This is a genomic window from Streptosporangium canum (assembly GCF_900113865.1).
GTDB classification, from domain to species: Bacteria; Actinomycetota; Actinomycetes; order Streptosporangiales; family Streptosporangiaceae; genus Streptosporangium; species Streptosporangium canum.
Genome location: NZ_FOQY01000006.1, coordinates 307,947 through 365,617, shown reverse-complemented (window position 1 = coordinate 365,617; position 57,671 = coordinate 307,947). Strand labels below are relative to the sequence as shown.

Annotated in this window: 46 protein-coding genes (1 of these 46 only partly in view); 33 read left to right on the top strand and 13 right to left on the bottom strand. The window is 71.6% G+C overall.

Going from position 1 to position 57,671, the window contains the following annotated elements; translation table 11 throughout:
- A protein-coding gene (locus BM085_RS12320; RefSeq protein WP_093887117.1) for a glycoside hydrolase family 9 protein crosses the window boundary here: on the bottom strand, positions 1–480 show its 5' end (the start). It extends 1,392 nt beyond the left edge of the window; the window shows 480 of its 1,872 coding nt (coding positions 1–480); its start codon is at positions 478–480; its stop codon lies off the left edge, out of view.
- Between the two features lie 106 nt (positions 481–586).
- On the opposite strand from BM085_RS12320, the gene BM085_RS12315 reads away from it, so the two are divergent.
- From BM085_RS12315 to BM085_RS12290, 6 genes are all read left to right on the top strand, one after another.
- Positions 587–1,654 carry a M24 family metallopeptidase gene (locus tag BM085_RS12315; RefSeq protein WP_031160116.1) on the top strand — a complete coding sequence of 356 codons (1,068 nt, stop codon included), beginning with the start codon at positions 587–589 and terminating at the stop codon, positions 1,652–1,654.
- A gap of 25 nt (positions 1,655–1,679) precedes the next feature.
- Positions 1,680–2,240, top strand: coding sequence for an elongation factor P (gene efp / locus BM085_RS12310; RefSeq protein WP_093887116.1), 561 nt, complete (start codon positions 1,680–1,682; stop codon positions 2,238–2,240).
- The gene (gene nusB / locus BM085_RS12305; RefSeq protein ID WP_031160114.1) at positions 2,240–2,650 is read left to right on the top strand and encodes a transcription antitermination factor NusB; all 411 of its coding nucleotides are present in this window, start codon (positions 2,240–2,242) and stop codon (positions 2,648–2,650) included. Before efp ends, nusB begins: the two co-directional genes overlap by 1 nt.
- 195 nt (positions 2,651–2,845) lie before the next feature.
- Entirely contained in the window at positions 2,846–3,604 is a 759-nt protein-coding gene (locus BM085_RS12300) for a methyltransferase domain-containing protein (RefSeq protein ID WP_086572298.1), read from the top strand.
- 55 nt (positions 3,605–3,659) lie between these two features.
- The gene (locus tag BM085_RS12295) at positions 3,660–4,880 is read left to right on the top strand and encodes a DNA polymerase IV (protein WP_093887115.1); all 1,221 of its coding nucleotides are present in this window, start codon (positions 3,660–3,662) and stop codon (positions 4,878–4,880) included.
- Between the two features lie 147 nt (positions 4,881–5,027).
- Positions 5,028–5,426, top strand: a complete 399-nt coding sequence (locus BM085_RS12290; protein ID WP_093887155.1) for a DUF3040 domain-containing protein — start codon at positions 5,028–5,030, stop codon at positions 5,424–5,426.
- 197 nt (positions 5,427–5,623) lie between these two features.
- Here BM085_RS12290 and BM085_RS12285 read toward each other — a convergent pair whose 3' ends face one another.
- The 3 genes from BM085_RS12285 to BM085_RS12275 are packed head-to-tail and all read right to left on the bottom strand — an operon-like array spanning position 5,624 to position 10,292.
- Entirely contained in the window at positions 5,624–8,065 is a 2,442-nt protein-coding gene (locus BM085_RS12285; RefSeq protein WP_093887114.1) for a transglutaminase TgpA family protein, read from the bottom strand.
- The gene (locus BM085_RS12280; RefSeq protein WP_093887113.1) at positions 8,065–9,318 is read right to left on the bottom strand and encodes a DUF58 domain-containing protein; all 1,254 of its coding nucleotides are present in this window, start codon (positions 9,316–9,318) and stop codon (positions 8,065–8,067) included. Before BM085_RS12280 ends, BM085_RS12285 begins: the two co-directional genes overlap by 1 nt.
- The gene (locus BM085_RS12275) at positions 9,315–10,292 is read right to left on the bottom strand and encodes an AAA family ATPase (RefSeq protein WP_086572289.1); all 978 of its coding nucleotides are present in this window, start codon (positions 10,290–10,292) and stop codon (positions 9,315–9,317) included. The genes BM085_RS12280 and BM085_RS12275 overlap by 4 nt, the downstream gene beginning before the upstream one ends.
- 492 nt (positions 10,293–10,784) lie before the next feature.
- Here BM085_RS12275 and mraZ point away from each other — a divergent pair, with 492 nt between their 5' ends.
- The 18 genes from mraZ (at position 10,785) to BM085_RS12185 (ending at position 31,766) form a co-directional block, all read left to right on the top strand.
- On the top strand, positions 10,785–11,216 hold the full coding sequence (gene mraZ / locus BM085_RS12270; RefSeq protein ID WP_012889563.1) for a division/cell wall cluster transcriptional repressor MraZ: 432 nt from the start codon (positions 10,785–10,787) through the stop codon (positions 11,214–11,216).
- 222 nt (positions 11,217–11,438) lie between these two features.
- Complete coding sequence (rsmH, locus tag BM085_RS12265; RefSeq protein WP_093887112.1) at positions 11,439–12,431, top strand: 16S rRNA (cytosine(1402)-N(4))-methyltransferase RsmH; 993 nt, start codon at positions 11,439–11,441, stop codon at positions 12,429–12,431.
- A complete protein-coding gene (ftsL, locus tag BM085_RS12260) occupies positions 12,409–12,918 on the top strand; it encodes a cell division protein FtsL (protein ID WP_143120896.1) in 510 nt (169 codons plus the stop codon). The genes rsmH and ftsL overlap by 23 nt, the downstream gene beginning before the upstream one ends.
- Positions 12,919–13,880: 962 nt before the next feature.
- Positions 13,881–15,566, top strand: coding sequence for a peptidoglycan D,D-transpeptidase FtsI family protein (locus BM085_RS12255; protein WP_449343726.1), 1,686 nt, complete (start codon positions 13,881–13,883; stop codon positions 15,564–15,566).
- Between the two features lie 40 nt (positions 15,567–15,606).
- Positions 15,607–17,151: a UDP-N-acetylmuramoyl-L-alanyl-D-glutamate--2,6-diaminopimelate ligase gene (locus tag BM085_RS12250; RefSeq protein ID WP_093887109.1), complete on the top strand. Its 1,545-nt coding sequence runs from the start codon at positions 15,607–15,609 to the stop codon at positions 17,149–17,151.
- Positions 17,152–17,163: 12 nt separating this feature from the next.
- Complete coding sequence (locus tag BM085_RS12245) at positions 17,164–18,561, top strand: UDP-N-acetylmuramoyl-tripeptide--D-alanyl-D-alanine ligase (RefSeq protein WP_093887108.1); 1,398 nt, start codon at positions 17,164–17,166, stop codon at positions 18,559–18,561.
- Entirely contained in the window at positions 18,558–19,616 is a 1,059-nt protein-coding gene (mraY, locus tag BM085_RS12240) for a phospho-N-acetylmuramoyl-pentapeptide-transferase (RefSeq protein WP_093887107.1), read from the top strand. The genes BM085_RS12245 and mraY overlap by 4 nt, the downstream gene beginning before the upstream one ends.
- Positions 19,617–19,656: 40 nt before the next feature.
- Positions 19,657–21,054, top strand: a complete 1,398-nt coding sequence (murD, locus tag BM085_RS12235; protein WP_093887106.1) for a UDP-N-acetylmuramoyl-L-alanine--D-glutamate ligase — start codon at positions 19,657–19,659, stop codon at positions 21,052–21,054.
- 55 nt (positions 21,055–21,109) lie between these two features.
- Complete coding sequence (ftsW, locus tag BM085_RS12230) at positions 21,110–22,384, top strand: putative lipid II flippase FtsW (RefSeq protein ID WP_093887105.1); 1,275 nt, start codon at positions 21,110–21,112, stop codon at positions 22,382–22,384.
- A gap of 66 nt (positions 22,385–22,450) precedes the next feature.
- The gene (murG, locus tag BM085_RS12225; protein ID WP_093887104.1) at positions 22,451–23,542 is read left to right on the top strand and encodes an undecaprenyldiphospho-muramoylpentapeptide beta-N-acetylglucosaminyltransferase; all 1,092 of its coding nucleotides are present in this window, start codon (positions 22,451–22,453) and stop codon (positions 23,540–23,542) included.
- Between the two features lie 135 nt (positions 23,543–23,677).
- A complete protein-coding gene (gene murC, locus BM085_RS12220; protein ID WP_093887103.1) occupies positions 23,678–25,084 on the top strand; it encodes a UDP-N-acetylmuramate--L-alanine ligase in 1,407 nt (468 codons plus the stop codon).
- A gap of 55 nt (positions 25,085–25,139) precedes the next feature.
- Positions 25,140–25,808 carry a cell division protein FtsQ/DivIB gene (locus BM085_RS12215; protein ID WP_093887102.1) on the top strand — a complete coding sequence of 223 codons (669 nt, stop codon included), beginning with the start codon at positions 25,140–25,142 and terminating at the stop codon, positions 25,806–25,808.
- Positions 25,809–26,033: 225 nt separating this feature from the next.
- Entirely contained in the window at positions 26,034–27,431 is a 1,398-nt protein-coding gene (ftsZ, locus tag BM085_RS12210) for a cell division protein FtsZ (RefSeq protein WP_093887101.1), read from the top strand.
- Between the two features lie 91 nt (positions 27,432–27,522).
- Positions 27,523–28,227, top strand: a complete 705-nt coding sequence (locus BM085_RS12205; protein WP_093887100.1) for a YggS family pyridoxal phosphate-dependent enzyme — start codon at positions 27,523–27,525, stop codon at positions 28,225–28,227.
- 120 nt (positions 28,228–28,347) lie between these two features.
- A complete protein-coding gene (locus tag BM085_RS12200; protein WP_093887099.1) occupies positions 28,348–28,851 on the top strand; it encodes a cell division protein SepF in 504 nt (167 codons plus the stop codon).
- A gap of 82 nt (positions 28,852–28,933) precedes the next feature.
- Positions 28,934–29,221, top strand: coding sequence for a YggT family protein (locus BM085_RS12195; RefSeq protein ID WP_031160088.1), 288 nt, complete (start codon positions 28,934–28,936; stop codon positions 29,219–29,221).
- A gap of 49 nt (positions 29,222–29,270) precedes the next feature.
- Complete coding sequence (locus tag BM085_RS12190; protein ID WP_093887098.1) at positions 29,271–30,128, top strand: DivIVA domain-containing protein; 858 nt, start codon at positions 29,271–29,273, stop codon at positions 30,126–30,128.
- A 42-nt stretch (positions 30,129–30,170) separates the two neighbouring features.
- On the top strand, positions 30,171–31,766 hold the full coding sequence (locus BM085_RS12185; protein ID WP_093887097.1) for a hypothetical protein: 1,596 nt from the start codon (positions 30,171–30,173) through the stop codon (positions 31,764–31,766).
- 139 nt (positions 31,767–31,905) lie between these two features.
- Here the strand turns inward: BM085_RS12185 and ileS are convergent, their stop codons facing one another.
- Entirely contained in the window at positions 31,906–35,070 is a 3,165-nt protein-coding gene (gene ileS, locus BM085_RS12180; RefSeq protein WP_093887096.1) for an isoleucine--tRNA ligase, read from the bottom strand.
- Between the two features lie 453 nt (positions 35,071–35,523).
- Here ileS and BM085_RS12175 point away from each other — a divergent pair, with 453 nt between their 5' ends.
- The 3 genes from BM085_RS12175 to BM085_RS12165 are packed head-to-tail and all read left to right on the top strand — an operon-like array spanning position 35,524 to position 37,434.
- Positions 35,524–35,943: a TraR/DksA family transcriptional regulator gene (locus BM085_RS12175; protein ID WP_093887095.1), complete on the top strand. Its 420-nt coding sequence runs from the start codon at positions 35,524–35,526 to the stop codon at positions 35,941–35,943.
- Positions 35,907–36,512, top strand: coding sequence for a signal peptidase II (locus BM085_RS12170; protein ID WP_342742876.1), 606 nt, complete (start codon positions 35,907–35,909; stop codon positions 36,510–36,512). The genes BM085_RS12175 and BM085_RS12170 overlap by 37 nt, the downstream gene beginning before the upstream one ends.
- Positions 36,505–37,434 (top strand): RluA family pseudouridine synthase, encoded by a 930-nt coding sequence (locus tag BM085_RS12165; protein WP_093887094.1) that lies wholly within the window; start codon positions 36,505–36,507, stop codon positions 37,432–37,434. The genes BM085_RS12170 and BM085_RS12165 overlap by 8 nt, the downstream gene beginning before the upstream one ends.
- Positions 37,435–37,457: 23 nt before the next feature.
- On the opposite strand, the gene BM085_RS12160 is transcribed toward BM085_RS12165, so the two are convergent.
- From BM085_RS12160 to BM085_RS12135, 6 genes are all read right to left on the bottom strand, one after another.
- A complete protein-coding gene (locus tag BM085_RS12160; RefSeq protein ID WP_093887093.1) occupies positions 37,458–39,050 on the bottom strand; it encodes a serine/threonine protein kinase in 1,593 nt (530 codons plus the stop codon).
- A 112-nt stretch (positions 39,051–39,162) separates the two neighbouring features.
- Positions 39,163–39,474, bottom strand: coding sequence for an AzlD domain-containing protein (locus BM085_RS12155; protein WP_093887092.1), 312 nt, complete (start codon positions 39,472–39,474; stop codon positions 39,163–39,165).
- Positions 39,471–40,151, bottom strand: coding sequence for an AzlC family ABC transporter permease (locus tag BM085_RS12150; RefSeq protein WP_093887091.1), 681 nt, complete (start codon positions 40,149–40,151; stop codon positions 39,471–39,473). The genes BM085_RS12155 and BM085_RS12150 overlap by 4 nt, the downstream gene beginning before the upstream one ends.
- 22 nt (positions 40,152–40,173) lie before the next feature.
- Positions 40,174–41,007, bottom strand: coding sequence for an AraC family transcriptional regulator (locus BM085_RS12145; RefSeq protein WP_177245074.1), 834 nt, complete (start codon positions 41,005–41,007; stop codon positions 40,174–40,176).
- Positions 41,004–43,019: a serine/threonine-protein kinase gene (locus BM085_RS12140; RefSeq protein ID WP_093887090.1), complete on the bottom strand. Its 2,016-nt coding sequence runs from the start codon at positions 43,017–43,019 to the stop codon at positions 41,004–41,006. Before BM085_RS12140 ends, BM085_RS12145 begins: the two co-directional genes overlap by 4 nt.
- 48 nt (positions 43,020–43,067) lie before the next feature.
- A complete protein-coding gene (locus BM085_RS12135; protein ID WP_143120895.1) occupies positions 43,068–45,104 on the bottom strand; it encodes a serine/threonine-protein kinase in 2,037 nt (678 codons plus the stop codon).
- A gap of 315 nt (positions 45,105–45,419) precedes the next feature.
- Here BM085_RS12135 and BM085_RS47170 point away from each other — a divergent pair, with 315 nt between their 5' ends.
- The gene (locus tag BM085_RS47170) at positions 45,420–46,349 is read left to right on the top strand and encodes a chorismate mutase (protein WP_342742875.1); all 930 of its coding nucleotides are present in this window, start codon (positions 45,420–45,422) and stop codon (positions 46,347–46,349) included.
- A 94-nt stretch (positions 46,350–46,443) separates the two neighbouring features.
- On the opposite strand, the gene BM085_RS12125 is transcribed toward BM085_RS47170, so the two are convergent.
- A complete protein-coding gene (locus BM085_RS12125) occupies positions 46,444–47,823 on the bottom strand; it encodes an amino acid permease (RefSeq protein WP_245789273.1) in 1,380 nt (459 codons plus the stop codon).
- A 182-nt stretch (positions 47,824–48,005) separates the two neighbouring features.
- On the opposite strand from BM085_RS12125, the gene dnaE reads away from it, so the two are divergent.
- The 5 genes from dnaE (at position 48,006) to BM085_RS12100 (ending at position 56,927) form a co-directional block, all read left to right on the top strand.
- Positions 48,006–51,527: a DNA polymerase III subunit alpha gene (gene dnaE / locus BM085_RS12120; RefSeq protein ID WP_093887087.1), complete on the top strand. Its 3,522-nt coding sequence runs from the start codon at positions 48,006–48,008 to the stop codon at positions 51,525–51,527.
- 242 nt (positions 51,528–51,769) lie between these two features.
- A complete protein-coding gene (locus BM085_RS12115; protein WP_093887151.1) occupies positions 51,770–53,128 on the top strand; it encodes a galactose-binding domain-containing protein in 1,359 nt (452 codons plus the stop codon).
- Positions 53,129–54,349 (top strand): MFS transporter, encoded by a 1,221-nt coding sequence (locus BM085_RS12110; protein WP_093887086.1) that lies wholly within the window; start codon positions 53,129–53,131, stop codon positions 54,347–54,349.
- Between the two features lie 103 nt (positions 54,350–54,452).
- Positions 54,453–55,430, top strand: coding sequence for a TolB family protein (locus tag BM085_RS12105; RefSeq protein WP_093887085.1), 978 nt, complete (start codon positions 54,453–54,455; stop codon positions 55,428–55,430).
- Between the two features lie 159 nt (positions 55,431–55,589).
- Positions 55,590–56,927 (top strand): serine hydrolase domain-containing protein, encoded by a 1,338-nt coding sequence (locus BM085_RS12100; protein WP_093887084.1) that lies wholly within the window; start codon positions 55,590–55,592, stop codon positions 56,925–56,927.
- A gap of 119 nt (positions 56,928–57,046) precedes the next feature.
- On the opposite strand, the gene BM085_RS12095 is transcribed toward BM085_RS12100, so the two are convergent.
- The gene (locus tag BM085_RS12095; protein ID WP_093887083.1) at positions 57,047–57,622 is read right to left on the bottom strand and encodes an RDD family protein; all 576 of its coding nucleotides are present in this window, start codon (positions 57,620–57,622) and stop codon (positions 57,047–57,049) included.
- Positions 57,623–57,671 lie beyond the last annotated feature (49 nt).

Below are 57,671 nucleotides of genomic sequence, written 5' to 3'. Positions count from 1 at the left end.
GTAGACGGCGGCCCGGCGGTCGTTGAGGTGGGAGGGCTTGCGCCCGAGCTCGCCGGGGATCACGTCGGCGCCGTCGCGCTGGGCGCCGAAGAACGTGACGACCTTGGCGGCGGGCCCGGCGAACTGCGCGGCCGGGGCGACCCGGAACTCCGCCGAGGTGGACGCGGCGGTCCTGATCCGATACCTGCCCGGGGCGCGGAGCCCGCTGACGTCGACGGCGTAGACATGCCCGTACTTGGCGTTCCAGCGGCCGAGGTCCGCGCCGGCCCTGCCGCGCAGCACCTCCCGGCCCCGGTGGTCGACGACGGTGAAGGGCGTCGCGGCGGCCGGGCCCGTCGTCATCAGGTAGGCCCGTTTGGCCTCGGAGGGGGCGAATCCGACCTGGTCGACCCGGATGAACCCGGCGGTGCTCTCCGCCAGGGCGGGGCTGCCGGCCGTCACGAGTGCGGAGAGGGCTACGGCGGCGAGAATGCGTCGCATCGGCGCTCCTGGTGCGGGGGAAGTTAGGAAACCTTCCTAACCTTTGGGGGGAAGGTAGCGACACCTGCGAAGGGGGTCAAGAGCGGTGGTCAATAGCATGCGGAACATGACCGTCACCCATGCTCGGCGCCGCGAACGCCTCGCGGCACTGCTCCCCGCTCACGAGGCGGACGCGATCCTGGTCACCCGGGGCGTCAACGTGCGCTACCTGACCGGCCTGGCCAGCTCCAACGCGGCGGTGCTCGTCCGGGCCGACGCCCGTGCCACGCTGGCCACCGACTCCCGCTACGCCGAGACCGCGCGGCGGGCCTGCTCCGACATCGAGGTGGTCGAGGAGCGCGACGTCGCCGGATGCCTGGTGGTGATGGCCGACCGGGTCGCCGTCGAGGCCCACGACATGCCCGTCGCCGACTACTTCCGGCTGGGCGAGGACCTGCTGCGCCTGACAGGGGCGGTGGAGTCGGTGCGCCGGGTCAAGGACGAGGCCGAGATCGACCTCCTCCGCGACGCGTGCGCGATCACCGACCAGGCGTTCTCCGACGTGCTGCCCATGCTGCGGCCCGGGGTGACCGAGAGGGACATCGCCAGGGCGCTGGAGTCCCGGATGATCGAACTGGGCGCCGAGAAGCCCGCCTTCGACTCGATCGTGGCGAGCGGCCCCAACGGCTCGATCCCGCACCACTCGCCCTCGGACCGGCCATTGGAGCGGGGTGATCTGGTCACGATGGACTTCGGGGCGCTGCACGGGGGCTACCATGCCGACATGACCCGGACGGTGGCGATCGGCGAGCCCGCCCCGTGGCAGCGCGAGCTGTACGACCTGGTCCGCGCCGCCCAGCGCGCCGGCCGCCATGCCGTACGGCCCGGCGCCGCCGCCCACGAGGTGGACGCCGCCGCCCGCGAGGTGATCGCGCGGGCGGGGTACGGAGACTACTTCGGCCACGGCCTCGGACACGGTGTCGGGCTGGAGATTCACGAGGCGCCGTTCCTGTCTCCGCTGAAGCCAGAGCCCGACCATGAGCACGCTAGACTAGAGGATCGAGTTCCGGTCACCGTTGAGCCTGGAGTTTACCTACCGGGCAGGGGCGGCGTCCGCATCGAGGACACGCTCGTGACGCGTGATGACGGACCGGAACTTCTCACACGGACGACCAAAGAGCTGCTTGTCCTTTAAGAGCGGCCGTACGCAGGAGAAACTAGTGGCGACGACGAACGACCTCAAGAACGGCCTGGTGCTCAAGCTCGACGGCGGTGAGCTCTGGACGGTTGTGGAGTTCCAGCACGTCAAGCCCGGCAAGGGTGGTGCGTTCGTCCGCACCAAGCTGAAGAACGTCATGTCGGGCAAGGTCGTCGACAAGACCTTCAACGCCGGCGTCAAGGTCGAGGTGGCCAACGTCGACAAGCGCGAGATGCAGTTCTCCTACATGGACGGCGACGACTTCGTCTTCATGGACACCGAGAACTACGACATGCTCAACGTCTCCCGGACCGCGGTCGGCGGCGCCGCCGACTACCTGCTGGAGAACATGCTGGCCACGGTGGCGATCAACGAGGGCAACGTGCTCTACATCGACCTGCCCGCGGCCGTCGAGCTGATCATCGCCGAGACCGAGCCCGGCCTCCAGGGCGACCGCTCCACCGGCGGCACCAAGCCCGCCAAGCTGGAGACCGGCGCCGAGATCAAGGTGCCGCTGTTCATCACGACCGGCGAGAAGGTCAAGGTCGACACCCGCACCGGCGATTACCTCGGCCGGGCCTGATGTCGGCACGGGGTAAGGCGCGCAGGCGCGCGCTGGACATCCTGTTCGAGGCGGAGGCGCGCAGCCAGGACCCGCTCAGCGTTCTCGCCGAGCGCCTGGAGCGGGCGGAGCCGCCCGTCAACGAGTACACCGCGACGATCGTCGAGGGCGTGTGCCGGCACCGGGCGCGCATCGACGAACTGATCACCACCTACGCCGAGGGCTGGACGCTCGACCGCATGCCCGCGGTCGACCGCAACCTGCTGCGCGGCGGCACCTACGAGCTGCTGTGGATGCCCGACGTCCCCGAGGGCGTCGTCATCAGCGAGTGGGTCGGCCTGGCCTCCGAACTGTCGACCGACGAGTCGCCGCAGTTCGTCAACGGCCTGATGGCCCGCTTCAAGCAGCTCAAGCCGTCCCTGACGCTGTAGCGTCCCTCGTGGGGGACCGGGTCTCCGGTCTCCCGCGGCCGGCGCCCGCGGCGGCCCGCCCGGCGTCGCCTCCCCCTTCCGTCTCTCTCCCCCCGCCCGCGCCCGGCCGCGTCCGAGTACGGATCACCCCCGGACCGGCCCGGGGGCCGTCCGGCGTAGGCTGGGCTCGTCACCGAAGTAGGAGGCGATCCGAAGTTGCATGCCGTAGGCATCTCGAGGCAGTCAGGCACCCCGGCGGTCCGCACCGCCGTCGTCTGGGACGTCCTGCGGGCCGTGCTGGCCGACAGGGTCTCCGCGACCGGCCGGGCCCGCCTCGACATCGTCGACGCCGGGGGCGGCACGGGCGGCTTCGCCGTACCGCTGGCCGAGCTCGGGCATGCCGTCACGGTCGTCGACCCCAGCCCCGACTCGCTGGCCGCGCTCGAGCGCCGTGCCGCGGAGGCGGGGGTGGGCGTGCGCGCGCTGCAGGGCGACGCCGCCGACCTGGGCGAGCTGCTCCCCACCGACGGCGCCGACCTGGTGCTCTGCCACAGCGTGCTGGAGTACGTGGAGGATCCGGTCAGCGCGCTGACGGCCATGGCCGGTCTGCTGCGCGAGGGCGGGGCGATCAGCGTGCTGGCCGCCAACCCGCTCGCCGCCGCGCTGCACCGCTCGGTCGCCGGCCGCTTCGACGAGGCCCGCCAGGTCCTGGAGGACCCCGAGGGCCGCTGGGGCGAGCGCGACCCCACGCCGCGGCGCTTCACCCGGGAGGCCCTGTCGCAGCTCCTCGCCGCGACCGGCTTCGTCCCCGGAGAGGTCCACGGCGTGCGCGTCTTCGCCGACCTGGTGCCCAGCCGGCTGCTCGACGGCGAGCCGGGCGCCGCGCGTGCCCTGGTCGCCCTGGAGCAGGCGGCGGCCGCCCACCCGGTGCTCCGGGACATCGCCACCCAGTTGCACGTCCTCGGCCGCCGGTGAGGCTTGCGTCGAACATGCGTTCCCCTAAGATGGCCCCGTGTCGAGGAAACAGCAGATGCCGCGCCCGGGGTCGGATCTGGGTGCCGACGACACCGGCTGCACGATCCTGCACGTCGACATGGACGCCTTCTACGCCAGCGTCGAGCTGCGCGAGCGTCCTGAGCTCAAGGGCACGCCCGTCGTCATCGGCGCGCCCGGCGCGCGTGGCGTGGTGCTCAGCGCCACCTACGAGGCCAGGAGATTCGGGGTGCACTCGGCCATGCCCATGACGCGGGCCCGCCGGCTCTGCCCCCAGGCCGTGATCATCCCGCCGAGCCGCGAAAAGTACGCCGAGGTCTCCCGGGGGGTCATGGAGATCTTCCACACCTTCACCCCCGAGGTGGAGCCGATCGCCTCCGACGAGGCGTTCCTCGACGTCGGCGGGGCGCGCAAGCGCCTCGGCCCGCCGGCCGCGATCGCCGCGATGATCCGCGAGCAGGTCGTGCGCGAGCACGGGATCACCTGCTCCGTCGGGGTGGCAAACAGTAAATTCGTGGCCAAACTCGCCTCGCAGCACTGCAAGCCAGACGGCCTTCTGGTGGTCCCGGCTGACAGGGTGGTGGATTTCCTCCACCCGCTCCCGGTAGGGGCTCTGTGGGGCGTAGGGGAGCGTACGGAGCAGTCCCTGGTGCGATTGGGCATCAGGACCGTCGGCGATCTCGCCGGGGTCCCGGTCGCCACCCTGCAGCGCCAGCTCGGCCAGGCCGCCGGAGCCCATCTGGCCGCGCTCGCCTGGGGGCGCGACGAGCGTCCGGTCACCCCGCACGCGCCCGACAAGAGCATCGGGGCCGAGGAGACGTTCGCCACAGACGTCGGCGATCCGGTGAAGATCCGCAGAGAGCTGCTCCGCCTCTCCGAGCGGGTCGCCGCCAGGCTCAGGGAGGGCGGCCACGTCGGCCGCACCGTCAGTGTCAAGCTCCGCCGCGCCGACTTCAGCACGATCTCCCGCTCCCGGACCCTCCGGGAGCCCACCGACGTCGCCCAGACGCTCTACGCGACCGCCTGCGACCTCTACACCGCCGCCGGCCTGGGCAGAGACCGGCTCCGCCTGGTCGGGGTACGGGTGGAGAACCTCAGCCCGGCCGGTGAGGCCACCAGGCAGCTCGGCCTCGGAGAGCGGGAGACGGGCTGGCGGGAGGCCGAACAGGCGATGGACAGGGCGGCCCGGCGATTCGGCCGGGATGTGGTGCTCCCGGCGTCGCTTGTCCGTCCGCCGTTTGATGGAATGGCTCCATGACGTCACCTCCGGTTTGGACTACGTTGGACGTTTTCTTTCGTCTACGTCTACAGCCTCGTATTCTGGGGATAACCGACCGCGAGGTTCGGACACCCCGTGTCGTCCGTCACCGTCTTCCCCGTCCTGGGGCTGTCCTTGGGAGGCGCCGTGCCGCTCTCTGATCACGAGCAGCGCTTGCTCGACCAGATCGAGCAGGCCCTCTACGCTGAGGACCCGAAGTGGGCCAATACCGTAAGGATCAGTGATCCACGCAGCCACTACAAGCGTCGCCTGGTGAAGGCCTCCATCGGCTTCGTCCTGGGCATCGTCCTGTTGATGGTCGGCGTCGTGATCAACAACATCCCGCTCGGCGTCGGCGGTTTCGTGGTCATGCTCGCCGCGTGTTTGTGGGGTCTGTCAAGCTGGAAGCGGATGAACGGGTTCGGTGAGGCCGGCCCGGCCGCGCGGCCCGGGCAGCCGGGCAAGGCCGTGCGCCGTGGCGGCTCCCGGCAGAGCTTCATGGAACGGATGGAAGAGCGCTGGCGCCGTCGTCACGACGAGCACTAGGGCTCTGCCCGCGGACCCCGCCGCGATGAGGCGCCCTCCGGGCGACCGCGGCGGGTGGACGGTCCGAACGGACGGGCACCTGCGGACCGGGCTCCGCGGCCACGGCCGCCGCCGGGCCGCTCTCTCCGACGGCTGTGGGCCGCCCCCTGAGGGAGGCGGCCCACCTGGACCGTCAGGTCCGTCTTGCGGCGGGTCCTTCAGACGTCCCTCCGGGCCGGTCGGCGGAGCCGGAGGTTCTCCAGCCGGTCGAAGCCGTCCAGCATCCGTGTCCCCAGGCGTCGCGCCCGCAGGAGCGTCGAAGGCGGCAGCAGCGCCGCGCGGATCCGCCTGCCCCGTGTCACGGCGGCCGCCAGAGCCCGCCGTACCCGGCGGAGATCCCCGGGCAGCGAGCCGAGGTCGCCGGGGGTCCGGGCGAAGAGCATCCGCTCCACCGCCGTGGCGATCCTGGCCATCGCGGCCGAGGCCTCCTCATCGAACGCGTACTGCTCGGCGAGCCGCCGGGCCAGAGCCCGGGGGCTCTCGCTCGGCTGCCGGGACATGCCGTAGTCGCACAACGCGTCGTCGAGCTCCGCCCAGGCCGCGGCCACCGCGGACTCCCGCCGGTCGGTCCTGGCCGCCACGATCCCGGTGGGCTCCGGGGTGACCGCCTCCTCGTGCGGGAGCGGGGCAGGGTCCTCCGCCGCGCGGGCGTAGGACCGCCGCCGGCGGGCGCGCAGCTCCCAGCGGAGCAGCCCGGGGATCAGCGCGATCAGCAGCACGACCACGACCCCGACGCCGATCCGCAGCGCGACCGGTACGCCCTCGTCCACCGCGACCGGCACCCCGCCGAAGTCGCGGTCGGGCATCAGGTCACGGCGGTTGCCGGCCGACTGGTTGGGGAGGTCCGCGCCGGTGGAGTTCGAGGTCGGGGTCGCAGCCGGCTCGTCGCCGCCGGTCGTCACGACCTCCGGCCGGGTGTAGATGGGCACCGTCGCGCTGCCCTGTCCCGCGCCGCCGGTCGGGGTCGGCTCGAAGCGGAGCCATCCCGTGCCCTCGAAGTAGAGCTCGGGCCAGGCGTGCGAGTCGTGCGTGCGCACCTTCCACTCGCCGGAGGCGTTGCTGCCGCCGGTGTAGCCGATGGCGACGCGGGCGGGGATGCCCAGGATCCGCGCCAGTACCGCCATCGAGGCGGCGAACTGCTCGCAGTACCCGGTCCGGCTGCGGATCAGGAACTCCGTCAGTGCGGGCCCGTTGTGCCCCTGGGTGGCCAGGCTGTAGGTGAACCCGCCCTCCTTGGTGAAGAACTCCTGGAGCTGGATCGCCTGCTCGTAGCGGCTGGAGCCCCGCTGCGTCACCTGCCTGGCCAGATCCCTGATCTCCGAGGGCAGGTTCTCCGGCAGCTGCAGGTACCGCTCGTTGATCTCCGGGGGCGCCGGCGGCGCCGCCTTGAGCGTCTCCGCCGTGGGCTGGGGCTCCCTCGTGGTGACCTCGTAGGCCAGCCCTACGGCGCTGTCCTGGGTGGAGAACACCATGAGGGTGTCCCGGTCGGGCCGCCAGTCTCCCTCGATGCGGATCCGGCTGGCGGGGTAGGGCAGCGGCAGGAACTCCAGCGGCCCCCTGATCTGCTCGCTCACCTGGATCTTGGTGGTCGCCTCGGTGACGGGCAGGCTCATGTTCTGGCCCGGCGCGGCCGGCATCGGCCCCTCGGAGACCCGGTCCTCGGAGCGGCCCCGTGCCGTCATCGTCCACTGCTCGCCGTCGAAGATGTCCAGCGAGTACAGCCGCAGGTAGCGCGGGAAGCTGTCACTGCCGGTGTAGGTCAGGACGGTGGAGTTGGTCGGCAGCGAGAGCTGGCCCCGCAGGTTGACTATCGGGTTAGGGATGCTGATCGAGCTGCCGCCCTTGCCCTTGCCGTTGCCCACGCCGAAACCGAACAGCGGGTTCGGCTCCAGGGTGGGCAGCAACGCGGGCAGCAGGATGGCCAGCACGATCGCGGCGAATCCGATGCGCTTGCCCGACAGCCGCAGGGCCCCGGCGTCGGAGGCGGGCCTCGGGGCCACGAAGGACGGGGCCCGGCGCACCAGCACCGCCCTGCCCCAGTGGGTGATCCGCTCCCGCCCGTCGGCGGCCAGCACCCCCAGGTAGCCCAGGGCGGCGATGACGAACATCGGCCCGGCGATCGGCTCGGAGGCCACCGCTGCCGGCACGGTGAACAGCGCCAGCAGCGGCAGCCCGGTGAGCGCGGCCCGGCGCAGCCGGGAGGCCAGCAGGTCGACGAGGACCGCGATCAGGCCGACGCCGCCACAGGTCAGCAGGGTGATGCCGGTGTCGGACGGGACGGGGGCGGCGAATCGCTGGATGTCGGCGAAGCCGGTGCCCAGCAGCTTCGCCAGCCCGAGGACCGACTCCTTGGTGGGCACGAGGCCTATCCACGCCTTGTCGCCGGTGAACACCGCCGTCAGGTAGATCCACACCGCGACGAGCTGGGCCGGCGGCACCAGCCAGTCCGGCAGGGTGTAGCGGCTGCCCAGCACGCCGATCCCGGTGACGACCAGGATGACCCCCAGGCACGTCCAGAACCAGGCGCCGCCCTCGAACAGGGGATAGAGCGCGATCGCGACCGCTCCGGTGGCCGCTCCCGACGCCAGGGGAAGTCTCATCAGCCGTCCCTACTGAGTGTGAATCGCCCGCGCTGCGCGGCGTCCGGCCATACGCTCGCGATCGAGGCGCCCGCGGGCAGCCGCACGACGCGCCAGCCCGTCCCGGTGAGAATCGCCTGCGCGGCCTGGTAGTCCTCGTTCTGGCCGAGCTCGGGCCGCTCCCAGCCCGCCACGTCCAGCATCACGGCCACGCCGGTCACGTTGCCGTGCCTCAGCCGGGCCAGCGCCCGAGCCTGCTCCACGTCGATCCCGCCGAGCACCGCCACGATCAGGCCGTCGCCGCCGCCCTGGCGCAGCGCGCTTATGCCGTACTCCAGCGAGCGCGAGGAGCTCGTCCGGGTCAGGGCGAGGGTGTCCAGCAGCGACCAGCTCAGCCCGGTGTCGGTGAGGTGCTCGGCGCCCTGGTCGGTGACCAGGCGCAGGCCGAGTCCCTCGCGGGCCAGGTGCACGCCGATGGAGGCCGCGGCCGAGACCGCCACCTCGAACGACGATCGAGGCCCCTCGCCCCGGTGCGCGTACCGGCGGGTGTCCAGCAGTAGGGCGCCCCGGCTCTGCCACTGCTGCTCTTCGCGCCGCACCATCAGCTCGCCGTACCTGGCGGTCGAGCGCCAGTGCACCCGCCGCAGGTCGTCGCCCTGCCTGTACTCGCGCGGGGCGATGTCGTCGTCGCCGGCGGCCGCGACGCTCCTGGTACGGCTGTCGCCCCCGCCCGTCCACTCACCGGAGAGGCGGACGTGCGGCAGCGCCACGACCTGCGGCGTCACCACGAGCGTGTCGCTGATGCTGAACGACCTGGTCAGCTCGACCAGGCCGAACGGGTCGCTGATCCGGACGGTGAGCGGGCCGATGCCGAAGCGGCCGCGCAGGTCGGACCGGACCCGGTAGTCGATCTCCCGGACGCCGTGTGACTCCACCCGGTCCAGGATGAACCTGGGCCGGGCCCCCAGCGCGTAGGGGACGGTGTCCTCGATCATCAGCAGGCCGGTCGGCAGCCGGGTGACGTTCTCCAGCCGCAGCGTCACGGTGGCCTCGCTGCCTACCTCGGCCCTGGGCGGGTCCAGGCGGCGCGCGCAGCTCAGCCGGTAGCGGGTGCGGGCCACCACCATCGCCGCCAGCAGCGGCAGGGAGACGATCAGCACCCCGATCCTGAGCAGATCGTGCTCCCCGAGGATGAAGGCGCACAGCAGCGCCGCGGCGCCGGATGCGAGGAACGACCGGCCGCGGGCGGTGAGCGCCTTGAGGCCTGACGTCACTTGGCCTGTGCCTCGGGCACGGGAACCCGGCGGACCAGGTCGGCCATCACCTGCTCGGGCATGCGGCGCTGGCCCTGGGCCTCGACGCTGGGCAGCAGCCGATGGGCCAGGACGGGCAGGCACAGATCCTGCAGGTCGTCGGGGATGACGTAGTCGCGTCCGGCGAGCGCCGCGTGCGCCCGGGCCGCCCGGACCAGCTGCAGGGTTGAGCGCGGGGAGGCGCCGAGCCGCAGTTCGGGGGTCTGGCGGGTGGCGGTCACCAGGTCGATGGCGTACTTCTTGATCGATTGTGAGACGTAGACCGCGCGCACCGCCTCGATCAGCGCCTGGACCTCGGCGGTGGTCGCCACCGGTTCGAGCTTGTCCAGCGGGGAGGCGGCGCCGTGCACGTCGAGCATCTCCAACTCGGCCGAGGGCTCGGGGTAGCCCATGGCGATCCGGGCGGTGAAACGGTCACGCTGGGCCTCGGGGAGGGGATAGGTGCCCTCCATCTCGATGGGGTTCTGGGTGGCGATCACCATGAACGGGGAGTCCAGCCGGTAGGTCGTGCCGTCGACGGTCACCTGGTGCTCTTCCATGCACTCCAGCAGCGCCGACTGGGTCTTGGGCGAGGCCCGGTTGATCTCGTCGCCCACCACGATGTTGGCGAACACCGGTCCGGGTTTGAACTCGAACTCCCTGGTCTGCTGGTTGTAGGCGCTCACCCCGGTGATGTCGCTGGGCAGCAGGTCGGGGGTGAACTGGATCCGGCGGACCGGGCAGTCGATGGATCGTGCCAGCGCCTTGGCGAGCATGGTCTTGCCGACTCCGGGCACATCCTCGATCAGGAGATGGCCCTCGGCGAGCAGGACGGTCAAGGTCAGGCGGATGACGTCGCCCTTGCCTTCGATCACCGACTCGATCGCCTGGCGGATCCGGTGCGCCGTGACGACCAGATCATCGAGCCGAGGTGAGACGTCATGGGTTACTGCCACCAGGCCTCCATGAAGGTGCGGCGGTTTCGCGCCGGGGGGTCGTATTTTCGGGACCTTTACGGCCCCTTTTCCATTGTGAGTACCGACACTACGACGCCGTGGGTTCTTGGGCGACTCTATGTGGGCATTAAGGCTGATTCCGGGTGAACAGCCATAGTGTGGGCGCTGATCATGGCGTTCAGGTGCGGTAGGTGTGCCGATCTCGTGACAAGTCCGCGGAGCGCCCCACTTTCCCCCCTCCGTCGCCGCCGATCCGTCGATTTCGTAATCGCCCGGCCAACTGCCCCGTTGTCGACACGCCCGCGCCCGGTGCGGGACGCTCGCCCCCCTCCACTCCGCCCCACCCGCATTGACCTGGGAAAACGTCGCCGAAACGGGCGGTGGAGAGGTGCGGAATCAGTTGACGGTGGAGAGAAGTGGAGTATGGTGGTGCGCAGTGGAGAGCAGGGGCTACAGCGCCACGCGCTCCGCTAGGCACGGGAGGTGGGGCCGATGTTCCTCGGCACTCATCACCCACGTCTTGACGACAAGGGACGGCTGTTCCTGCCGGCGAAGTACCGTGAGGAGCTGGCGGAGGGTCTGGTGATCACCAAAGGCCAGGAGCGCTGCCTCTACGTTTTTCCCGTAGAGGAGTTCCAGCGCATTACCGAGGCTCTGCGCACCGCGCCGGTGACCGCCAAGGCGGTCCGCGACTACAGCCGTGTCTTCTTCGCCAGCGCATCTGACGAGGTCGCCGACAAACAAGGCCGGGTCACCATCCCGCAGGCTCTGCGCGAATACGCCAGCCTGCGCCGTGACTGCACGGTCATCGGGGCCAACACACGGCTGGAGATCTGGGACGCTCACGCCTGGGACACCTATCTGGCCGACCAAGAGCAGGCTTTTGCCGATCTGTCGGAGGAGGTGCTGCCAGGGATTCTGTGACTCCACGGTCGACTCATCGGTGAAAACGTCGTTCGGCGAGGTCTCCACCCGCAACCACGGCGCACGTCAGCTGATGCACCTTCCCCGGTGTCAGGTGACAGGCGGACATACGGGTGCGGATGGGGACCTGGCCGGACGGCCCGGGGGTGGGGGCCAGTAAAGACACCGATGAACGTCCGCCGCGCATCCGTGAGCGAGGCGGCGAGAGGGGGGTTGCGCTTCATGCGCGCCGAAAACGATATGCGTGATCTGCATGCTCCGGGCGGCCATGTGCCCGTGATGCTCGAACGTGTGCTCGAGCTCCTGGCCCCCGCGCTCGCGGGCCCCACCCCCGTCGTCGTCGACGCCAATCTCGGCCTCGGCGGCCACGCCGAGGCGCTGCTGGCCGCCCACCCCTCGCTGCACCTGATCGGGATCGACCGCGATCCCACCGCGATCGAGCGCTCCACGGCCCGGCTGGCGCCGTACGCGGAGCGGACCACGCTGGTCCGCGCGGTCTCCGACGAGCTGACCGAGGTGCTGGCGGAGGCCGGCCGTCCCCGTGTCGACGCCGTCCTGTTCGATCTGGGGGTCTCCTCGCCCCAGCTGGACGAGGCCGAGCGCGGTTTCGCCTATTCCTACGACGCGCCCCTGGACATGCGGATGGACCGTGACCAGGAGCTCACTGCCGAGGTCGTCGTCAACACCTACTCGGCCGCCGAACTCATCCGGATTCTCCGGGATTACGGCGAAGAGCGATTCGCCCCGCGTGTCGCGCGCCTAATCATCAAGGAACGGGGCAACGAGGCCATAACGTCTACCAAGCGGCTGGCGGAGATTGTCCGCACGGCAATCCCGGCTGCTACCCGACGGACCGGGGGAAACCCCGCAAAAAGGACTTTTCAGGCGCTGCGGATCGAGGTGAACGCGGAGTTGACAGCACTGGAACGCGCGCTCCCCGCCGCGCTGGACGCACTGACGCTCGGCGGGCGCGTGGTCGTGCTCGCCTACCACTCCCTTGAGGACCGGCTGACCAAGCAGGTCCTCGCGGCGCGAACCAGGGAGACCGGCCCGCCAGGGCTGCCCGTCCCGCTGCCGGCTCACCAGCCGCGGTTCGCCCTCCTGACCAGGGGAGCCGAGCTTCCGAGCGAAGAGGAGGTGGCCCGCAACCCGCGGGCGGCCTCAGCCCGGTGTCGGGCTGCAGAGAGGATCCGTGAGGCAGTTGACAAGGAGTGAGTCGGTCGTCCGCACCGCGCCGAGCCGCGGCGGACGTCCTGTCCGCGCGCCCCGCGCGACGCCGCAGGTGCGCAGGACCAAGCCGGTCAGGACCGCGCCCGTCGCCGATCCCGCCGCCGCGTCCGCGGCGTCCGCGGCCCGGCCGGGACGCGCGCCGCGCGCTCCGTTCATGCTGCTCGTGATCGGCCTGCTCTGCGGCGGCCTGGTCAGCCTGCTGCTGCTGAACACCGTCCTCGCCCAGGACTCCTACAAGGTCAACGAGCTCCGTAGCGCCAACGACCAGCTCCGCCAGAAGAAGGAGGAGCTGAAGAACGCCAACATGCGCCTGGAGATGCCCGGCGCGCTCTCCGACAGCTCCGCCAAGCAGGGGCAGGGACCCGACTGGGACGAGGCCAACGTGATCACCGACCGCTCCGCCGGCAGCCGGGCCGCGAGTGACGGCCAGACGCCCGCCGGGCAGGAGCGAGTGCCGGGCACGGGCCGGTGAAGGAGACGGGCGGCCGGGGCCCCGGCCCCGGCCGTGGCGGTTCCGGCGGCGGCCCCGCCGGAGGCTCCGGCCGCCGGGCTCCGGGAGGGCCCGGCCGTACCGGCAGGCAGGGCGGCCCGGATGTGACCGGCCGGCCGGGCTCCTCCGGCAGGCCCGCCCGGCCGGAGGGCTCAGGCGGCCCGGAAAGGGCCGACGGCCCCGGTAAGCCCGCCTCTCCCGGCAGGCAGGGCGGTTCCGAAGGGCAGGGCAGAGCCGGCGCTCCGGGCGCGGGCAGGGCACGCCCGGACGGCGCCGGCGGTCCGCAGGGTGGCGGCAAGGCACGCTCGGACGGGCCGGGCAGGCAGGGCGGCGGCAAGGCGCGCTCGGACGGCGCCGGCGGTCCGCAGGGCGCCGGCAAGGCACGTTCCGACGGGCCGGGCAGGCCGGGGGCGGGCAGGCCCGCCACCCCGGGTGCGGGCAAGGCGCGTCCCGACGGCGCCGGCGGTCCGCAGGGCGCGGGCAGGGCACGCCCGGACGGCGCCGGCGGTCCGCAGGGCGGCGGCAAGGCACGCTCGGACGGGTCCGGCAGACCGGGTGGTCCGCAGGGCGCCGGCAAGGCGCGTCCCGCGGGGCCGGGCGGTCCGGCGGGCACGGGTAAGGCGCGCCCGGACGGGCCCGGCAGGCCCGGCGGCCCCCCAGGAGCGGGCAGGCCGGGCAGGTCCGCGCGCCCCGAGGGGGCAGGCAGGTCGGGCAGGCCGCCGGGACCGGAGACGTCGCGCAGGCCGCGCAGCTCCCCGCGTCCGGAGGCGCCGCACACCGCGCCGGGACGGATCCGGCCCGGCGCGGGGCGCGGGGAGGGGCAGACGGCCGATCCCGGCCGTACGACGGGCCGGGGCGGCAGGCCGCCCCGGCCGCCGGTGCGCCCGCCCGCCGTACTTCGCCTGGGCAACCCCGGCAGGCGGATCAACGTCGGCCTCATCGCGATGACCTTCGTGCTGTCCATCTTCGCCGGGCGGCTGGTGCAGCTCCAGGGCCTGGACTCCAAGGTGTACGCGGCGGAGGCGGCCGAGCAGCGGGTGCGGGGCGAGAAGCTGACCGCGCGGCGCGGCTCGATCACCGACGTCAACGGGCACGAGCTCGCGCTGACCCTGGAGGCGCGCGAGATCTTCGTCGACCCGTCGGAGGTCGCGCCGGCCGACCGCGACCGGGTGGCCACGGCCCTGGCCGCGGAGCTGAACCTGCCCAAGGAGCAGATCGCGGCCAAGCTCGGCAACGCCACCAGCCGCTACCAGCAGGTGGCCGCCGCCGTCGAGCCGTCCGTCGCCCAGCGGATCATGGAGCACAAGCCCAGGCTCAAGGGCGTCGGCAGCAAGCACCGCTACCGGCGCGACTACCCCGGCGGCGACCTGGCGGGCACCCTGCTGGGGTTCGTCGGCGACGACGGCACGGGCCTGAGCGGGCTGGAGAACACCTACAACGGGCTGCTCGCCGGTCGCGACGGCGAGCAGTTCATCGAGACGGGCCGCGAGGGGCAGCGCATCCCGATGACCCGCAGCACGCTGAAGACGCCCGTGGAGGGCAGGGACGTGCGGCTGACCGTCGAACGCGACATCCAGTGGGCGGCGCAGAAGGCGATCACCGACCAGGTCAAGGCCACCGGCGCCCGCACCGGCAGCGCCATCGTGATCGACGTGCCGACCGGGCAGGTGGTCGCCATGGCCAACGCGCCCGAGCTCGATCTGAAGAACTGGGAGAAGACCGCCCCCGAGGACTGGGTCAACCGGTCGGTGACGGACGTCTTCGAGCCGGGCAGCACCAACAAGGTCATCACCGCGGCGGCCGCCCTGGAGTCGGGCGCCGTGCGGCCGGAGACCGTGTTCAAGGTCCCCGACAACATCACGTGCGCCGACCGGGTGCTGCGCGACTCCCATCCGCACCCCGTGGAGCGCCTGACCTTCTCCGGCGTGGTCGCGACCTCCAGCAACGTCGGCACGATCCTCGCCTCGCAGCGGGTCGGCGACGAGAAGCTGCACGCGATGCTGGAGCGCTTCGGGTTCGGCGCCAAGCCCGGCACCGGCCTGCTCGGCGAGGAGGCCGGGCTCCTTCCGGACTGGAGGAAGTGGTCGGGCAGCCAGCGCTGCACGATCGCCTACGGGCAGGGCGTGTCGGTGACCGCCCTGCAGACGGCGAGCGTCTACCAGACCATCGCCAACGGCGGGGTGCGCGTCACCCCGCAGATCGTGGCCGGCACCACCGCCGAGAACGGGGCCTTCGTGCCGTCCCCGGCGGGCAAGCAGACCCGGGTGGTCAGCGAGCGCACGGCCAGGGAGGTCTCCGGGATGCTGGAGGCGGCCGTGAGTGACGAGGGCACCGGCAACCTCGCCGCCATCGACGGCTACCGGGTGGCCGGCAAGACCGGCACCGCGATGCGCTATGACCCCAAGTGTCAAGGATACTGCGGTTATACCTCGACATTTGTTGGTTTCGCCCCGGCGGACAAGCCCCGCCTGGTCGTCCTGGCGGTCATCCAGGACCCGCACAAGGGCTACTACGGCGGGGAGATCGCAGCCCCGGTCTTCAAGAAAGTGATGACGTTCGCGTTGAAGAGCAAGAAGATCCCACCCACCGGCACGACGCCCGCCTCGGTGCGGATACGCGCCGGGGAGTGACAAGGGAAGGTACGCTCTCGCCGTGCGTCCCCCGTCGTCCATGCGACCGTCAACCAGTCCACCCCGTCCGCTCTCGGGGCTGGCGAGCCTGCTCGGCGCGCCCTCAGGCACGTCACGAGCGCCGCTGGCCGCGGTGTCCGGGATCACCATCGATTCGCGCCAGGTCCAGCGCGGAGATCTCTACGTCGCGCTGCCGGGGGCCACGTCCCACGGCGCCGACTTCTCCGCGCAGGCCCTCGCCGCCGGAGCCAGCGCCATCCTGACCGACGAGGAGGGCAGGGCGGCCGCGGTCGCGACCGGCCTGCCGGTCCTCGTCGTGCCGGACCCGCGCCGCGTGCTCGGCCAGGTCTCCGCCTGGGTGTACGGCAGGCCCGCGGCGGACGTGATGGTCATCGGCGTCACCGGCACCAGCGGCAAGTCCACCACCAGTTTCCTGCTGGAGGCCGGGCTGCGGGCCGCCGGGCACAAGGCCGGGCTGATCGGCGGCGTGGAGATCCACGCCGGCGAGCTGCGCTTCACCCCCAAACTGACCACGCCGGAGGCCAGCGACCTGCAGGGCCTGTTCGCCCTCATGCGCGAGCACGGCGTCACGGCCGCCGCGATGGAGGTCTCCAGCCACGCGCTGGCGCTGGGCCGCGTCGACGCGGTGTTCTACGACGTCGCGCTGTTCACCAACCTCTCCCAGGACCACCTGGACTTCCACAAGGACCTCGACGACTACTTCGCGACGAAGGCCCGGCTGTTCACCCCCGAGATGAGCCGCGCCGGCGTGGTCAACATCGACGACGCCCACGGCCGCGAGCTCCTGGGGCTGAGCAAGATCCCGATGACCACCTTCTCCGCCGAGGGCGCCCCCGAAGCCGACTGGCGGGCCGCGGACGTGCGTCTGGGCGCCGACGGCAGCTCCTTCCGCGTGGTCGGCCCCGGCGGCGTCGAGGAGGACGCGACGGTGGCCCTGCCCGGCCCGTTCAACGTCGCCAACGCGCTGGGCGCGATCGTCTCCCTCGTGGAGGCGGGCGTGCCGCTGCGCGCCGCGGTGGCGGGCGTCGGCACGCTGGCCGGGGTGCCCGGCCGGATGGAGCGGGTGCCCGGCGGCGAGGACTTCCAGGCCATCGTCGACTACTCGCACAAGCCCGGCGCGGTGGAGTCGGTGCTGCGCTCGCTGCGCGAGGTCACGGCCGGGAGGCTGACCGTGGTGCTGGGCTGCGGCGGCGACCGCGACCGGGGCAAACGCCCGATGATGGGGGAGGCCGCCGCCCGGCTGGCGGATGTGGCCATTCTCACCAGTGACAACCCTCGCTCGGAGGATCCGCTGCGGATTCTCGCCGAGATGATGAATGGAGTCCTCGGCGTGTCTCAGGATGAGCGCGCACATGTGATCATTGAGCCGGACCGTGCCGCGGCCGTCGACCTGGCGATCAGCCGGGCGGGCTTCGGCGACGTCGTCGTCGTGGCCGGCAAGGGCCACGAGCAGGGCCAGTATGTCGGGGACGAGGTCCTCCCGTTCGACGACAGGCAAGCGGTGGCCGACGCGATCGTCAGAAGGCGGAACCGGACCGGGCGCCGAAGCACGTATGGAGAGTAGGTAAGACGCATCATGATCCCGTTGCCGCTGGCCAGGATCGCCGAGATCACCTCGGGTGCCCTCGCGGGCATGGCCGATCCCCGCGCGGTCGTGCGCGGTCCGGTCGTCATCGACTCCCGTGCCGTCGAGCCGGGGTCGCTTTTCGTCGCAATCAGGGGCGACCGGGCCGACGGGCACGACTTCGCCGCCCAGGCCGTCGAGGCCGGAGCCGTCGCCGTGCTGGCCTCCAGGCCCGTGGACGCTCCCGCGATCGTCGTCGGCGACGCCGTGACCGCCCTGGCCGACCTGGCCACCGCGGTCTGCGCCGGCCTGCCGTCGACCACGGTCATCGGCCTGACCGGATCGGCGGGCAAGACCAGCACCAAGGACCTGCTGGCCCGCCTCACCGCCAGGATCGGCCCGACGGTCGCCCCGGTTGAGTCGTTCAACAACGAGATCGGCCACCCGCTCACGGTGCTGAAGGCCGACGAGGACACCCGCTACCTGGTGCTGGAGCTCAGCGCCAGGGACGCCGGCCACATCAGCCACCTGGCCCGCATCGCCCCGCCCAGGATCGGCGTGGTCCTCAACGTCGGCACCGCCCACCTGGGCGTCTTCGGCGGCAAGGACGCGATAGCCAAGGCCAAGGGCGAGCTGGTCGAGGCGCTGCCCGCCGACGGCGTGGCCGTGCTGAACGCCGACGACCCGCTGGTGGCCGCGATGGCCCGGCGCACCGACGCCCGGGTCACCTGGTACGGCCGCGCCGAGAGCGCCGCGGTGCGGGCGGAGGGGGTGACCCTCGACGACCGGGGCCGCGCCGCCTTCACGCTGCGCACCCCGTCCGGGGCCGCCCCGGTCGGGCTCCGCCTGTACGGCGAGCACGCCGTGGAGAACGCGCTCGCCGCCGCGGCGGCCGCCTACGAGCTCGGCCTGCCGGTCGCCACCATCGCCGAGGAGCTGTCGGAGGCCGAGCCCCGCAGCCGCTGGCGGATGGAGGTCACCGACAGGGCGGACGGCGTCACCGTGATCAACGACGCCTACAACGCCAACCCCGATTCCATGCGCGCCGCCTTCGGCGCCCTCGACGCACTCGCGGGCGGCCGCCGCCGCTTCGCGGTCATCGCCGCCCTGCGCGAGCTGGGCGAGGAGAGCGCGGCCCTGAACGAGGACATGGGCCGCCTGGCGGCGGGGGCGGGCCTGGAGGGCCTGTTCGTCGTCGGACCCGACGCCGGCCCGGTCCTGGCCGGTGCCGGAGCCGCCGTGGACGGGGCCCGGTCCGCCACCCGGGTCACGCACGTCGCCGACGCGCAGGAGGCGGCCGCCGCGCTGTCGGCGCTCCTGGTCCCCGGCGACGTGGTGCTGGTCAAGGGGCCGCGCGCGGCCGGCCTGGAGCGCGTGGCCGCGACGCTGGTGGGAGGTGATCGCCGATGATGGAGATCCTCATCGCGGCGGCGGTCGGCCTGCTGCTGTCGTCGTTCGGCACCCCCCTGGCGATCCGCCTGTTCTCGCAGCGCGGCTACGGCCAGAGCATCCGGGAGGAGGGCCCCTCCGGCCACCACGACAAGCGCGGCACCCCCACCATGGGCGGCACCGTGATCGTGATCGCGGCGCTGCTCGGGTTCGCCTGCGCCCACCTGTACAGCCAGACCCTGCCCACCGTCTCCGCGGTCCTGGTGCTGTTCCTGATGACGGGCCTCGGCGCGGTCGGCTTCCTCGACGACTTCATCAAGATCTACAAGCAGCGCAGCCTCGGCCTGCGCAGCGGGGCCAAGGCCCTGGGCCAGCTCGTCGTCGGCGCGGTCTTCGCGGTCCTGGTCACCCGTTTCCCCAACGCCTACCTGATCACCCCGGCCGAGACCCGGCTGTCGTTCCTGCGGGACTTCGGCCCGTCGGTCGGCATCATCGGATTCACGATCTGGGTGCTCATCATGATCGTGGGGTTCTCCAACGCGGTGAACCTCACCGACGGACTCGACGGTCTGGCCAGCGGCGCCACCGGCGTGGTGCTGGGCTCCTACGTCCTGATCGGCAACTGGCAGCTCCGCAACAACTGCACCACCCAGCTCGGCCCCAACTGCTACTGGGTCCGCGACCCGCTGGACCTGGCCGTGGTCGCCGCCGCCGTGCTCGGCGCACTGGTCGGCTTCCTGTGGTGGAACGCCCCTCCCGCCAAGATCTTCATGGGTGACACCGGCTCGCTGGCCCTGGGCGGCGTGCTCGCCGGTCTGGCCATCACCACCCGTACCCAGCTCCTGCTGATCATCCTGGCGGGGATGTGCGTGCTCATCACCATGTCGGTGATCATCCAGGTCGGCTTCTTCAAGATGACCGGTAAACGCGTCTTCAGAATGGCCCCGCTCCAACACCACTTCGAGCTGTCCGGCTGGGCGGAGACGACGATCGTGGTCCGCTTCTGGCTCATCGCCGGCCTCTGCGCCGCCGCCGGCCTCGGACTGTTCTACGTCGAATGGATGCCCAAGTCGTGAGCGCGGCGACTTCGGCCGTACGGCAGGCGGAGGTGGCCGGATGATCTGCGTCGCGGGTCTGGGAGTCTCCGGCACGGCCGTCGCCCGCGCCATGGCCGCCCGGGGCGAGAAGGTGGTCGTCCTGGAGGGCCGGGACGGGGAGCGGGCCAGGGCGACCGCCGCGGAGCTGGCCGGGATCGGCGTCGAGGTCCGCTTCGGCGAACCGGCCGAGTTGCCCGCCGGCACCTCCCTCGTCGTCGCCACCGGCTGGCCGCCGCACCATCCGCTGCTCGTCGCGGCGGCCGAGGCCGGGGTGGAGGTGATCGGCGAGGTCGAGCTGGCCTGGCGGCTCCGCCCGGCGGGCGCCGCGCCGTGGCTGGCGCTGACCGGCACCAACGGCAAGACCACCGCGGTCCGGATGCTCACCTCGATGCTCACCGCGGCCGGGCACAGGGCGCTCGCGGTCGGCAACGTCGGCACCCCCGTCGTGGAGGCCGTCACCGGCCCCGCCGACGTGCTGGCCGTGGAGCTGTCCAGCTTCCAGCTCCATCGTTCGCCCGGCATCGCCCCGCACACCGCGGCGGTGCTCAACGTCGCCCCCGACCATCTCGACTGGCACGGCTCCCTGGAGGAGTACGCCCGGGTCAAGGGGGAGATCTTCACCCGGGCCGGGACGGTCGTCCACAACGCCGACGACGAGTGGTCGGCCCGCCTGGCCGCGCCGTACGACGGGGGCACGGGCGCGCGCAGCGTCGGCTTCACCCTCGGTGTGCCGGCGCCCGGCCAGGTCGGCGTGGTCGAAGACCTGCTGGTGGACCGGGCGTTCGTGGCCGACCCGGCGCGCAACGCCGAGGAGCTCGCCTCCTTCGACGACATCCGGCCGTTCGCGCCGCACAACGTGGCCAACGCGCTCGCCGCCGCCGCCATGGCCCGCTCCTACGGGGTGCCCGCGGAGGCCGTACGGCGGGGTCTGCTGGACTTCGTCCCCGACCCGCACCGGATGGCGCTGGTCACGCGGGTCGGTGAGGTCGACTACGTCGACGACTCCAAGGCCACCAACCCGCACGCCGCCGCCGCGTCGCTCGCCGCCTACCCCTCGATCGTCTGGATCGCCGGCGGGCAGCTCAAGGGAGCCGACGTGGACGAGCTGGTACGGCGGGCCGCGCCCCGGCTGCGCGGCGCGGTGCTCCTGGGCGTCGATCGCGAGCGGATCCGGCAGGCTCTGGCGCGACACGCCGCGAATGTCCCGGTGGTGGAGGTGTCCGGGCAAGACACTGGGGTCATGGACCGTGTCGTCATCGAAGCCGCGAGGCTCGCCGCCCCCGGAGACACCGTGCTGCTGGCCCCGGCCGGGGCCTCGCTGGACATGTTCCCCGGCTACGGGGCCCGGGGCGAGGCCTTCGCCCAGGCCGTGCTGGAGCGTCTGGACCGATCGCAGGGCGGTGCCGGAGGCGTATGAGCGCACGCTTGCGGGATCCGGGGGCCCCTGCCCGGCCGGCGGGGCGGAGTGACAGATGACCGCCGTGAGCGACCGGCCGCCGGACGCCGCCTCCTTCAAGGGCCGGCTGGTGCGCGTGCGCGAGCTGCTGGCACGACCGCTCTTCTCCTACCACCTGCTGCTGGGCGTCAGCGCGCTGCTGATGGCCCTGGGGCTGATGATGGTCCTGTCCGCGTCGAGCATCCACGCGCTCCAGACGCGGCAGTCGGCGTTCGCGCTCTTCGGCCGGCAGTTCATCTCGATGGCCCTGGGACTGCTCCTGATGTGGATCTGCTCCCGGCTGCCCCTCAGGTTCTTCCGGCTGGCGGGTTACCCGCTGATGGTCTTCGCCGCGCTGGGCCTGGTCCTGGTCATGTTCATCGGCACGTCCGAGCAGGGCGCGCAGCGCTGGATCTACATCGGCGAGCTCACCATCCAGCCGTCGGAGCCGGCCAAGCTCGCGCTGGTGCTGTGGGGGGCCGACCTGCTGGCGAAGGGGGCCCGCGCCGGGCAGATCGAGTGGCGCAGGCTGCTGATCCCCCTCATGCCGGGTCTGGCGATCATGGCCGTCCTGGTGATGCTGGGCAGCGACCTCGGGACCACCCTGGTCCTGATGATGATCTTCCTGGCCCTGCTGTGGGTCGTGGGCGCGCCGCTGAAACTGTTCGGCGGCATCCTGTCGGTCATGGTGCTGGCCACCGTCACGATGATCACCATCGAGGGCTACCGCTCGGCGCGGATCAAGGGGTGGCTCGACCCGTGGGGCAACGCGCAGGACGCGGGCTACCAGCTCGTGCAGGGCCAGATCGGGATGGGCAGCGGCGGCTGGTTCGGGCTCGGGCTGGGGGCCAGCCGGCAGAAGTGGAACTGGACCCCGCACGCCGAGAGCGACTTCATCTTCTCCATCCTGGGGGAGGAGCTCGGCCTGATGGGCACGCTGGTCGTGGTGGCCCTGTTCGGCCTGCTCGGCTACGCGGGCCTGCGGGTGGCCACCCGGGTCAGGGACCCGTTCGTCCGGCTCGCCTCGGTCGCCGCGATCGCCTGGATCGTCGGTCAGGCGATCGTCAACATCGGCGCGGTCATCGGTGTGCTGCCCATCACCGGCATCCCGTTGCCCCTGATCTCCTACGGCGGATCCGCGCTGCTGCCGACCCTGGCCGCGCTGGGGATGCTGCTCGCCTTCGCCAAACACGAGCCCGGAGCGCGCGAGGCTCTGGCGGCGCGTGGCCCCGGACCGGTGGCGCGGGGCCTAAGCTGGCTTGGCCTGGGTGGTCCGGCAAGGCGACGCCGGCCGGTCCGCGCAAGACGATGAGCGACTGGGCGGCCCGGCGCGGAAACGACGGCCGGTCCGCGGAAGACGATGAGTGAAAGGACCGACATGAGGGTGGTCCTCGCCGGCGGCGGGACGGCCGGTCATATCGAACCGGCGTTGGCCCTGGCCGACGCGCTCCGGCGGCTTGACCCGAACATCGGGATCACCTGCCTCGGCACGGAGCGCGGCCTGGAGACGCGACTGGTGCCGGCCCGGGGCTACGAGCTGCAGCTCGTGCCGGCGGTGCCGCTGCCCCGGGCGATCACGCCCCAGCTCCTGAGCGTGCCCGGCCGGCTGGCGGGCGCCATCAACACGGCCGCGGGCATCATGGACCGCGTCCAGGCCGACGTGCTGGTCGGATTCGGCGGCTACGTGGCGACCCCCGCCTACCTGGCGGCGCGGCGGCGCGGCGTGCCGATCGTGGTGCACGAGGCCAACCCGAGGCCCGGACTGGCCAACCGGCTGGGCGCGCGGCTGACCGACCACGTGTTCACCGGCCACCAGAACACGCCGCTGCCCCGCGCCGAATACGTGGGCATCCCGCTCCGGCGCGAGATCGTCGGGCTGGACCGCCTCTCCATGGGCGACAAGGCGCGCTCCTGGTTCGGCCTGGAGGCCGACCTGCCCACGCTGCTGGTCACCGGCGGCTCCCAGGGCGCGCGGTCGCTCAACCAGGCGGCCCTGGCCGCCGCCCCGGCGCTGCGCCGGGCCGGAGTGCAGGTGCTGCACGTCATCGGCCCGAAGAACACGCTGGAGGAGGAGCCGCCGCCCGGCGACCCGCAGTACGTCGTGCTGCAGTACGTCGACCGGATGGACCTGGCCTACGCCGCGGCCGACTTCGCCCTGTGCCGCAGCGGCGCCATGACCTGTGCCGAGCTGACCGCGGTGGGCCTGCCCGCCGCCTACATCCCGCTCCCGCACGGCAACGGCGAGCAGCGGCTCAACGCCGAGCCGGTCGTGCGGGCCGGTGGCGGACTCATGATCGACGACGCCGACCTGACGCCGGAGTGGATCATCCAGAACGTGCTTCCCATCCTGTCCGACCCCGAGCGCGTGGTCACCATGTCGGAGGCCGCCTCCAGGATGGGGCGCAAGGACGCCGACGTGACGCTCGCCCGCAGGGTGTTGCAGATCGCGGTGGAGGGCAGGGGCCGATGAGCCGCAAGCCGGATGTGTGGCCGACGAGGAGTGATGAGCGATCGATGAGCGCGGAACGGGACCGGCGCGGTGCGCGCGCCGGCCGGCCGGGGAACGAGACCGTCCGCGTGGTGAGCGAGGAGTGGTGAGCGACCGATGAGCCTGGTCAAGTTGGTGGATCCGGTCGCGGCCGAGGAGCTCGGGCGCGTCCACTTCATCGGGATAGGCGGTGCCGGGATGTCCGGCATCGCCCGCATCCTGCTCAAGCGTGGCGTGCCGGTCTCCGGCAGCGACGCGCGCGGCTCGGACATGGTGACCGAGCTGCGGGAGCTGGGCGGCAGGGTCCACATCGGCCACGCCGCCTCGAACATCAAGAACGTCGACACCGTCGTGGTCTCCACCGCGATCCGCGACTCCAACCCCGAGCTGGGCGAGGCGCTCCGCCAGGGGCTGCGCGTGATCCCCAGGGCCGCCGCGCTGGCCTCGGTCATGGCGGGCCGGACCGGGGTCGCCCTGGCCGGCACCCACGGCAAGACCACCACGACCTCGATGCTCACGGTGGCGCTGCAGAAGTGCGGCGCCGACCCGTCCTACTGCGTCGGCGGCCAGCTCGTGACCACCGGCCTGGGGGCCGACGAGGGCGCGGGCGAGGTGTTCGTGGCCGAGGCCGACGAGAGCGACGGCTCCTTCCTCATGCTGGCCCCGGAGATCGCCGTGGTGACCAACGTGGAGCCGGACCATCTGGACAACTACGGCGATCCGCGCGCGGTCTACGACAGTTTCGCGCGGTTCGTCGAACGGGTCGGGAAGTCGATGGTGATCTGCGCCGACGACCCGGGCTCGGCCGCCCTGGTCCCGATCGCCCGCGCGCGCGGCCTGAAGGTGGTCACCTACGGCGAGGCCGAGGGCGCCGACTTCCGGGTGAGCGGGATCCTCCCCGACGGCCTGGGCCTCTCCTTCGCGGTCGAGGGCCGCGGAGAGGTCAGGCTGGCCGTCCCCGGCCGCCACAACGCGCTCAACGCCACCGCGGTCATCGCCGTGGCGGTGGAGCTGGGCGTGTCCTTCGACGAGATACGCGACGGCCTGGCCGCCTTCACCGGCGCCAAGCGCCGCTTCGAGGCCAAGGGCGAGGCCGGGGGGGTGGCGGTCTTCGACAGCTACGCCCACCATCCGACCGAACTCGCCGCCGACCTGCGCGCGGCACGGGACGTGGTGGCGTCCTTCTCCGGCTCCGGCAGGGTCCTCGCGGTCTTCCAGCCGCACCTCTACTCGCGCACCAGGTTCTTCGCCGACGAGTTCGGCGTCGCTCTGGGCCTGGCCGACGAGGCCATCGTGCTGGACGTCTACGGCGCCCGTGAGGACCCGGAGCCGGGCGTCTCCGGGGCCCTGGTGGCGGGCAAGGTGCCGCTCCCGTCCGAGCGGGTGACCTACGCGCCGCAGCGGGAGGCGGTCCCCGCCCTGGTGGCCGACCGGGCCAGGCCCGGTGACATCGTGCTCACCATGGGGGCGGGCGACGTGACCGAACTGGGCCCCCGCATCGTGGCGGAGCTGGCCGCCCGGTGACCCGCGGGAGGGGACGCGGGGCGCCGGCGCCCGAGCCGCCGGGCGGGGGGAGACGATGAACGGGGTGTGGAGGTCGGCCTTCCTGGCCCTGCTCACCGTGGGGGTGGTGGGCACCGCCGCCTGGCTGGTGTTCTTCTCGTCGGTGCTCGGAGTCCGGGACATCCGGGTGGTGGGCAACCTCGGCATCCCCGCCCAGCAGATCCAGCAGGCGACGGGGGTGCCCAAGGGCAGACCCCTGGCCGTCGTGGACGTGGAGGCGGTCGAGCAGCGGATCGGCGGGATCCGGCAGATCGAGTCGGTGCGGGTCAGCCGCGGCTGGCCGGGCACGCTGATGGTGGAGATCGTGGAGCGCGAGCCGGTGGCGGTGGTGGCGGTCGGCCCCAAGTTCGCGCTCATGGACCGGCACGGCGTGATGACCGAGGTCAAGGACGTCGCGCCTCCGTCGCTCCCGCTGCTGCGCGTCGACCGCCCCCAGCCCGGCGACCCGGCGACCGCCGCGGCGCTGACCGTCATACAGGCGCTGCCCGAAGATCTGGCCCGGCGGCTCTCGGAGGTGCTCGCACCCTCGCCCGAGACCGTCTCGATGCGTCTCAAGGACGGCCGCGAGGTCGTGTGGGGCGGCCGGGACCGTCCGGCCGCCAAGGCCGGCATCCTCCTCACGCTGCTGAAACGTCCCGCCGACACCTATGACGTGAGCTCGCCAGACGTCGTGACGGTGAAGTGACCCCGGCTGGTCGCGCGCGGTCCCGGAAAAGGACGGCCCGCGACACGCCGGACGCGCTTGCGGCGCGGTTAGTTGACCCACCTGGAGCGTAACTCCTACTGTCCGTATCACTCCTCAGGTTGACATAAATCTAAATCTCAACTTGAGGGTGAGGGTTTTGGAAACGACGGCACGGGCCCCGTGCCGCATGAAATTGCAAGTCAACGAGCGGAAAGGCCCCTCGTCGTGGCAGCACCGCAGAACTACCTCGCGGTCATCAAGGTTGTAGGAATCGGCGGAGGCGGAGTCAACGCCGTCAACCGGATGATCGAGGAGGGACTCAAGGGCGTCGAGTTCATCGCCATCAATACCGACGCTCAGGCGCTGCTGATGAGTGACGCCGACGTCAAGCTTGATGTCGGGCGCGAACTCACCCGCGGCCTCGGCGCGGGGGCCAACCCCGAAGTCGGGCGCAAGGCGGCCGAGGACCACCGCGAGGAGATCGAAGAGGTCATCAAGGGCGCCGACATGGTGTTCGTCACCGCCGGAGAGGGCGGTGGCACGGGCACCGGCGGTGCTCCGGTGGTGGCCAACATCGCGCGTTCGCTGGGCGCGCTGACCATCGGCGTGGTCACCCGGCCCTTCAGCTTCGAGGGCCGGCGCAGGGCGATGCAGGCCGAGGCCGGCATAGAGACCCTGCGCGAGGAGGTCGACACCCTCATCGTGATCCCGAACGACCGGCTGCTGTCGATCTCCGACCGGCAGGTGAGCGTGCTGGACGCCTTCAAGGCGGCCGACCAGGTGCTGCTCTCCGGTGTCCAGGGCATCACCGACCTCATCACCACGCCCGGTCTGATCAACCTCGACTTCGCCGATGTGAAGTCGGTCATGTCCGGGGCCGGTTCGGCGCTCATGGGCATCGGCCACGCGCGCGGCGACGACAGGTCGGTCGCCGCCGCCGAGATGGCCGTCTCCAGCCCACTGCTGGAGGCCAGCATCGACGGCGCCCACGGCGTCCTGCTCTCGATCGCCGGCGGGTCCGACCTCGGCCTGTTCGAGATCAACGAAGCGGCCCAACTGGTCTCCAACGCCGCGGCGCCGGATGCCAACATCATCTTCGGTACGGTCATCGACGACGCCCTCGGCGACGAGGTGCGCGTCACCGTGATCGCGGCCGGGTTCGACGAGCCCGCCGCCGAGACCAAGACCGTCGTGCCGCAGCCGGCCGCCCGCCAGCAGCCGGCCGCGCGCCCGGCCCCCGCCCCCGCGGTGACCGCGCCGGTCCGTCCGGCGCCGCCCACGGTGAAGGCCGAGCCCAGGGTCGAGCAGGCGCAGGTCCGGCCGGTCGCCGGTCCGCCGCCGGCGGCTGCCCCGGTGGCGGAGACGCCGCTCCCGCCGGCCCCGCAGCCGGTCCAGCAGATCCACCCGGTCCAGCCCGCTCCGCCGGTGCACATCCCGGTGGAGCAGGCCGAGCCGCCCCGCGTGGAGGAGGCTCCGGCGCCGCCGGTGTCGATCCCGCGCCCGGCGCCGGAGCCTTCACAGCCCACCCCCATCTCCGCGAGGGTCTCCGACCCCGCCCGGAGGCGGCCGGTGATCTTCGAGGAGCAGGAAGAGGAGCTCGACGTCCCCGACTTCCTGAAGTGACATTGCTCACGGCTGGGTGGTCGACGGATCGCTCAGCTGTGACAGGGGAGAATGGCTTCCGCCGGTTTGTCGGTATTTGAACGGCGGAGAAGTGACGGAAACAACACGACGTGATGAGATCGCGGCCGGTCTGGCCGAGGTTGAGGCGAGCATCGCCGAAGCCTGCCGGGCCGCCGGCCGTGCCCGCGAGGAACTGACGCTCATCGCGGTGAGCAAGACCTACCCGGCCTCCGACGTGCGGCTCCTGGCCGCACTGGGGGTGACGGACGTGGGGGAGAACCGTGACCAGGAGGCTTCGGCCAAGGTGCGCGAATGTGCCGGTCTGGACCTCACCTGGCACTTCATCGGCCAGTTGCAGACCAACAAGGCCCGCTCCGTGGTCGGTTACGCCGACGTCGTCCACTCGGTGGACCGCCCACGTCTGGTGACCGCGCTCAGCCAGGAGGCGGTCAGGGCGGGCAGGGAGATCACCTGCCTGGTGCAGGTCGCCCTGGACGGCGATCCCGGGCGGGGCGGGGCGCGGCCGGCGGACGTGGCCGCGCTGGCGGAGGCCCTGGCCGCCGCCCCCGGGGTCCGGCTGGGCGGGGTGATGGCGGTGGCGCCGCTGGGGGAGGAACCCGGCAGGGCCTTCGCCAGACTCCGGGAGATCGCGCAGGTCATGCGGGATGCCCACCCCGGAGCCGACGTCATCTCCGCGGGTATGAGCGGTGATATGTCCGAGGCCATTGCGAATGGCGCGACACACCTGCGGGTCGGTACGGCGTTGCTCGGTCGCAGGAAGCCCTTAGTCAGGTAATGTCCCTTCAAGTGGACCTTGGCGTCCGCGTATCCAGATAGAGGTCGATCGGTGGTGAGCTCCAAGGGGGTGCGGCTACCGCCCCAGGGAAATCGCAGTAAGGCGGAGGAAGAAGTAGCGATGGCCGGCGCGATGCGCAAGATGGCGGTCTACCTCGGTCTTGTGGAGGACGACCGCTACGAGAGATACGACAGCTATTCCGACGACGAGTACGACGAGTTCGACGACTCGCGGAGGGGCGGCGAGGAGCGGCCTGGCACGGTCCAGGAGCGCGAGGACGACACTGACCCGGGCGTGCCCGCTCCGAGGCCCGCGACGGCTGTCATAGAGCGCCGCACGACCGATCTGGCGCGTATCACGACGCTTCATCCCCGCACCTACAACGAGGCGCGGACAATCGGTGAGCACTTTCGTGACGGCACCCCGGTCATCATGAACCTGACCGAAATGGTTGACAGTGACGCCAAGCGACTTGTCGATTTCGCGGCAGGTCTTGTCTTTGGCCTACACGGCAGCATTGAACGTGTTACCAACAAGGTGTTCCTGTTGTCCCCTGCCAATGTCGAGGTGACCGCCGAGGACAAGGCCCGAATCGCGGAACGCGGGTTCTTCAACCAGAGCTAGAGTTCCACCATGAACAGTGACCAGCCGGACAGGTCCCGACACGACCGGGGACGGCGGAACAGCGTGGAGGCGGGGGCGGACCGTGGGGATCGTTAGCGAGATCTTGGTCGTCGTCCTGTCCCTCTACCTGGTTCTGCTGATCGGCAGAATGATCTTTGAGACGGTGCAGGCGTTCGCACGTCAGTGGCGCCCCACGGGGGTCGTCCTGGTTCTGGCGGAAGCCGTATACACGGTGACCGACCCACCTCTCAAGTTCCTCCGCCGTTTCATTCCACCACTCCGGTTGGGTACGGTGGCCTTTGACCTAAGCTTCACAGTGCTGTTCATTGTGGTCTTGGTCTTGATCCAACTCGTGTCCGCGCTTCGTTGATCGGGTACCGTCCCTCCGGACAGACTCCAAGCGCGCCAAGGAGACCGAAATGCCGCTGACGCCCGCTGATGTGCGGAACAAGCAATTCAGTACGACCCGGCTCAGGCCGGGCTATGACGAGGAAGAGGTAGACGCCTTCCTTGATGAGGTCGAGTCCGAACTGGACCGTCTCATCCAAGAGAACGAGGAGCTCCGCGCCAAGCTGGCGGAGTGCCTGCGGGGCAAGGTGCCCGGCGGAATGGGAATGGCCATGGCGCCCGCCCCGGTCGCCGAGCCCAAGCCCGAGATGATGATGCCGCAGCCGGAGCCGATGCGTGCCCCCGAGCCGGTGCAGCACCAGCAGTCCGTTCCCGTCGGCATGGGGATGCCCCCGGCCGAGGACAACATGGACACCGCTGCCCGCGTGCTCGCGCTGGCCCAGCAGACGGCCGACCAGGCGATCGCCGACGCCCGCCGGGAGGCGGACGAGACGGTGACCCGGGCCCGCCGCGAGGCCGACGACATCCTCGGCAAGGCGCGTCGCCAGGCCGAGCAGGTCATCGGTGACGCCCGCGCCCGCGCCGAGACGCTGGAGCGCGACGCGCAGGAGCGGCACCGCCAGGCCATGGGCTCGCTGGTGCAGACCCGCGACGAGCTCGAGCGCAAGGTCGAGGAGCTGCGCAGCTTCGAACGGGAGTACCGTAGCCGTCTGAAGCTGTACCTTGAGAACCAGCTCGCCGAACTGACTGTGGCTGCCGAGGGCAGTGGCGGATTCCCGATCGTGGGCGGCCCCCCGGCCATGTCCCACGCCGTGGCTCCGGGTGGACAGCCGACCATCCAGGGTGCCCCCAACCCGTTCGGTGGTGAGCCGTCGCAGCATTCGGGCGCCTTCCAGGGCGTTGACGGTCCGCACAACGACCGCCGCTAGGGTGTCGGGTCATCCCTCTGACCCGTATCCGGGAGTTCCTCTGTGATCCTTATCAGCGCCGGCTTGGTGGTCACCGCCATCGTCCTGCTCATCGCGGGGTTCGTGCTGGCCAAGCCATTTCTGGTCATGTGGTCGATCGCGGTCAGCGTTCTGTCCGCGGTCTTCCTGGTGATCGGGGCGTTGTTGCGCCGCCATGAGCTGTTCCCCGGCGGGCGCGCCGGGGAGGCTCCGCTCCCTCCCAAGGGACCGGTTCCGGCCGGGCCGATGCCTGCGCCGCACATGAGGCCGGATCAGCGTGTCCCCTCGGCTCCGCACCCGAGGGCGCCGCACGGCATGCCGCCGGCGGCGACCGCCGCGCCTCAGCCCCGGCCGCGTCCGATGGCCGGGCCGGCCCCCGCCGCGAGGCAGGGCCTCCTGGACGCCGAGGCGATCGTCCTGGTGATCCCGGGGCGCAAGCGGTATCACGTCGCCGGCTGCCGGCAGCTGGTCGGCAGGGATCATGAAGAGCTCACTCACGAGGAGGCGCGCGAGGAGGGCTTCACGCCCTGCACCACGTGCCTGCCCGAGTTCACCGGCGGGATCCAGCCGCAGGACGCTCCCACCGGAGCCCAGGAGCCGGCCGCGCACCCGGCCCCCTCCCCGGAGCCCGGTCCCTCCGGCGACACCCGCGGGCCGGACGTTCACGAGCCCACCGCCCGCTTCAGCCCGCCGTACCGGCCCGTCACCACGGCCACCCCGCAGGAGGCCGCGACGCCGGTGACCCGGCCATACATCCAGGGCGCGCCGGCTCCCCAGGAGCAGGCACGGCCGCAGGAACCGGCGAGCCCGCCGCTCCGCGCCGCGGAGACCGCCGCCCGGTCCTTCCCGATCCAGTCCCCGGAGCCCGAGCCGGAGACGTCCGCCGACTCCGAGGCCACCAGCTGGTTCAGCCGGGACATGGTCGCGTCGGTCACCTCCAAGCCGGAGGCCCAGGCAGGATCCGAGCCCTCCGAGCCCGAGGACGGCACCCCGGCCGAGCCGGAACCCGCCGCCAAGCCGGAAGTCCGGGCAGGCTCCGAGTCCGAGGACGGTAGCCGGGTTGAGCCGGAGCCCGTCACTCCTGTCTCCACCGGGGCCGAGGCCCCCGCCGAGGCCGGCGGCCCGGCGGAGTCCGATCCCGCTGCGTCCGGCCCCGCCGCGCAGGAGGCTTCCGAGGAGCCCCCCACGGCGGAGGGGAAGGCCGCCGACGGGTCCGCCTCCACGGAGCCGGACAGCCCCTCCGAGCCGGTGGAGCCGGCCGGCACCGCACCCGGGCGCGCCGGGCAGCCGGTGCCGGCCGACTCCACCTCGGCGGAGCCGCAGGTTCCGGCGGCCGGGGAGAAGGCCCCTGAGCCGGAGCGGAAGGCGGCGCCGGAGGAAACGCCCGGCGAGGACGACGGAGACACCGCCCCCCACGGCATCCCCGCGGTCAAGGACGGGCCGGAACCCGGTCCCGGCGACTCCGGAACGGTCAAGGTCATCGTCGGCACCCGCCGCTTCCACAGCTCCGCCTGCCCGCTCATCAAGGGCACGGACGGCAGCGGCATCGAGACCATGACCCGGGCCGAGGCGGAGGAGGCCGGCCTGAGCAGCTGCTCGGTCTGCCGCGACCAGGGCTAGCCTCTCGTCGGCTCACAGGGCACAGGCCCTGCCGGCCGCATCGGAAAGGGCTCCGGGGAAGATCCCCGGAGCCCTTTCCGACGTCCCGCCTCCCGATGGCCGGTGCCGCTCCCCGCGGAGCGGCACCGGCCGGGGAAGATCAGACGGTACGGCGGAGCTGGAAGGTCAGGCCGAGATCGGCGTCGTGGTGGACCGGGAGGTCGCCTCCGGATCCCTCGACGAGGGAGACGGCGAGGACCTCGCCGGCCACCGTGCCGCCCTGGGTGCGCAGGGTCTCGGCCAGGTCGGCGTCGGTGGTGGACCACCACACGTCGATCCGGTCGGAGATGGACAGGCCGGTCGACTTGCGGGCGTCCTGGAGCAGGCGGATGACGTCGCGGACCAGGCCGGAGCGGCGCAGCCCGTCGGTGATGGTCAGGTCGAGGGCGACCGTCTCGCCGGTGCCGGTGTCGACGGCCCCGGTCTCCACCGCCCAGCCGGACTTCGGCTGCTCGGTGACGATCACCTCCTCGCCGTTCAGCTCCACCGTGCCCAGCTCGCCGGCGTCCACCGAGACCGCCGAACCCGAGCGGAGGGCGCGTGCGAGCTCCCCGGCGTCGGCGGCGGCGACGGCCGCGGCGACCAGCTTGGTCTGCGAGCCGAACCTCTTGCCCAGCGCCCGGAAGTTGGGCTTGACGGTGAAGGAGACCAGGTCGGCCTCGATGCCCGACAGGTCCTCCAGGCCCTGGACGTTGAGCTCGTCGGCGATCAGCTCGCGCAGCTCGGGGGAGAGCGCGGCCCAGCCGCGGGCGCCGACCAGCGCCCGGCCGAGCGGCTGGCGGGTCTTGACCCCGCTGGAGGCGCGGGCCGAGCGGCCCAGCTCCACCAGGCGGCGGACCAGCGCCATCTGCTCCGACAGCGCGGGGTCCAGCAGCTCCTCGGTCACCGAGGGCCAGGCGGCCAGGTGGACGGAGGAGGGGCCCTCGGCGTCGCGCAGCACGTCCCAGACGTAGTCGGTGATGAACGGCACCACCGGTGACATCAGCCGGGTGACGGTCTCCAGGCACTCGTACAGCGTGGCGAACGCCGAGGCGTCACCGGACCAGAAACGGCGGCGGGAGCGTCGCACGTACCAGTTGGACAGGTCGTCGAGGAACTCCGCCAGCCGCCGTCCGACCCGGGCGGTGTCGAACTCGTCCATCGACGCGGTGACCTCGGCCACCGTCCGGTGCAGCTCGGCCAGCACCCAGCGGTCGATCAGCGGGCGCTCGGCGTACGAGGGGGCCTCGGAGAGCCTGGACGGCGACCATGATTCGGCGTTGGCGTAGAGGGTGAAGAACGACGCGGTGTTCCAGTAGGTCAGCAGGACCTTGCGGACGATCTCCTCCAGGGCGCCGTGCCCGACCCGGCGGGCCGCCCACGGCGAACCGGCGCAGGCCATGTACCAGCGCAGCGCGTCGGCGCCGTGCTGGTCCATCAGCGGGATCGGCTGCAGCACGTTGCCCAGGTGCTTGCTCATCTTGCGGCCGTCCTCGGCGAGGATCAGACCGAGGCAGAGCACGTTCTCGTAGGAGGACCTGCCGAAGACCAGCGTGCCGACCGCCATCAGCGAGTAGAACCAGCCGCGCGTCTGGTCGGTGGCCTCGCAGATGAACTGCGCCGGGTAGGCCTTCTCCAGCATGTCCGCGTTCTGGTACGGCGCGCCCCACTGGGCGAACGGCATCGACCCCGAGTCGTACCAGGCGTCGATCACGTCCGGCACCCGGCGCGCCTCGGCCCCGCAGGTGGGGCAGGGCAGCGTGACGTCGTCCACGTAGGGGCGGTGCGGGTCGAGCGCGGACACGTCCTGGCCGGAGAGCCGGCTCAGCTCCTCCAGCGAGCCGACGCAGGTGATGTGCGACTCGTCGGCGGAGCAGACCCACAGCGGCAGCGGCGTGCCCCAGTAACGCGACCGGGACAGCGACCAGTCGACGTTGTTGCGCAGCCACTCGCCGAAGCGGCCCCACTTGATCGTCTCGGGGTACCAGTCGGTCTTCTCGTTCTCGGCGAGGAGCTGCTCCTTGATCGCCGTGGTGCGGATGTACCAGGCGGGGAGCGCGTAGTAGAGCAGGGCGGTGTGGCAGCGCCAGCAGTGGGGGTAGCTGTGCTCGAAGTGGCCGCCCCGGTAGAGCAGGCCGCGCGCCCTGAGGTCCTCGGTCAGGCCCTCGTCGGCGTCCTTGAAGAACTGCCCGCCGACCTGGGGGACGCTGTCGAGGAAGCGCCCGTCGGGGCCGATGGGGTTGACCACCGGCAGGCCGTACCGCTTGCAGGTCGTCAGGTCGTCGGCGCCGAAGGCGGGGGCCTGGTGGACCAGGCCGGTGCCGTCCTCGGTGGTGACGTAGTAGCCGAGCACCACGTAGTGCGCGCCGGGGATGTCGACCAGGTCGAAGGGGCGGGAGTAGGTGGTGTGCTCCAGGTCGGCGCCCTGGAATGTGGCCAGGACCTCGGCGCCCTCGCCCAGCGCGGAGACCAGCAGCGGCTCGGCGACGACCAGCACCTCGTCGGACCCGGCGGGACGTGCCGCGACATAGGTCACGTCGGGGTGCACGGCCACGGCGGTGTTGGAGACCAGCGTCCACGGGGTGGTGGTCCAGATCAGCAGCGAGGCGCCGAGGTCGGCCAGCGGGCCGGAGGTGGCGGGCATGCGGACGTAGACCGACGGGCTGGAGACGGTCTCGTAGCCGCCGGGCTGGCCCAGCTCGTGGTCGGACAGGCCGGTGCCGCAGCGCGGGCAGTAGGGGGTGATCCGGAAGTCGCGGAACAGCAGGTCCTTGTCGAAGACGACCTTGAGCGACCACCAGACGGACTCCACGTAGCTCGGGTCCATCGTGCGGTAGGCCTGGGACAGGTCGATCCAGTAGCCCATCCGCTCGGTCATCTCTTCGAAGGCGTCCACGTGCCGCAGCACCGACTCGCGGCACCTGGCGTTGAACTCGGCGACGCCGTACGCCTCGATGTCCTTCTTGCCGGACAGGCCGAGTTCCTTCTCGACGGCGACCTCGACCGGCAGGCCGTGGCAGTCCCAGCCCGCCTTGCGGGGCACGTTGTAGCCCTGCATCGACTTGTAGCGGGGGAAGACGTCCTTGAAGACGCGGGCCTCGACGTGGTGCACGCCGGGCATGCCGTTGGCGGTGGGCGGGCCCTCGTAGAAGACCCAGTTGGGGCCGTCGGTGTTCTGCTCGACCGAGCGCTCGAAGACCTTTCCGTCACGCCAGCGGTCGAGCACCTCATGTTCGAGCGCGGGCAGATCGACCTGCGCGGGAAGAGAGCGGAAATAGGCGGACATAACGGGCGGGACCTCCACGCTGGTGCTGGCAGTGGCGTGGAGGGACGAGACCCTCGGGCCCCGCGGTACCACCCTCCTTGACCTTCACATGGGAAGGCCCTCTTCCTTTGGTCTGCTGCCGGGTCTACTGGGCCGAGGTGGCCGTTCTTCCGGCGGCTCCGGGGTGATTTTCCCTCCGGTCCTCGCCCCGGGCTCACACCGTCCCCGGGTCGCTCGGGCGAGGGGATACGGAGGTGGCTGTCCCCATCAACGCCTTGCAGGCTCAAACGATAACGCACTGGCCTGCTCAAAGCTTCCCAATATCGGCGGGGCGGGGGAATCGGGAGGAAGGGGCCGGATGTTACGGGAGTGGTAAACATCACGGCGGGTCGTTTGCCGTTCTGTTATGGGAGACCTAAGCTGCCCGCACCGTTTACCGCATTGGATACGGTCCGATCGAGCAAGGAGGCCGACATGGCCGCGACTGTACGCGCAGACGAGGGCGCCGTGGCGCCGTCACAGGACGGTACCGTCGTCACCTGGTCGGTCACGGAGCTCGCGGAAGTCCGCGAGCGGCTGGCCACGGAGATCACCGAGCTGAACCAGGAGATCGCCAAGGCCGAGACCGAGATCGCGTCAAGTGATGTGACGGATGGTGCGGGAGACGACCAGGCGGACGCCGGAGCCCGCACCTATGAACGGGAACGCGAGATCGCCCTTACCCTGAATTCGCGCGACCTGGTCGCGCAGAACGAGCGGGCGATCGCCCGGATCGACGCGGGAACCTACGGAGTGTGCGAATCGTGCCACAAGCCGATCGGCAAGGAACGCCTTCAGGCGTTCCCGAGGGCGACGCTGTGCGTGGCCTGCAAGCAGCGGGAGGAGCGCCGCTGACCGGTGACACCGTCGACGGGGTGGTTCCGGCCGCCCCGTCCGGAGTGCGGCGGATCGCCGTGCTCGCAACGATTGTACCGATTGTTTACTTCCTTGACCTGATCACGAAGACGATCGTGCTGAGGACCCTGGAGGGCAGGGAGCCGTTCGTCGTCATCCCGGGCCTGCTCCAGTTCCGGGTGATCTTCAACTCCGGGGCGGCCTTCAGCATCGGCACCGGTATGACGATCGTCTTCACGTTCGTCGCGGCCGGCGTGGTGATCGCCATCCTGCGCACCGCGCGGCACCTGCGCAGCCTGCCCTGGGCCATCACGCTGGGGCTGATGCTCGGCGGGGCACTCGGCAACCTGACCGACCGGCTCCTCCGCTGGCCCTCGGGCTTCGGCCGGCCCTCGCCCTTCCAGGGGCACGTCGTCGACTTCATCGAGACCTTCCCCGGGCACTTCCCGGTCTGGAACGTGGCGGACTCGGCGATCGTCTGCGGCGGGATCCTGGCCGTTCTCCTCGCCTGGCGGGGTTACCAGATCGACGGCACGCGCGACACGGGGGAGCACAAGAGCAATGGCTGAGCAGCGGAGTCTCCCGGTTCCCGACGGGCTGGAGGGCGAGCGCCTCGACGCCGCCCTGTCCCGGCTGTTCGGCTTCTCGCGCACCCGCGCGGCCGAGCTGATCGTCTCCGGTGACGTGCTGGTGGACGGCTCGCCGGCCGCCAAGTCCGACCGGGTCCACGCGGGCGCGTGGCTGGACGTCACCCTGCCGCCGCCGCCCACCGCGCCGATGCCGGTCGCGGAGCCGGTGCCGGGCATGAGGATCGTCTACGAGGACGACGACATCGTGGTCGTCAACAAGCCCATCGGCGTGGCCGCTCACCCGACCACCGGCTGGACCGGGCCGACCGTGATCGGCGGCCTGCTCGGCACCGGGCACCGCGTGGCGACCAGCGGCGCCGCCGAGCGCCAGGGCATCGTCCACCGCCTGGACGCCAACACCACCGGCGCCATGGTCGTGGCCAAGAGCGAGCACGCCTACTCGCACCTGAAGCGGGCCTTCAAGGAGCGCACGGTCGACAAGCGCTACCACGCGCTGGTCCAGGGGCATCCCGACCCGCTGCGCGGCACCGTCGACGCGCCGATCGACCGCCACCCCTCCGGAGACGGCCGGTTCGCCGTCGTGGCCGGGGGCAAGGAGTCGGTCACCCACTACGACACGATCGAGGCGTTCCGCGCGGCTTCGCTGCTCGACATCAAGCTGGAGACCGGCCGGACCCACCAGATCCGGGTCCACATGTCGGCGCTGCGCCATCCGTGCGTCGGCGACATGATGTACGGCGCGGACCCCACGCTGGCCGCCCGCCTGGGCGTCACCCGGCAGTGGCTGCACGCGGTCTCGCTGGCCTTCGAGCACCCCGCGACGGGCGAGTGGGTCTCCTTCACCACCGACTATCCCGATGACCTGGCCCATGCCCTGAAGGTCGTCGGCAGCGAGTCGTAGCGGCCGCCCGTCTCCGCCGGCGGCTACTTGTCCTTCTTGTCTTTCTTATCCTTCTTGACCTTGCCGTTGGACGTGTTCTGGGCCTTGCCGGAGGCGCTCGTCCCGCCGTCGTAGCCCGCCTGCTCGGCCGGCTGCCCCTCCTGGCTCTGTCCCTCGTCCTGTCCCCGGTCCTGGGTGGCGTCGTCTCCGGAGGCGCCCCCGGACTCCTGCCCCGGGTCGCCGTCCGGCTCCTGCTCCGGCTCCTGTCCCTGGTCCTGGCCGGAGTCGTCCTGCGACCCCTGGCCGGGCTTCTTGCCGGAGTCCTTGTCCTGGTCCTTTCCGGGCTTGTCCCCGGAGCCGTCCTTGGAGTCGTTCTTCGCGTCGTTCTTCGCTTCGTCCCGCGCGGGTCCCTCCGACGGGGACGGGCTGTTCTGCCGGGGCCGATCCCGGCCCGTGCCGGTGGAGGACCGGTCCGGGGCGTTCCCCGTCGTGTCCGGCGTGGGATCCTTCCTCCGCTCGGGCAGCCTGGCCTGCTCGGTCTTGTCCTTCGGCTTGTCGTCCTTGGCCGGGACGCTCACGGAGGCGGGGGGCCTCTCCGGTGACCCGCCGGAGGAGTTCAGGGCCACCCAGGCGGCTCCGCCCGACGTCAGGGCCACGGCGACCACCGCGGCCGCGAGGGCCGCGACGGCCGGACGCCGCCGTCCTCCGCGGGCGGGCGCCTCGAGGTCCGCGTCCGCCGGGGGCACCGCCCCGGCGGCCTGGACCGGGGCGCGGGGGGACGGGACCGGGAGCGCGATGGGCGCGGTGGGCTGTGGCTCGGTGCCGTTCACGATCGCCCGCAGGTGGATCTGCACATCGTGGGCGGACATGCGCTGCGCGGGGTCCTTGCGGAGCAGGCCGACGACCACCGGGCCCAGCGATCCGGCGAACCTCAGCGGGGCGGGCTCCTCGTGCATGACCGCGCTGAGCGTCGCCAGCGGGTGGGCGCGCTCGAAGGGAGAACGCCCCTCGACCGCCATGTAAAGTGTCACGCCCAGCGACCACAGGTCGGAGGCGAACTCCGCCGGGCCCCCGCTCGCCCGCTCCGGCGCGATGAACGCCGGGGTGCCGATGAGGGCGCCGGTCCTGGTCACCGACGAGTCGCCTTCGAGCACCGCGATGCCGAAGTCGGTCAGCACGGCCCGCCCGTCCTTCGACAGCAGCACGTTGTCCGGTTTGACGTCACGGTGCAGCACGCCCGCCCGGTGCGCGGCGAGCAGCGCCCCGAGCACTTCGAGCCCGATCTGCGCCACCCGTGCCGGCGGCAGCGGCCCGTCCTCCCGGACCACGGCCCCGAGCGTCCGGGAGTCCACGAGCTGCATCACGATCCACGGACGCCCCTGCTCCTCGATGACGTCGTAGACCGTCGCGACGCCCGGGTGACCGATCCGCCCGGCGGCGCGGGCCTCCCTGAGCGTCCGTACGGTGAAGACGTCGCGTTCGGGACCGGTCAGGTCGGGGGAGGGGATGACCTCCTTGACCGCCACGTCCCGGCCGAGCACCTCGTCGCGAGCCCGCCAGACCGTGCCCATGCCTCCCCGGCCGATATGTTCGATCAGCCGGTACCGAGCGCCGATGAGCCCCTGAGAATCGGTCATGGACGTCGGGCTACCCCCGTTCGACCCGGACAATCCGGATATGTCATGCGGTCTGGTGGATCGCCGGGCAGGACGAGGGGCGCGGCACGGTACGGCGGCGCCGACGCCGATATCAGCTCATGACATGGCGCAGCCCGGCCGTGACGGCGGCGGCCGTCGCGAGCACCACCAGGAAGGGCGCGCGCAGCAGCAGCGCCACCACGGCCGCTCCCAGCCCGGCGGCGCGGGGCCCGTCGAAGTGCAGTTGCTGCCCGTGCGCGAAGGTCTGCACCGCGATCAGCGCGGCCAGCAGCGCCACCGGGACCAGCGCGGCGAAACGCTGCACCGTCGGATGGTCGAGCACCTGGCGCGGGGCCGACAGCCCGGCGAGCTTCAGCGCGTAGCAGCCCGCGCAGGTGATCACGATTGCCCACCAGACAGTCACTTCGGCCTCCTCAGGATCACGGCGAGCACGGCGACCGCCGCGATCAGCACGGGCACGCCCGGCGGGGTGAACGGGGTCGTGGCCAGCGCGATCGCCGCGCCGCCGCCGGCGATCAGCCGCAGCGCGCGGGTCTCGGGACCGCTGCCGGTGAGCCGGGGCCACAGGATGGCCAGGAACGTCGCCGGGCCCACCACGTCCAGCCCGAACACCGCCGGGTCGGCCACCCGGGAGGTGCCCACCGCGCCGAGCAGGGTGGTGACGTTCCAGGTCAGGTAGAGGCTGACGAAGGTGACGAAGAACCCGGTCCGGGCCGACCGCTCGTCGGGCTGGGCCAGGGCCACCGCGGTCGTCTCGTCGATCACCCCGTGGGCCGTCGGGAGCCTGCGCCAGCCCCGGGCCGCGAGCAGATCGGACATGCGCAGGCCGTACAGGCCGTTGCGGGCTCCCAGCAGCAGCGCGCCCGCCGTGCCGGCGGCGAGGTTGCCGCCGCCGGCGACGACGCCGACCATGGCGAACTGCGAGGCGCCGGTGAAGGCGAACAGGCTCAGCACGCATGCCTGCGCGACGCTCAGGCCGGCGGTGACCGCGGCGGCGCCGAACGCCACCCCGGACAGTCCCACGGCGATCCCCACGCCCAGTCCGTCCCTGACCGCTGAGGAACGAGTGGTTGTATCCATGAGAATGAGGTTATGTCCGGTTTTATAGTGTCGTCTTGTACGTTCCTGCGCGTTGGTAGGCCCCGGGCGGCACCCCCACGATCCGCTTGAAGTGCCTGGTCAGATGGGCCTGGTCGGTGAAACCCACGTCGGTGGCGACCTGCGCGGCCGGCGTTCCGGAGTCGAGCAGCCCCCGGGCCCGCCGGACCCGGAGCGTGTTGAGGTAGGCGTGCGGGGGCAGGCCCGTGGCCGCCTTGAAGGCCCGGATCAGGGTGAAGGGTTTCGCCTGTACGGCCCGCGCCAGATCCTCCAGCGTGGGCGGGGCGACGAGCCGTTCGTGCAGGATCTCCCGCGCCCGCCGTACCGCCCGGTCCTCCCTGGCGGGCCGCGCGTCCGCCGGGCGGTGGTCGGCGTGGTGTCTGAGCAGGGCGCCGAAGGCCGTGCGGGCGAGCGTGGAGGAGGCCAGGTCGTCGCCGTGCTCGGCGGCGGCGTGCGCGGCCCGTAGCAGCGCGGTGGCGTGCGGATGGGAGACGACGGGCTCGGGGAAGTACGGCGTGCCGCGCCCGGCCGTCACCTCCGCGGCGATGTCCGCCATGACCTCGATCGACGGGTAGAGCATCCGGTAGGCCCAGCCGCCGGGCTCGCCCGCCTGGCCGGTGTGCACGTGCTCGGGGTTGACCAGGACCAGGCTCCCCGTGCCCGCGCGGTGCCGGGCGCCCCGGTAGTCGAACTCCTCGACCCCGGACAGGATCACCCCGATCGCGTAGCCGTCGTGCACGTGCCGGGAGAACCGGTGGGTGACATACCTGGCCTTGAGCAGGTCCACCCCCGGCAGCCCCGGGCTGCGCCAGAAGCGCGCCGCCTCCCGGTCGGTCACGGCCGGAAGGTCTCGGTGAACCTGTCGAAGAACGTCCGGTTCCACCTGGCGTCGTCCGGGCCCTCCCAGTAGATCGCGTACGGGCGGCCCGTGAGCGTGCGGAAGCCGCGGTCCAGGACGCGCGTCCTGACCTTGTCCTTCAGGTAGGTGAACTCCCAGTCGGCGGCGGGCAGGCCGCGGTATCTCAGCGCGGTGATGCCGATCCGCTCGTAGCCCGGCCAGACGTTCTTCGCCAGCCCGCCCCGCTCCACCTTCTCCCAGTGCTTGACCGGGTCCGTCTCGGGGTCCTCGGTCGACTCGATCCACAGGAAGCCGTTCCTGCCGGGAGGCCGGAACTCGACCCTGTCGCGTCCGGAGAACCGCTTGACGGCCCAGCCCCTGGGCACCGCGACGGTGAAGCCCATCGGGTCCCGGTGAAGCCGCCAGCCCGCCGGGACACCCGTGGTCGGGCGGGCGGACGGGGTCCGGGTCGCCTGGGGGGGCCTGGAGGGTGTGGCGGAGGTAGCCGGCTCGCCGGTGACGACCGCCGCGGACGTCGGCGGGGACGACGGCGTGCCGTCCCCCTCCCGGAGCACCAGCCATCCCCCCACCCCGACCGCCACCACGAGCGCGGGCACCCCGACCGCGAGCGCCACCCGCCCCGTCCCCGACCGGCGTGCCGGAGGGGCGAGCCGCCCGGCGTCGGTGGGCTGCCCCTGCTGCGGCCACCGCGGGTACGCGGGATCGTCCGGGGGCGGCTGCCCGAAGTGGGCGGCTCCGTCCGGGTAGGGCGGCTGCCCGGCGTGGGTGGGGGAGCTCCGATACGGCGGCCGCCCGGAACGGGCGGGGCCGTCACCGTAGGGCCGCTGCGCGGGGTCGCCGGGATGGGACGGCTGCCCGAAGTGGGCGGCTCCGTCCTGGTGGGACGGCTGCCCGAAGGACGACTGCCCGAAGTGAGGGGGACTGTCCTGGTGGGAGGGCTGCCCGGCGTGCTGCGGATACCACCCACCCGGTGCGGCCCCCGACGGATACGACGGCGCCTCCACCGGATACGGCGGCGCCTCCACCGGATACGCCGGCTGCCCGGTGTGCGGCGGTCGGGCGGCGTACGCAGAGCCGTCGTGGCCCGCCGGGGCGCCCGGGTGGGGCGGCTGGGTGTGGCGGGCGGCCGTGCCCGGGTGCGGGTGCGGGTGCGGGGCGGCCGGCCCCGCCGCGCCGGCGGCCTGCCCCGAGGCCGCGCGGCTGAGCAGGGCCGTGGCCTGATCGGCCGTCATCCGGGTGGCGGGGTCCTTGATCATCAGGCCGAGGACCGCGTCGGCCAGGGGACCGGTGTGCGTCATGGGGCTGGGCTCGCCGTGGAGGACGGCCATCATGGTCGCCGCGGCCGTTGCCCGCTCGAACGGCGCACGCCCCTCCAGGGCGGCGTACAGCGTCGCCCCGAGGGACCACAGGTCCGACTCGGGGGTGGCCGCCAGCCCGTGGAGCCGTTCCGGGGGGAGGAAGGCCGGGGTGCCGACCATCCCGCCCGTCCGGGTGATCGCGGTCTCCTGTGTCATCGAGGCGATCCCGAAGTCGGTCAGCACGACCCGGCCGTCGTCGGCCAGCAGCACGTTCTCCGGCTTCACGTCACGGTGCAGCACCCCGGCGGCGTGCGCGGCCAGCAGGGCGCCCAGCACCTGCAGCCCGACCGAGGCGACCCGCTCGGGAGGCAGCGGCCCGTCCGCGCGGACGACCTCGCCCAGCGAGCGCGACCGGACCATCTGCATGACGATCCAGGGCCGGCCCTCCTCCTCGACCACGTCGTGCACGATGATCACGGACGGGTGGTCGAGCCGGCCGGCGGTCCTGGCCTCCCGGATCGTCCGCCGGTTCATCTCCGTGCGCGCGGCCTCGTCGATCCCGCGGTGACGGACCTCCTTGACCGCCACGACCCGGTCGAGAAGCTCGTCGTGGGCCCGCCAGACGACGCCCATCCCGCCCTCGCCGATGGCTTCGAGCAGGCGATATCGGCCCGCCACCTTCCGTTCGGTCATTTTCTCGCCCCTCCCAAACCCACGAATCGTAGCCGGTCGGGGCGGCCCTCACTTTTTCGACGAGAAGGTCTGGGCGAACCCCTCGAAGAGGTGCATGTTCTTCTTCCAGTCCTTGGCCAGGGTGTGCCAGTAGATCGCGTATCCCCGGCCGCCCTTGGTCACGAACCCCCGGTTGAGCACCCGGGCCTTGCCCGAGCTCGTGTTCCAGGTGAACTCCCAGTCGGCGGCCTTCTCCATGTAGTCGACCTTCTCGATCCGGATCCGCTCGTAGCCCGGGAAGCTCCCCCGGCTGGCCCGCTCGCCGGTGTACCAGTCCTTCTTCGGGTCGGGACCCGCCTTGGCGACGTATTCGACGAACACGAAGCTCGTCCGGTCGGGTCCGCGGAACCACACCTGCTGGCCCGGCCGCTTGTCCACCTTCCAGCCCTTGGGCAGGCCGATCGAGAAGTCGTTGCTGTCCTTGTGCATGTGCCAGCCCGCGGGGAGCTTCGACTCCTTTTTCTCCTTCTCCTTCTCCTCGGTCTCGGTGGGGCTGGGCGCGGGACTCGGAGGGGTGGACGGGGTGGCGTCGGCGGTCGACTTGGCCGGTCCGGCCGATGTGGCCGGCTTGTTCGCGTTCGGTGTCTGCGGCACGTCCGACTCGCGGCTGCGCATCCCCAGCCAGCCGGCGACCGCCCCGACGATCAGGACCGCGGGCACGAGCACCAGCAGGCCCCGCTTCACGGGCGACCGGGACCCCTGGGAGAACACCGTCGGCGACGTGGAGAAGGGTTCGTGCGCCGGCGTGGAGGTCGCCGCCGAAGGCAGGTCCCGGAGACCGGGCTCCCGGGAGGGCGGCGGGACGGACGGGACCGGCCTGGGCGCGGGGACCGGCTCGGCTCCGGGCTCGGGCCGGACCGGCGGGAAGGGGTCCCGTCTCACCTTGGGAGCCGGTCGGGGAGCCGGTTCGGGAGCCGGCCTGGGGGCGGGTTCGGGAGCGGGCCGGGGAACGGGCGTGGGAGCGGGCCGGGAGACGGGTCCGGGGGCCGGCCGGGGGGCGGGCTCCCGCCGTACCTCCACGACGGGCTCCCGCGGCGCCGGCGCCGCGGGAGGCGGGCTCTTCGCGGGGGCGGGCGCGGCGGACCCCAGCTGCACGCCGGTCGCGGGGAAGCCCTCCGGCTCGTATCTGATCCCGGGGTCGGTCTCGGCCGTCGCCGAGGTGGTCAGGGCCGGCATGACGGCGGTCTTGGCGGGCGGCTTGGCGGCCCGCTGCTTGCCGCCGTCGGCCACCTCGCGCAGCAGCCTCGCGGCCTCGTCGTAGGACATGCGCCGGTCCGGGTCCTTGCGCAGCAGCCCGTCGAGCACCGTGGTCAGCAGCCGCCCGGCGCGGACCGGAGGCTCCGGCTCGTCGTTCAGCACGGCGTGCATGGTCGGCAGCGCCCCGCCCCGGTCGTGCGGGGGCTTGCCCTCCACGGCCGCGTACAGCGTCGCCCCGAGCGACCACAGGTCCGACTCGCGCTGCGCGCTGCCGCCCTTGATCCGCTCCGGCGGGATGAACGCGGGCGTGCCCGCGATGCCGGTCATGGTCAGGGCGGTCTCGGTCTCCAGCGTCGCGATGCCGAAGTCGGTCAGCACCACCCGGCCGTCATGGGCCATCAGCACGTTCTCCGGCTTGACGTCCCGGTGCAGCACTCCCTGGGCGTGCGCGGCGCGCAGCGCGTCCAGCATCTGCAGGCCGATCTCCGCCACCTTCTCGGGCGGCAGCGGACCGTCCTGCCGCAGGACCTTGCCGAGAGAGCGGGACTCCACCAGCTGCATGACGATCCAGGGGCGCCCGTCCTCCTCGACCACGTCGTGGACGACCACCACGTTCGGGTGCGTCAGCCGCCCGGCGGCACGCGCCTCGCGCTTGGTGCGCCGGTTGAAGTCTTCCTGGTTGTCCTCGCCGAGCATGTCCGCGTAGCGGACCTCTTTGACCGCGACCTCGCGGTCCAGGAGCTCGTCGTGGGCCCGCCAGACGATGCCCATGCCACCCCGGCCGATGGGCTCGCGCAGGTGGTAGCGGGCGGCAACGCGACGTCCCTCAGAAGACTGTGCTTCGGCCATCAACCGCACCTACCCCTTTCTAAACCCCCGAATACTCTCATAGGCCGAGAAGGGTGATCGACTCTCGCGCGACCTGAGTGTCCACAATCCGAGACGTGTTGTCCAGCAGGTGGCGTGTGGTGGAGGGATGGCCTATCGTCAATAGCATGACTTGCTATTTCGCGTTTATCGAGCCGGCTCCGGAGGGCCGGTCGTGACAGCGTGATCTAGCGACCATCCGGAGCCGGCACGAGGCAGAGACCCAGTCTCTGCCTTTTTTGTTTCTGACGATTCGCCGGCTCGCGGATGGGTGCCGGCTGAGCATGAGGAGCCGAGATGTCCTTGTTGACCGCACACCTGGAGCGCGGGGCCGTGAAGCTGGGGACGCTCACGGTGGGGGCCGGACCGGCGGTGGTGGTCGGTGGCCCGGGCGCGGACGCCCGCTGGGTCAACCTGCGCGACCACCACGGGCGGGTGCCCGCCGCGGAGGCGGTGGCGGCGGTCCGCGCCGAGTGGGCCGGGCCGATCCTGGTGGAGCCGTTCTCGACGGCGGACCTGCCGGAGATCGGCGGCGCCGACGGCGTGGTGGTCGGCGCGGCCTGGATGCAGGACTTCCAGCTGGTCCGCGCGGTCGCCCGGCTGGGCCTGCCGGTGATCGTCCAGCGCGGGCCCGCCGCGACCCTGGAGGAGTGGCTGGCCATCGCCGACTACTGCGTGGCCGAGGGCAACGACCAGGTCGTGCTCTGCGAGAGCGGCAGCCGTACACACCTGGCCGGGGTGACCCTCGACCTGGCCCTGATGCGCGCCGCCCGGGAGAAGTCCGGCCGCCCCGTCCTGGCCGATCTCGGTGAGGACCCCGCGCTGGCCGCCGCCGCCGTCGCGGCCGGCGCCGACGGCCTGCTGCTGGCCCCCGGCGCCGGCGAGCGGGCCGTCCTCGCCGCACAGGAGGCCGTGAAGATCGTCGGCGCGCTCACCCGCCGCGAGACCCCCGACTCCGTCCTCGCCGCCCGCGGCGCCGTCGACCGGGTCGACGCGGCCCTGGCGGTCCTCCTCGAACGCCGTGCCGAGCTCGCCGGCGCCATCCAGCGGCTCAAGCCCGTCGGCGGCTTCGCCGGTCGCGACATGGACCGCGAGCGCCGCCTGGTCACCGAGATGGCCCGCCGCGCCCCCGGCCTGGGGGAGGTACGGCTGGCGCCCATCATGAACGCCGTCATCGAGGCGGGACTGCACCTGGCGGAGGAGCGCAGGGCGAGCGGTCAGGACTGACCCCGTGCCCGCTCCGGACCGGCCCGTCTCCGGCGGTCCGGCCGCGGCGCGTGCCCGCGCCGGGTGCCGGCCGACCGCGGGCCCGGTCCGGGCGTCAGCCGAGGGGCGCACCGGCGCGCCGGCGGCGGGGGTCGACGATCCGCCAGCCGGCGGCGATGGCGACGACCAGCAGGGGGATGCAGAAGAAGGCGATGCGCTGGTCGGCGTCGGCGAACGGCATGAGCAGCATCACCAGCGCGAGGAAGGCCAGGGTGAGCCAGCCGGTGTAGGGCGAGCCCGGCATCCGGAAGGCGGGGCGTTCGAGCAGGCCCTGTTCGGCGGCGCGGCGCAGCCGGATCTGGCAGTAGAGCAGGGTACCCCAGGTGGTGATCACGCCGAGTGAGGCGATCGCGGTGGCGATGTTGAAGGCACGCTCCGGGACGTAGTAGTAGAGGACGACCCCGGCGACGAACACGGTCGCGGTGATGAGGATGCCCCCGTAGGGGACCTGGCGGGAGCTGAGCTGCCCGGCGAAGGCGGGGGCCTCGCCCTTCTGGGCCATGGCCCGCAGGATCCGGCCGGTGGAGTAGAGGCCGGAGTTGCACGACGACAGGGCGGCGGTGATGACGATCAGGTTCATCGCGCCGGCGGCCCAGGGGATGCCGAGCGCGGCGAAGACCGTCACGAACGGCGACTGGCCGGGGCCGTAGGCGGTCCACGGCAGGACCATGGCCAGCAGCAGGACCGAGCCGACGTAGAAGATCACGATCCGCCAGATCACGCCGTTGATCGCCCTGGGCATGACCTCCCGGGGGTTCTCCGTCTCGCCCGCGGCGATGCCGACCAGCTCGATCGAGGAGTAGGCGAAGATCACCGACTGCAGGCTCATCAGCGCCATCGGGAACCCGTTGGGGAAGAAGCCGCCGTGCGCGAGGAGGTTTCCCGCCCCCGCGGTGCTGCCGCCCAGCTCGAAACCGAAGATCACCAGCGCCAGGCCGGTCACCAGGAACGCGCAGATGGCCAGGACCTTCAGCAGGGCGAACCAGAACTCCAGCTCGCCGAAGAGCCGCACCGACAGCAGGTTGACGGCCAGCACGAACGCCAGCGAGATGAGCGCGGTCAGCCACCGGGGGAACTGCGGGGCCCACAGGCTCACGTAGATGGAGATCGCGGTCAGCTCGGCGATGCCGGTGAAGGCCCAGTTGATCCAGTACATCCAGCCGCTGGCGAAGGCCGCCCAGGGTCCGACGAAGTCGGCGGCGTACTCTACGAAGGAGCCCGAGGTCGGTTTGTAGAGCACGAGCTCGCCGAGGGCCCGCATGACGAAGAACGCCGCGAGGCCGGCGGCCGCGTACGACAGCACCAGTGCCGGGCCGGCCGCCTGGAGCCGCCCGCCGGCCCCGAGGAACAGCCCGACGCCGATCGCGCCGCCGATCGCGATCATCTGCACCTGGCGGTTGCCGAGCGCGTGGCTGTAGCCCTCGTCGGTCTTCACATGTTCCCCCCGTACGCCCAGCTCAGAAACACCGTCACCCAAAGTAGCCGATCGTCGCTCAGAGTGTGCGACGACGGGGGGTCCGAGTGGTGGCAAAGTGTGTGCCGGGGGGTGCGGCGGCGGGTGGCAAACACGCGTAGGCTTCCCACGCCGACACGCGACTAGGGGAGGAACGGGGACGCATGTCCGACTCGTTTGTGCATCTTCACGTTCACACGGAGTACTCCATGCTCGATGGAGCCGCTCGTCTGAAGCAGATGTTCAAACAGGTCGGTGAGCTGGGCATGCCCGCCATCGCGATCACCGACCACGGCAACATGCACGGCGCCTACGACTTCTACAAGCAGGCCACCGGCGCCGGGATCAAGCCGGTCATCGGCATCGAGGCCTACGTGGCGCCGGCCTCCCGCCACCAGAAGAAGCCGGTGCTGTGGGGCGAGCCCCACCAGAAGCGCGACGACGTGTCGGCCGGCGGCTACTACACCCACATGACGATCTGGGCGAAGAACGCCAAGGGTCTGACCAACCTGATGAAGCTCTCCTCGCGCGCCTACACCGAGGGCTTCGTGCGCAAGTGGGCCCGGATGGACGCCGAGACCCTCGCCGAGCACTCCGAGGGGCTGATGGCCACCACCGGCTGCCCGTCGGGGGAGGTCCAGACCCGCCTGCGCCTGGGGCAGTACGACGAGGCGCTCGCGGCGGCGGCGAGGTTCCAGGAGCTGTTCGGCAGGGACAACTACTACCTGGAGATCATGGACCACGGGCTCGACATCGAGCGCCGGGTCCGCGACGGCCTGACCCGCATCTCCAAAGAGCTGAACATCCCACCGCTGGTCACCAACGACTCCCACTACACCTACGAGTCGGACGCGACCTCCCACGACGCGCTGCTGTGCATCCAGACCGGCAAGCAGCTCGCCGACCCCGACCGGTTCCGCTTCGACGGCAGCGGCTACTACATCAAGACCGCCGACGAGATGCGCGCGGTCGACTCCTCCGACCTGTGGGCCGAGGGCTGCCGCAACACGCTGCTGGTCGCCGAGAAGGTCGACCCGACCGGCATGTTCGGCTTCAAGAACCTGATGCCGACCTTCCCCATCCCCGAGGGGGACAGCGAGGAGAGCTGGTTCCGCAAGGAGATCTGGAAGGGCATGGAGCGGCGCTTCCCCGAGGGCGTCGACGAGGAGCACCGGGCGCAGATCGAGTTCGAGATGAACGTCATCCTGCAGATGGGGTTCCCCTCCTACTTCCTCGTGGTCGCCGACTTCATCATGTGGGCCAAGAACAACGGCATCCGGGTCGGTCCGGGCCGTGGTTCGGCGGCCGGCTCGCTGGCGGCGTACGCGCTGGGCATCACCGACCTCGACCCGCTGCCGCACGGGCTGATCTTCGAGCGGTTCCTCAACCCCGACCGCGTCTCCATGCCCGACGTCGACATCGACTTCGACGAGCGCCGGCGCGGCGACGTGATCCGCTACGTGACCGAGAAGTACGGCGCCGACAAGGTCGCCATGATCGCCACCTTCGGCACCATCAAGGCGAAGGCGGCCATCAAGGACGCCGCCCGCGTCCTCGGCCATCCGTACGCGCTGGGCGACAAGGTCTCCAAGGCGTTCCCGCCCGCGGTGATGGGCAAGGACATCCCGCTGTCGGGCATCTTCGACAAGGACCACCCGCGCTACAACGAGGCCGGTGAGCTGCGCAAGCTGTACGACGAGGACGTCGACGTCAAGTCGGCGATGGACCTCGGCCGGGGCCTGGAGGGCCTGATCCGGCAGACCGGCGTGCACGCCGCCGGCGTGATCATGTCCTCGGAGGTGCTGACCGACTACATCCCGATCATGCGCCGCGACTCCGACGGCGTGATCATCACGCAGTTCGACTACCCGACCTGCGAGACGCTCGGCCTGCTCAAGATGGACTTCCTGGGCCTGCGCAACCTCACGATCATCGACGACTGCCTGAAGATGATCGAGGCCAACACCGGCAACAGGATCGACCTGCTGAAGCTGCCGCTGGACGACCGCAAGACCTACGAGCTGCTGGGCCGCGGTGACACCCTGGGCGTGTTCCAGCTGGACGGCGGCGGCATGCGGTCGCTGCTGCGGCTGATGAAGCCCGACAACTTCGAGGACATCTCCGCCGTCGGCGCGCTGTACCGGCCGGGGCCGATGGGCGCCGACTCCCACACCAACTACGCGCTGCGCAAGAACGGCCTGCAGGACATCACCCCGATCCACCCCGAGTTCGAGGAGTCGCTGCAGGAGATCCTCGGCACGACCTACGGCCTGATCGTCTACCAGGAGCAGGTCATGGCCATCGCGCAGAAGGTCGCCGGGTTCTCCCTCGGCAAGGCCGACCTGCTGCGCCGCGCGATGGGCAAGAAGAAGAAGTCGGAGCTGGACAAGCAGTTCGAGTCCTTCGAGCAGGGCATGAAGGACAACGGCTACTCGGCCGCCGCGATCAAGACCCTCTGGGACATCCTGCTCCCCTTCTCCGACTACGCCTTCAACAAGGCGCACAGCGCCGCCTACGGCCTGGTCTCCTACTGGACCGCCTACCTCAAGGCCAACTACCCCTCCGAGTACATGGCCGGCCTGCTGACCTCCGTCAAGGACGACAAGGACAAGTCGGCCCTCTACCTCAACGAGTGCCGGCGCATGGGCATCAAGGTGCTCCCGCCGGACGTCAACGACTCCGACTTCGACTTCACCCCGCGCGGCACCGACGTGCGGTTCGGCCTGTCGGCCATCCGCAACGTCGGCGGCAACGTGGTCGACGGGATCATCGCCGCGCGCAGGGAGAAGACCCGTTTCGCCGACTTCAAGGACTTCCTGCGCAAGGTCCCCATGGTCGTCTGCAACAAGCGGGTCATCGAGTCGCTGATCAAGGCGGGCGCCTTCGACTCGTTCGCGCACGAGCGCAAGGGCCTGGTGATGGTCCACGAGCAGGCCGTCGACAGCATCATCGGGATCAAGAAGAACGAGGCGCAGGGACAGGACTCCCTGTTCGGGGCGGTCGAGGGCGCCGAGGACCAGACCTTCGACGTGCAGATCCCGCCCGGGGAGTGGGACAAGACCACCCTGCTCCAGTTCGAGCGGGAGATGCTCGGCCTCTACGTCTCCGACCACCCGCTGTTCGGCGTGGAGCACATCCTCGCCTCCGGCGCCGACTGCTCGATCGCCGCGCTCCAGGACGAGAACCGCGCCGACGGCCAGGTCGTCACGGTGGGCGGCATCCTGAGCGGCGTCCAGCGCAAGGTCACCAAGAAGGGCGACACCTGGGTCCTCACCATGCTGGAGGACCTGGAGGGCGCCATCGAGGTGATGATCTTCCCCTCGGCGTACCAGCTGTGCGCGACGGTGCTCGCCGAGGACGCCATCGTCTTCGTCAAGGGCCGCCTGGACAAGCGCGAGGACGTCGGAAAGATCATCGCGATGGAGGTGACCGCTCCCGACCTGACCCGCGAGAGCGGCGGCCCCCTGGCGGTCAGCCTCCCCCTGACCCGCTGCACCCCTCCGGTGGTCGGCCGCCTCAAGGAGGTCCTGACCGCCCATCCCGGCACCACCGAGGTCCATCTCCAGGTCCACAACGGTCCGAAGACCACCATCGTGCGGCTGGACGACCGCCTGCGCGTGGCGCCCTCCCCGGCGCTGATGGGTGATCTGAAGCAGCTCCTGGGCCCGGCCTGTCTCGGCGCCTGACGATCGGGGACAAGTGTCCGGCCTGTCGCGGCGTTTGACGATCGGAGACAAGTTAGGAAACCTTCCTAACTTCCGTTGACATCGTGCCCGGCCGCTTGCCAGTATGCCGGTGAGCGGCTTGGCGCGGCGTCCTCCCGGGGGCGTGACGCGCTCAGTGAGAGATGTGCTGCCCCGGCCGCGTGTCGCACGGCGTCGCGGTCGACGCCGTGATCTCCGTCTCTCACCCCCCCAGGAGACAGCACGTGTCTTCAACGACGCCCCGATCCGTCCCCCACCGCCTCCTGCCGGTCCTCGCGGCGCTCGCCGCCCTTCTCGCCGGAGTCCTCGTCGCCACCGGCCGCGCCGAAGCGGCCGAGACCCTGCTGTCGCAGGGCAAGCCCGCCGCCTCCTCCTCCAAGGAGGGCACCTCCTACAGCTCGGGCAAGGCGGTCGACGGCAACCTCACCTCCACCCGCTGGGCCTCCCTGGAGGGCAGCGACCCGCAGTGGATCCGCGTCGACCTGGGCGCGGTCTCCCCGATCTCCCGGGTCAAGCTGTTCTGGGAGGCGGCGTACGGCGAGGCCTACAAGATCCAGGTCTCCGCCGACGCCGCCACCTGGACGACCGTCTACTCCACGAGCAGCGGAGACGGCGGCGAGGACGACCTGACGGGCCTGTCGGGCTCCGGGCGCTACGTCCGCATGTACGGCACCGCCAGGGGCACCGAGTACGGCTACTCCCTGTACGAGTTCCAGGTGTTCGGCGGCGGCACCAGCACGCCCAGCCCGACCCCGACGGTGACCCCGACCGTGCCCCCGGGCGACTCCTTCGTCGTCGCGGCGGCCGGTGACATCGCCGCCCAGTGCACCGCGAGCTCCAGCTCCTGCGCCCATCCCAAGACGGCGGCGCAGGTCCAGGCGATGAACCCCGAGTTCGTCATCACCATGGGCGACAACCAGTACGACGACGCCCGGCTCTCGGACTTCCAGAACTACTACGACAAGACCTGGGGCAAGTTCAAGAGCAAGACACGCCCGGTCGCCGGCAACCACGAGACCTACGACCCGGCCGGGACCTACGCCGGATACAAGGGCTACTTCGGCTCCATCGCCACCCCGCAGGGCAAGACCTACTACAGCTACGACCGGGGCAACTGGCACTTCGTCGCCCTCGACTCCAACTACTTCGACCAGACGGCCCAGATCAACTGGCTCAAGGCCGACCTGGCCGCGAACACCAAGGGCTGCGTCGCCGCCTACTGGCACCACCCGCTGTTCAGCTCCGGTGAGCACGGCAACGACCCGGTGAGCAAGCCGGTCTGGAAGATCCTCTACGACGCCCGCGCCGACCTGGTGCTCAACGGCCACGACCACCACTACGAGCGGTTCGCCCCGCAGAACCCCGACGCCCAGGCCGACCCCAACGGCATGGTGGAGATCCTCGGCGGCATGGGCGGCGCCTCGCCGTACAACATCGAGAACGTCCAGCCCAACAGCCAGAAGCGGCTGCAGGACGTCTACGGCGTGCTCAAGCTGAAGTTCGGCCCCGGCACGTTCTCCTCGGAGCTCATCGGGACCGACGGCGCGGTCAAGGACACCAGCCCCACCTACACCTGCCACTAGATGTACATCTCGGCAAGCCGGGCCGCGGACGGAGCACGTCCGCGGTCCCGGCTCTCCTGGGCGGTCCCCGGGAACGTGCTCGCGCTCGGGACGGTCAGCCTGGTCACCGACATCTCCTCGGAGATGGTCACGGCAGTGCTCCCGCTCTACCTGACGCTCTCCCTCGGACTCAACCTGCTGCAGTTCGGCCTGCTGGACGGGCTCTCCTTCGGGGTGACGGCGCTGGTCCGCCTGGCCGGCGGAAACCTCGCCGACCGGTGGCAGCGCCGCAAACTGGTCGCAGGCGTCGGATACGGGCTGTCGGCGCTCTGCAAGCCGGCCCTGCTCGCGGCCGGCGGTTCGGTCGCGGCGCTGGGCGCGGTGATCGCCGTGGACCGGACCGGCAAGGGGCTGCGGACGGCTCCGCGTGACGCGCTGATCTCGCTGAGCGTCCCGCCGGACGGGCTCGGGCAGGCGTTCGGCGTGCACCGCGCCATGGACACCTTCGGCGCGCTGCTCGGCCCGCTGGTGGCGTTCGCCGTCCTGATGGGCACCGGGGGAGCCTACGACGCGGTGTTCGTGGTCAGCTTCTGCGTGGCCGTGCTCGGCGTGCTGCTCATGGTCATGTACGTCCGCGACCAGCGCATGCCGCTACCGGGCCCGCGGTCGGCGACCTCGCCGCGCGCGGCCTTCGGGCTGCTGCGCGAGGCGGCGTTCCGGCGGGTGTGCGTGGTGGCCGCGGCCCTGGGCCTGGTCACGCTCAGCGACGCGTTCGTCTACCTGCTCCTGCAGAAGCGCGGCGGGTTCGGCGCCGAGTACTTCCCGCTGCTGCCGATCGGCACGGCCGCCGTCTACCTCCTGCTGGCCGTGCCCGTCGGCCGCCTCGCCGACCGGGTGGGCCGGATCCCGGTCTTCCTGGCCGGGCACGTGGCGCTGATCGCCGCCTACCTCGTGCTCATCGGGCCGGGGTGGCTCGTCGCGGTGCTGGCCCTGCAGGGGGTCTTCTACGCCGCGACCGACGGCGTGCTGATGGCCGTGGCGGGGCCGATGCTCCCCGCCCACCTGCGTACCAGCGGCCTGGCCCTGCTCCAGACCGGCCAGGCGACCGCCCGGCTGTTCTCCTCGGTCCTGTTCGGCGCCGTCTGGACGATGTGGGGGAGCACGCAGGGACTCGCCGCCATGGCCGCCGGGCTCGCGGTGTGCGTGCTCGGCGCCTGGTCCGTCGTACGGAGGCACGCGTGACCCCGCCGATGACGTGGGCGCCCGGCGCCAAGGAGGAGATCATGACCATGACGGTGACCGGGAGGCGGGCATCCGGTCTCCGGCCGGTGACGGGGAGGCGTCCATGACCCCGGTACGGCGCCTGCTGGTGCTGCTGGCCGCCCTCGCGGTCCTCGGCGGCGCGGCGGCCGGCTACGCGGCCTGGGCCGCGCGCCGCGACCCCGTCCCGGCCCAGGCGGGGCAGACGGCCCAGGCGGGGCAGGGCGGCGTGCTCCGTCCCGGGCAGCTGATGTTCCGTACGGCGGCCGGCCGGGTCGCCGGGGTACCGCTGGCGGACACCTCCGCCGCGCCCACCGGCAGCGGCCTGGCCTGCGACCGCTTCTCCACGGGCGGCGGGACCTCGATCTGCCTGGTGGCCCGGCCGGGACCGGTGGCCACCACACACGCGGTGATCCTCGACCGCTCGATGCGGGAGACCCGCCGGATCAAGCTGGCCGGCATCCCCAACCGGGCCAGGATGTCGCAGAGCGGCCGGATGGCGTCGTGGACGGTGTTTGTCACCGGCGACTCCTACAGCGAGGGCGGCTTCTCCACCTGGACCGGGATCCTGGACACCCGCACCGGCTACGCGGTGACCAACATCGAGGACATCCCCCTGACCCTGAACGGCCGCCGCTACCACGCCGCCGACGTGAACTACTGGGGGGTCACCTTCGCCGCCGACGACAACCGGTTCTACGCGACCGTGGCCACGAAGGGGAAGACCTACCTCGTCGAGGGCGACTACGGCAGATGGCAGGCCCGCACGCTCAGGGAGAACGCCGAGTGCCCGTCGCTCTCCCCCGACGGGACCCGCCTGGTGTTCAAGAAGCGCGTCTCCGCCGACCCCGACCGGATGTGGCGCCTGCACCTACTGGACCTGACCACCATGCGGGAGACGCCGCTGGCCGAGCCCGCCAGCGTCGACGACCAGGTGGTCTGGCTCGACGAGCGCACGGTGGCCTACGCCAGGGGAGGGGACGTCTGGTCGGTCCCCGCCGACGGCTCCGGCGCCCCGGCGCCGCTGGTGCGCGGGGCGTCCTCCCCGGTGGCCGTCCGGTGATGGCTGTCATGCCGGATGGATGACGGTTGTCATGTGACATCGAGGCGGCTTCGTACCGGCGGATGACGGCCGGATCATCCAGAGAGAGGAGGGCGGGCCGGGACCGGATTGCGATGATCGTCATGTCGTATTCTTCCGGACCTGAGGAGCTGACGGGCGATGACTCTCGCGCGACCCCACCACCGTGGACGGACGATCGCCGGACTCGGGCTGAGCGCTGTGCTCGTGACCTGGGCCGCCGCACCCGCCACCTGGGCCGCCGCACCCGCCACCTGGGCCGCCGTACCGGCCGACCCCGCCGCGACGGCCGGCCCCGCGCAGGCGGCGGCGCCGGCCGGACTCGACCGTGAGGCGCTCCGGCGCGGCCTCGACGCGATCCACGAGGCCGGGATGTACGGCGCCTACTCCGCCGTGCGGGACGCCGACACGGACTGGAGCGGGGCTGCCGGGGTCGCCGACGTGCGCACCAAGCGGCCGGTCCACCCCCGGATGCTCCACCGGGTCGGCAGCATCACCAAGACCTTCACCGCGGTCGCGCTCCTCCAGCAGGTCGAACGGGGGAAGATCGAGCTGGACGCGCCCGTCGCGCGCTACCTGCCCGAGCTGATCCCGGGGGAGCGCGGCCAGAAGATCACGGTGCGGACGCTGCTCAACCACACCAGTGGCATCGGCGACTACATCTCCGGCGCCTTCCCCTCGTTCCAGCAGGGCTCCACCGCCAGCCTGGACGACAACCGCTTCCGCGACTTCTCCCCCGAGGAGCTGGTGGGGTTCGGCCTGGAGGCGCCGTCCACGGGGGAGCCGGGACAGAACTGGTCCTACTCCAACACCAACTACATCATCGTCGGCCTGCTGCTGGAGAAGGTGACCGGCGCCGCCGCCGAGCCGTACATCACCCGGCACGTGATCCGCAAGGCCGGGCTGCGTGACACCTCCTTCCCGCGCACGCCGCTGATCCCCGGGCCGCACTCCAAGGCCTACGAGTCGTTCTACGGCTACATCGACCCGCCGCGCGACTACAGCGTCTACGACATGTCCTGGGCGGGCACGGCGGGCGCGGTCGTCTCGACGATGGACGACCTCAACCGGTTCTACCGGGCGCTGCTGGGCGGCAGGCTCCTCGGCTCCGCGCAGCTCGCCCAGATGCAGACCACGGTGCCGGTCACCGACGGCCAGGGCAACGTCGTGATGAACTACGGGCTCGGCCTCTACGCCCAGGACCTGCCGTGCGGCCGGTTCTGGGGCCACGACGGAGGGGTGTTCGGGATGGGCACGTTCTCGCTGTCCAGCCCGGACGGCCGCCGACAGCTCTCCTTGGGGATAAACCTGATGAAGTATCAGCGGTTCGACGAGAACGGCGTTCTCCAGCCCCACGCGATCGACTTCGCGCTCGGGGACCACATGCTCCAGGCCCTGTGCGGGCCCGCCGCGTCCCTGGCGAAGGACGGGCGGCCGCTCACGCCCTTCCCGACCCAGCAGGTCCTGGTCAAGCGATAGCCGCACGCTCCGTGGCCGGCCTGGCGGTGTCGCGCTGAGCCTCCCGTTCCCGTACGAGCGGGTGCCGTACGGGAACGGGAACCTCTCACGGAGAGAGGCCAGGCCTGCGGGTCAGGTGGTCAGCGGGGCATCTTCACGACGACGGTGTTGGCCACCTTGTCGTGCAGGCACTGCTGGAGCGGCTTGTCCCAGAACTGCCACAGGACGTTCACCAGGCTGAAGATGGAGCCGATGAGGTTGAGGAACGTCTGGAAGCCGAGCAGCTGCGGCCCGTAGAGCACGCCGATCCGCTTGAGGGCGCTCTGCGAGTCCAGGCCGCCCTGGAGACCCGCGCCCACGGTGGTGATGCGGATCTTCATGATCTTCTTGCCGAGGGTCTGCCCGTCACGGGTGATCTGGAAGTACTCGTAGGCCGAGTAGATCAGGAATCCCACGATGGCTGAGATCAGCAGCCCGAGGAACGAGGTGACCGGCACCTCGACGGTGGTACCGAGCAGGGTGACCTTCTCGGTGGTGGTGAACGCCCCGGCGATGATCGGGGTGATGATCACCATGACGACGACGCCCAGGATGATGGAGTCGATCAGGCGGGCGACGAGACGCTCCCACCAGACGGCCAGGACGGGGGGAGCGGGAGGGACGGATCCGTAGGGGGCCTGTCCGTACGCGCCGTGGTTGGGGGGTTCAGCGGTCATTGTTGACGATCTCCACGTGCCCTGAGGGCTGTCGGTGTCCAGGGGGTGC

Excerpts from the sequence above, each read along its gene's own strand:
- BM085_RS12315 (WP_031160116.1), top strand. The coding sequence starts at position 587 with ATGACCGTCACCCATGCTCGGCGCCGCGAACGCCTCGCGGCACTGCTC.
- nusB (WP_031160114.1), top strand. The coding sequence starts at position 2,240 with ATGTCGGCACGGGGTAAGGCGCGCAGGCGCGCGCTGGACATCCTGTTC.
- BM085_RS12295 (WP_093887115.1), top strand. The coding sequence starts at position 3,660 with ATGCCGCGCCCGGGGTCGGATCTGGGTGCCGACGACACCGGCTGCACG.
- BM085_RS12285 (WP_093887114.1), bottom strand. The coding sequence starts at position 8,065 with ATGAGACTTCCCCTGGCGTCGGGAGCGGCCACCGGAGCGGTCGCGATC.
- mraZ (WP_012889563.1), top strand. The coding sequence starts at position 10,785 with ATGTTCCTCGGCACTCATCACCCACGTCTTGACGACAAGGGACGGCTG.
- rsmH (WP_093887112.1), top strand. The coding sequence starts at position 11,439 with ATGCGCGCCGAAAACGATATGCGTGATCTGCATGCTCCGGGCGGCCAT.
- BM085_RS12255 (WP_449343726.1), top strand. The coding sequence starts at position 13,881 with ATGACCTTCGTGCTGTCCATCTTCGCCGGGCGGCTGGTGCAGCTCCAG.
- BM085_RS12250 (WP_093887109.1), top strand. The coding sequence starts at position 15,607 with ATGCGACCGTCAACCAGTCCACCCCGTCCGCTCTCGGGGCTGGCGAGC.
- BM085_RS12245 (WP_093887108.1), top strand. The coding sequence starts at position 17,164 with ATGATCCCGTTGCCGCTGGCCAGGATCGCCGAGATCACCTCGGGTGCC.
- mraY (WP_093887107.1), top strand. The coding sequence starts at position 18,558 with ATGATGGAGATCCTCATCGCGGCGGCGGTCGGCCTGCTGCTGTCGTCG.
- murD (WP_093887106.1), top strand. The coding sequence starts at position 19,657 with ATGATCTGCGTCGCGGGTCTGGGAGTCTCCGGCACGGCCGTCGCCCGC.
- ftsW (WP_093887105.1), top strand. The coding sequence starts at position 21,110 with ATGACCGCCGTGAGCGACCGGCCGCCGGACGCCGCCTCCTTCAAGGGC.
- murG (WP_093887104.1), top strand. The coding sequence starts at position 22,451 with ATGAGGGTGGTCCTCGCCGGCGGCGGGACGGCCGGTCATATCGAACCG.
- murC (WP_093887103.1), top strand. The coding sequence starts at position 23,678 with ATGAGCCTGGTCAAGTTGGTGGATCCGGTCGCGGCCGAGGAGCTCGGG.
- BM085_RS12215 (WP_093887102.1), top strand. The coding sequence starts at position 25,140 with ATGAACGGGGTGTGGAGGTCGGCCTTCCTGGCCCTGCTCACCGTGGGG.
- BM085_RS12200 (WP_093887099.1), top strand. The coding sequence starts at position 28,348 with ATGGCCGGCGCGATGCGCAAGATGGCGGTCTACCTCGGTCTTGTGGAG.
- BM085_RS12190 (WP_093887098.1), top strand. The coding sequence starts at position 29,271 with ATGCCGCTGACGCCCGCTGATGTGCGGAACAAGCAATTCAGTACGACC.
- ileS (WP_093887096.1), bottom strand. The coding sequence starts at position 35,070 with ATGTCCGCCTATTTCCGCTCTCTTCCCGCGCAGGTCGATCTGCCCGCG.
- BM085_RS12175 (WP_093887095.1), top strand. The coding sequence starts at position 35,524 with ATGGCCGCGACTGTACGCGCAGACGAGGGCGCCGTGGCGCCGTCACAG.
- BM085_RS12165 (WP_093887094.1), top strand. The coding sequence starts at position 36,505 with ATGGCTGAGCAGCGGAGTCTCCCGGTTCCCGACGGGCTGGAGGGCGAG.
- BM085_RS12160 (WP_093887093.1), bottom strand. The coding sequence starts at position 39,050 with ATGACCGATTCTCAGGGGCTCATCGGCGCTCGGTACCGGCTGATCGAA.
- BM085_RS12150 (WP_093887091.1), bottom strand. The coding sequence starts at position 40,151 with ATGGATACAACCACTCGTTCCTCAGCGGTCAGGGACGGACTGGGCGTG.
- BM085_RS12140 (WP_093887090.1), bottom strand. The coding sequence starts at position 43,019 with ATGACCGAACGGAAGGTGGCGGGCCGATATCGCCTGCTCGAAGCCATC.
- BM085_RS12135 (WP_143120895.1), bottom strand. The coding sequence starts at position 45,104 with ATGGCCGAAGCACAGTCTTCTGAGGGACGTCGCGTTGCCGCCCGCTAC.
- BM085_RS47170 (WP_342742875.1), top strand. The coding sequence starts at position 45,420 with ATGTCCTTGTTGACCGCACACCTGGAGCGCGGGGCCGTGAAGCTGGGG.
- dnaE (WP_093887087.1), top strand. The coding sequence starts at position 48,006 with ATGTCCGACTCGTTTGTGCATCTTCACGTTCACACGGAGTACTCCATG.
- BM085_RS12110 (WP_093887086.1), top strand. The coding sequence starts at position 53,129 with ATGTACATCTCGGCAAGCCGGGCCGCGGACGGAGCACGTCCGCGGTCC.
- BM085_RS12105 (WP_093887085.1), top strand. The coding sequence starts at position 54,453 with ATGACCCCGGTACGGCGCCTGCTGGTGCTGCTGGCCGCCCTCGCGGTC.
- BM085_RS12100 (WP_093887084.1), top strand. The coding sequence starts at position 55,590 with ATGACTCTCGCGCGACCCCACCACCGTGGACGGACGATCGCCGGACTC.
- BM085_RS12095 (WP_093887083.1), bottom strand. The coding sequence starts at position 57,622 with ATGACCGCTGAACCCCCCAACCACGGCGCGTACGGACAGGCCCCCTAC.